This is a genomic window from Erythrobacter donghaensis, assembly GCF_001557325.1.
Classification (GTDB): Bacteria; Pseudomonadota; Alphaproteobacteria; order Sphingomonadales; family Sphingomonadaceae; genus Erythrobacter; species Erythrobacter donghaensis_B.
In genome coordinates, this window is sequence record NZ_LSJS01000176.1 from 1 (window position 1) to 52131 (window position 52131).

Consider the following 52131-nt stretch of genomic DNA (forward strand, 5'->3'; position numbering starts at 1 on the left):
CGTCGAGATAGACGCCGACCTGCTCCTTCACGCCGGGCTGGTCGCGCACGACCTGCCCTGCCGAGATCCCGCGCACCGAGACCTGGCTCTGGCCAGGCCCGAGGTTCTGGATGGTGAGGCCCGCGACATTGCGCGACAGGTCTTCGAGCGTCACCGCGCCCGAGCGCTGGATGTCTTCCTGCGTCTGTGCGTTGATCGAGAAGGGCACGTCCTGGATCGTGGTGTCGCGCTTGGTCGCCGAGACGATGATGACGTTGCCCTCATATTCGTCGGATTCTGGCGGGGCGGCGGCGGTGTCCTGCGCAAGGGCCGGGCTGCTCCACATCACGGCGGCAACACCGGCCAGCAGCATGGAGCGGGAAAGATTACGGGTGACGACGGCGTTCATCATGATGGTGCCCTCTCGTTCAGAGTTTAGCCTCTGATATTGCTTGGGTCGAAATCGTGTCACACCGGCTTGGTCGCGGCAAGCGGCGCGATGCGGGGCGCGCGATTGCTTTGGCGACTTGTGACCTTTGCGCATCACGCCGGGCCGACGGCGCGGGGTTCGGGTCGCACGGCGGATCGCAGATCCCGTCGGTGCCTCAAGCCCTTGCGCGGCGCTCAGAAACAACGCGCCTGCCTGCGCATTCCGGTCTAGGGGCAGCGCGCAAGCCCGATTCCCTCCCCAGAACGGAACCCTGCGCCCGTGAAGCTCCAGATCGACGTCCAGCTTGATTACTGGTTCGAGCAGCCCTGCGCGGTGCTGCTCCAGATCGAGGTGGCCGCGCTGGCGGGGCAGCGGGTGGAGAGCTCGATTATCACGACAGGAACGGCACTCACCCGGGTTGCCGCGCAGGACGGGGTGGGGACGCGGGCGTGGCTGGCGGCCGAAGGGCGGATGCTGGTCGATTACGCCGCGTGCCTCACGATTGCGCGGCCCGCACAGGCGATCGCCGCGCTGCCTGCCACCCCGCTCCACTGCCTGCCGGGGGAGGCCGTGCAATATCTGCTGCCCTCGCGCTATTGCCCCTCCGAGCGTTTCTTCGATCTGGTCGAGGCGCGCTTTGCCGGGCTAGAAGGCGGCGCGCAGGTCGCGGCGATGGCCGAGTGGATCGCGGCGCACATCGCCTATGTGCGTGGGAGCAGCACGGCCGACACCAACGCGCTCGACACCTTCCATGACTGCGTAGGGGTGTGCCGCGACTATGCCCACCTGATGATCGCGCTCGCCCGCGCCGCCGACATTCCGGCGCGTTATGCCAGCGTCTATGCCCTGCGCGCCGACCCGCCCGATTTCCATGCGGTCGCCGAGGTGTTCCTCGACGGGGAGTGGCACATCGTCGACCCTACCGGCATGGCAGGCGCGCACGACTGCGCCGTCATCGGCATCGGCCGCGACGCGGGCGACGTCGCTTTCCTCACCGCCTTCGGCCCGCTGGTGATGAACAGCCAGAGCGTTTCGGTGCGGGAGATCTAGGCCGCCTTCTTCGCCTTGGCCGCCTTCTTCACGATCCCCGAGAGGCCCTTGGTCAGCTGGAACAGCCCGTTCATCCGGCTCAGCGGATCGCTCCAGGCGCGGTTGATCACCAGCTTCATGTCGGGGCGCAGCTTGGCGGTTTCCTTTCCGCCTTCGTTGAGGCGGGCGACATAGGCGATGAGGCCGGCCGGATCGGGGAAGTCGTCATTGTGGAAGGTGACGAGCGTGGCCTGCGCGCCCACGTCGATCTTGGCGATGTTGGCATTGATGGCCTGATGCTTCACCTCGATCAGGCGGATCAGGTTCTTGGTCGGCTGCGGCAGATCGCCGAAGCGGTCGATCATCTCGGCGGCGAGGCTCTCGATCTCGTGCTGCCCCTCGGCCTGGTTCAAGCGGCGGTAGAGCGCCATGCGGACGGCGAGGTCGGGCACGTAGTCCTCGGGGATCATGATCGGCGCGTCGACCGTGATCTGCGGGGTTAGCTTGTCGCGCGGTTTCTCGAGACCCATCTCGCCCGCCTTGGCAGCCAGGATCGCCTCCTCGAGCATCGCCTGGTAGAGTTCGAAGCCGACTTCGCGGATGTGGCCCGACTGCTCGTCGCCCAGCAGGTTGCCCGCGCCGCGAATGTCGAGATCGTGGCTGGCGAGCTGGAAGCCTGCGCCGAGCGTGTCGAGATCGCCCAATACCTTGAGCCGCTTCTGCGCGATCTCGGACAGCGCCACCCCGGCCTCGTGGGTGAGATAGGCATAGGCGCGCAGCTTCGCCCGGCCCACGCGGCCGCGCAGCTGGTAGAGCTGGGCGAGGCCGAAGCGGTCGGCGCGGTGGATGATGATGGTGTTGGCAGAGGGGATGTCGAGCCCGCTTTCGACGATGGTGGTCGAGAGCAGCACGTCATACTTGCGGTCGTAGAAGGCGCCCATGCGCTCCTCGACCTCGCCGGGGGCCATCTGGCCGTGGGCGGAAACCGATTTGATTTCCGGCACATTCTCGCGCAGCCAGTCCTCGACATCGGCCATGTCGGAGATGCGGGGCACCACGATGAAGCTCTGCCCGCCGCGGTGATGTTCGCGCAGCAGCGCCTCGCGGATCACCATGTCGTCCCACTCCATGACGTAGGTGCGCACCGCGAGGCGATCGACCGGGGGCGTCTGGATGGTGGAAAGCTCGCGCAGGCCGCTCATCGCCATCTGCAGCGTGCGCGGGATCGGGGTGGCGGTGAGGGTGAGGACGTGAACGTCGGCGCGCAGCTGCTTCAGCTTCTCCTTGTGGGTGACCCCGAAGCGCTGCTCCTCGTCGACGATGACGAGGCCGAGGTTCTTGAATTTGGTCGATTTCGAGAGGATCGCGTGGGTTCCGACCACGAGGTCGATATCGCCGCTCTCCAGCCCCTCGCGGGTCTCGGCAGCTTCCTTGCTGGTGACGAGGCGCGAGAGGCGGCCGACCTTGAGCGGGAAGCCTGCAAACCGCTCCGCGAAATTCTGGTAGTGCTGGCGGGCGAGCAGCGTCGTCGGCGCGACAATCGCGACCTGCTGCCCGTGCATTGCCGCCACAAAGGCCGCGCGCAGGGCGACCTCGGTCTTGCCGAAGCCGACATCGCCGCACACCAGCCGGTCCATCGGACGGCCGCTTTCGAGATCGGAGAGCACGTCGGCGATCGCGCGCTCCTGATCCTCGGTCTCGGACCAGGGGAAGCGGTCGGTGAACTGGCCCAATGCCTGCGGATCGGCGGGGAGGGCGGGGGCCTGCCTCAGCGCACGCGCGGCGGCGACCTGCATCAGCTCGCCGGCGATGGCGGTGATCCGCTCCTTGAGCTTGGCGCGACGCCGCTGCCACGCCTCGCCCCCGAGCTTGTCCAATGCGACCGCCTGCTCGGACGAGCCGTAGCGGGTGAGGACGTCGATGTTCTCGACCGGGATGAACAGCTTGTCGCCCCCGGCATATTCTAGCGCGACGCAATCGTGCTGGCTCTTGCCGACGGGAATGGCCTCGAGCCCGAGATATTTGCCGATCCCGTGCTCGACATGGACCACCAGATCGCCTTGCGACAAGGCCTGAAGCTCGGCGAGGAAGGCATCGGAATCCTTGCGCTTCTTCTTGCGCCGTACCAGCCGGTCGCCGAGGATATCGGCCTCGGTCAGGATTTCGAGGCTGTCGGAGGCGAAACCGGTCTCAAGCGGCAGGACGACCACCGCCGTGGTCTTCTTCGCCGCCAGCCCCAGCGCCTGCTGCCAGCTGTCGGCGAGCGCGGTGGGGGCACCCGCCTCGTCGATGATCGCGGCCATGCGGCGCGCGCTGCCGGTGGAATAGGCCGCGACCAGCGACTTCCTCGCCGACTTGCCGACCGATTTGAGATGCGCGGCGGCGGCCTCGTAGACATTCTCCCCGCGCCCACGTTCCGGCGCGAAGTCGCGGGCCGAGCGGAAGCCGAAGTCGACCACCACGGCGCTTTCCTCCGAAGCGAAGCCGGTGGCGCGGTGCGCGGGCTGGCCCGCGAGCGCGTCATCGAATTCGGCGCGCGACAGGTAGAGCGCGTCAGGGGCGAGGGGGCGATAGCTGCCCTTCTTCTCGCCTGCGATCCGTCCGCGCTGTTCGTGGTAATCGGCGATGTCGGAGAGCCGCTCCTCTGCGGCTCCCAGCGCGCTCTGGTCGATCACCACCACGTCATCCTTGGTGAGGTGATCGAACAGGGTCGCGAGCTTGGTTTCGAACAGCGGCAGCCAGTGCTCCATCCCGGCAAGGCGGCGGCCCTCGGACACCGCCTCGTAGAGCGGGTCCTGCGTCGCATTGGCGCCGAACAGCTCGCGATAGCGGGTGCGGAAGCGCTTGACGCTCTCCTCGTCGAGCAGGGCTTCGGAGGCGGGGAGCAGCAGGTGGCTGTCGATCCGCTCGACCGTGCGCTGGGTGGCGGGATCGAACAGGCGCAGACTTTCGAGCTCGTCGCCGAAGAAATCGAGCCTGAGGCCGCTCTCGAGCGACGAGGGGAAGATGTCGACGATCGAGCCGCGCACCGCAAATTCGCCGTGGTCGATCACTGTGTCGGTGCGGCTGTAGCCCTGCCGGGTGAGGAGCGCGGTCAGGCTCTCCTGCCCGATCTGCGTACCCACGCGGAACTCGCGCACGGACTCGCGCACGCGGAAGGGGGTGAGCACGCGCTGGAGCACGGCGTTGACGGTGGTCACCAGCAATTGCTGCTGGCTGCCGGGCGCTTGCAGCTTGTGGAGCGCGGCGAGCCGTTCGGCGCTGATCGACAGCGCGGGGCTGGCGCGGTCATAGGGGAGGCAGTCCCACGCGGGGAAGGTGACGACCTCCACCTCGGGCGCGAAGAAGCGCGCCGCCTCGGCCGCCGCGCGCATCGCGGCATCGCCCTCGGCAATGAACACCGCGCGGCGTTTCGCGGCGCGGGCGAGATCGGCGAGCACCAGCGGCACGCTCCCGCGCGGGAGCGAGGCGAGGGTCAGCGGATCGCGGGCCGCAAGGATGCGGTTCAAATCGGGCATGAGGTCACTTCACTTGGGCCAAGGGGGCAACGCAGGAACACCCCCAACTCGAAAGGAGGAGGGGGTCAGGTAAGGGGCGGGGCGCCCATGCCAAACAGCAGGGGCACCGGATTTGTTCCGGGCCTTAGACCGACACGCGCCGCTTGTCGAACGGCGCCCGACGGCTGGCGCGCTCAGCGCGGGATATCGACGTAATCGAGCTTCTGCATCGTCGTGAGCAGGTCGCCCGCGATATGCTCGGGCGCGTCTTGCGTGCCCAAGGCCCAGGCCATGACATCGACGTCGTCCTCGTCGAGCAGGGTCTCGAACCACGCCAGTTCCGCCTCACCCCATCCGGCGTGGTAGCGATCGAAGAAGCCGCCGATCATGTAATCGGCCTCGCGCGTGCCGCGGTGCCAGGCGCGGAACTTGGCGCGGGCGAGGCGGGTTGCGAAAGAGGGGGTGTCGGTCATGCTGTCGCGATAATTGCGGACGGCACGCCATTCAACTCGTCTTTGCGAGCGAAGCGAAGCAATCCATGACCACACCCCGCCCTTTGGTGTGACAGTGGATCATGGATTGCCGCGTCGCCTTCGGCTCCTCGCAAAGACGAGAATTGGGTGGTAGCGCATCATTCATGCGCCCCGAGGCTCTCAATCCGCTCTTCGCCGAGGTCGAAACGCTCGAAGGCGTCGGCCCCAAGCTGATGAAGCCGCTGGAGAAGCTCGGCCTCACCCGCGTGAAGGACGTGGCCTATCACCTGCCCGAACGCTTTGTCAGCAGGCGGGCGGTCGCCGATCTCGATTCGGCCGCCGAGGGCGAGCAGGTGATCATCGCGCTCACCGCAATCGAGCACCGCTCGCCGCGCGCCGGCAGCCGCGGACCCTATCGCGTGCTGGCGCAGGACGCGGTGGGCAACGTCTGTTCGCTCAACTGGTTCGGCAAGGCCGCCTACACCGCCAAGAAGCTGGTGCCGGTGGGCGAGACGCGCTGGGTGGCCGGGCGGCTCGACCGCTATGGCGACATGCTTCAGATCGTCCACCCCGATCATATCGAGGAGGCGAGTGCCGCGCACATGGGGCGCATGTCCGAGCCGGTCTATCGCCTCTCGGAAGGCCTCACCCAGCCGCGCATCGCCGACTTTGCCCAGCAGGCCCTGAAGCGCCTCCCCGAGCTTCCCGAGTGGATCGAGCCCGGCCAGCTCGAACGCTCCGGTTGGCCTTCGTGGCGCGAGGCGCTGAAGCTCGGGCACGAGAGCACCGATGCCAAGGCGCGCGACCGGCTGGCCTATGACGAATTGCTGGCGAACTCGCTCGCGCTGCTGCTGGTCAAGGCCGATGGCCGCAAACGGCGCGGACAGGCGCTGGTCGGCGACGGGGCGCTGCGGGCCAAGCTGCAACTCCCCTTCGGCCTCACCGGCGCGCAGCAGCGCTCCATCGCCGAGATCGCGGGCGACATGGCGCAGGAGGCCCCGATGCTGCGCCTGCTGCAAGGCGATGTCGGGGCGGGCAAGACCGTGGTGGCGCTGAACGCGATGCTGATCGCGGTCGAGGCGGGCAAGCAGGCCGCGCTCCTCGCGCCCACCGAGATTCTCGCGCGCCAGCACTTCGAGACGCTGAGGAAGATGCTCGGCCCCACGGGTGTCGAGATTGCACTCCTCACCGGCCGCGCCAAGGGGAGGGAACGCGAGAGCATCTTGATGGGGCTGCTCGATGGCTCGATCCAGCTGCTGGTCGGCACCCACGCGATCTTTCAGGACACGGTCAATTACCGCGACCTTGGCCTCGTGGTGATCGACGAACAGCACCGCTTCGGGGTGGCGCAGCGGCTGGCGCTCGCCGCCAAGGGCCGCCGCGCGCCGCATACCCTCGCCATGACCGCGACCCCGATCCCGCGCTCGCTGACGCTGGCGCAATATGGCGAGATGGACGTGAGCCGCCTCGACGAGCTCCCCCCCGGGCGGCAGGCGATCGAAACGCTCGTGTTCCCGCAGGCGCGAATGGACGAGATGGTCGCAGGCGTCGAACGGCACCTTGCCAGCGGGCAACAGGCCTATTGGGTCTGCCCGATGGTGCGCGAGGTCGACGGCGTCCCCGACCTCGCCGACATCGCCGCCGCCGAGGCGCGCTATGCCGCATTGAAGGAGCGGTTCGGCGATGCAGTCGTCATGGTCCACGGCCAGCTGCGTCCTGAGGTCAAGGACGCGGCGATGGAGCGCTTTGTCACCGGCGAGGCGCGGCTCTTGATCGCGACCACCGTGATCGAGGTCGGGGTCGACGTGCCCACGGCAACGCTCATGGTGATCGAGCAGGCGGAGCGTTTCGGCCTTGCGCAACTTCATCAGCTGCGCGGCCGGGTGGGGCGCGGGTCGCAGAAAAGCCGCTGCGTGCTGCTGCGCGGCGATGAACTCTCCGAAACGGGCAAGCGGCGGCTCGCCCTGATGCGTGAGACGCAGGACGGGTTCCGGATCGCCGAGGAAGACCTCGAGCTGCGCGGCGGGGGCGAGCTGCTCGGCACGCGGCAATCGGGCGAGGCGGGCTTCCGCATCGCCGATCTCGAACAGACCCAGCGCCTGCTCCCCATCGCCCACGGCGACGCGCGGCTGCTGATGGAGCGCGACGGGGGCCTCACCAGCCCCCGCGGCGAGGCGGCGCGGATCCTCCTCTACCTGTTCGAGCGCGACTGGGGTGTGCAGCTGCTGCGCGGCGGGTAGCGGATTTTCGAATTATTGCGGCGTTAAACAGATGTTTGCAACTTGCGGCCTAGCTCTCGCTCACACAGTCGAAGGGGGCCAGCACGATGTCGGACGTCTATTTCTCGCGGGTGAAGCTCGCCTTCGGGCTGGTCGGCAGCGCGGGCATGTTCTGGCTCGGCGTGTGGGTGCTCACGCTCGGCGGCCTCAAGGCCATGCTGGTGGGCGGCATCGTCGCGATCGGCTTTGCCTACATGCTGGTCTACTTCGCGCGCTACCTGCTCGACAACAAGATCCTGTCGGTCGGTGCGACGGGAATCGAGTTCCACGGCATGGTCTCGACCCGCCGCCTGCGCCTCGACCAGATTGCGAACATCATGGTCGAAACCCAGAAAGTGAATGGTGTCACCACCCGCAGGCTGGTCCTCGTCCCGCACGAGGGGCACGGCGGACAGATCAAGTTTGCCGAGCGCTGGCTCGAAAAGCGCTTCGGCGGGTGCGAGGGTGTCGCCGATCTGATCGCCGATGGCGCACCCGAGCCTGAACCCTTCCCGCTGCCGCGCCGCGCCCCCACGCCTCCGGCGGCGGCGCCCGCCGGCTGGCACGAGCGCGGCGCTCAGCCTCCCGCCGCGCCCGCCCGCGCGGGCGGGTTCGGACGCAAGGGGCTGTAACGCTTCGCTGCGAAACTCAGGCGTTTTGCTGTGCGGTCTCGCGCAGCAGCCGCTCGGCCCAGGCCTCGACCCCGCGGTTGATCACCTGCCAGGCGGCCTCGAAGGCGGCGGCATCGCCATAATAGGGATCGGCCACCGGCTCGCCGCGCCGCCCCTCGACCGCATCGAGCAACATCGCGAGGCGCGCCGTTCCGTCACGCGGGGCCTTTGAGCGCAGGCCCTCGAGGTTGGCGCGATCCATCGCGATGATGTGGGTGAAGCGGTAGAAATCGTCGCGCTCGATCTGCCGCGCGGTCTGACCGGCGATGTCGATCCCATGCTTGCGGGCGACCGTGATCGCCCGCGGGTCGGGCTCGTGGCCGAGATGATAGGAAGCGGTTCCGGCCGAATCGACAAGCGCCGCAAGGCCGCGTGCCTGCGCCGCCACGCGGAATGCGCCTTCGGCCATCGGTGACCGGCAGATATTGCCGAGACACACGAACAGCACGCTCGTCCTGTGATCTATCCCCCCATGCATGCGAGCGGCGTTATTACAAACGCGGCGCGCTGTCCACCGTGTATCTCGTTGGTTTCATGTGGAACATCATGAAGAAAGTGTGATGACCGTCACAGACGTCGTCAAAGCGACCCCGGGACTCGCGCGCGCCCGCGCGGCAGGGCGGCGATCAGGCCGCTGCCTCGCCCAGCGGCGCGGTGGCTGCCAGCACCTCCTCGGTGATGCGGCGGATGTTGACCTTGGCCTTCAGCCGCGCCCCGAGCAGCGCCGTTCCCGAGACCTTGCGCTGCACGAACAGCGTCTCGATCGGCGGGAAGGCCCAGGTGTCCTTGTCCTGCGCGATCGCCCAGCCTTCCTCGCGCAGCAGCGGTATGAAGGCGCGGTCGCCGAAGTCGAAGGGCGCATCGGCGCGCATCTCGTTGATGACGATCTCGATCATCCGGGCCACCCGCTCCGGGTGCTTTTCGGCGACGATCGGCATCATGAAACCGGCCTCGATCGTGGCCTGGAGCACGTCCTGCGCATTTCCCTGCAATCCGGCGAGCAGCATCTTGCGATAGCCGTTCGCCACAGCGGGATCGACCGGGCGGCAGGCGCCGAAATCGAGCAGCACGATCTCGCCGGTCTCGCGCCGGTAGCGGAAATTGGCGAAGTTTGGATCGGTCTGCATCACGCCGAGATCGAACAGCTCGCGCGCGACCAGCCGGATCAGGCGTGCGAAGACTTCGTCGCGGCGCTCGGGCGGCTCGTTGCCGAGCTCCTCGATGCTGACGCCCTCCTCGAAGCTCATCGCGAGGATCGAGCCGCGGGTCAGACCCTCGTGCAGGCGCGGGACGACGAAGCCCGGGGTGTCCGCCAGCATGGCGCGGTACTTCGCCATCTGCGCGCCTTCGCGCTGGTAGTCGGCCTCTTCGTGAAGCTGCTGCTTGGCGGCGGCCATCAGCTTGTCCATCTCGAGCTCGGGCGGGGCGAAGCCGGCGACCTTGAGCAGCGTCATGACGTTGTCGACATCGCTGTCGATCGACTTGGCGACGCCGGGATACTGCACCTTGATCGCCAGCTCCTCGCCATCGCGGGTCATGGCCTTGTGCACCTGCCCGATGGAGGCGGCGGCGATGGGGCGGGGGTTGAACCAGCGGAACTGCTTGCGCCAGTCGGCGCCCCACTCGGCGCGGAGCACCTGATCCAGCTGCCTCGTCGGCATGAAATTGGCCTGATCGCGCAAGGTGGCGAGGATCTTCGAGAGCTCCTCGGGCAGGAAATCGCCCGCGTCCAAGCTGATCATCTGCCCCATCTTCATCGCCGCGCCGCGCAGGTGGCTGAGGCGGTCGGTCATGCGCTGGACATTGCCGGGGGTGAGGATCAGGTCACGCGCCGAGATGCCCTCGCCGCTCGCCAGCCGCCGCGCGCCCTCGGCGACCATTCCGCCGGCAACGCCCCCTACCAGCCGCCCGAAGGTGCCGAAACGCGCGATGCGCCCCGCCGGCACCGCGCGCTGGCGGGAGCGGTCTTCCTTGCGGTCGGCGAATTCAGGGGTCTGGTCGTCGTCGGACACGGGGGAGGGGGCTTTCCGAAAGGGGAAGGGTTTGATCGCTAACGGTCCGGCAGGTTCGGTGTTCCTGCCTCAGGAGATGCACAGGCCCCCGTCCACGGCCAGGCACTGGCCGGTGATGTAGTCCGAATGGGGCGAGGCGAAGAACACCGCGAGGCCCTCGAGCCCTTCATGGTCGCCCGGGCGGCGCAGCGGGATGCGGCGGCTCATCCACTCGGCGAACCTGGGGTCGGCCTTGGCGGTGATGTCGGTCTCGTAATAGCCGAAAAGCAGCGCGTTGGCGGTGATCCGGTAACGCGCGAGCTCGAAGGCGGCAGCGCGGGTGAGGCCATTGAGCGCGGCCTTGGAGGCGGCATAGTCGGACGAGCGGTTGACCCCCATGATCGACTGGCCCGAGGACGTCGCGATGAGCTTGCCTCCGGGCTCGCCCGCGGCCGCGCGGGCGATCATGTGGCGGGTGACGTGCTTGTAGGTGAGCGCCGCGCCGCGGGTGTTGACCGCGAGGGTATGGTCCCAGCCTTCAGCGGTGATATCGGGGATCGCCGTGCCCGCGCCGGAGATGCCCGCGTTGGCGAAGCACACGTCGACCCTGCCCAGAACGTCGAGCGTCACGCGCATTGCTTCCGCGATTTCGGATTCGTCCGACACGTCGCAATCCTGCGTCAGGACGTTGCCTGGGCCGAGCGCATGAAGTTCCTCGAACGCCGCTGCGTTCTTGTCCGCATTGCGCGCCCAGATCGCGACATTCGCGCCCGCCTTGGCAAGCCCGCGCGCCATCGCCAGGCCGAGACCGCCATTGCCGCCGGTGATGACGGCCGTGCGGCCGGTGAGGTCGAACATTTCCATGGCCGCTCAAGTGGCCCAAAGCCGTCCGGTTCGCAAGCGCACGGGAACCCGAGGCGGTGCCCGCGATTTGCCCTGCCATGGACGGAAATACATCGCTTTCCCCCGCAGCCCGCGTGCTGGGTTATGCCGGGCTTCTGCCGCAGCTCATCTGCGTTGCCATGCTGCTTGCCGGGCACGAATGGCGTTATGCCGCGCTCGCGGGGGGCTTTGCCTATGCGGCGGCGATCTTCAGCTTCCTGGGCGGGGTGTGGTGGGGGCAGGCGCTCCTGAGCGGGCGGGCCGGCACCGGGGCCTATCTGGTGGCGGTGCTGCCGAGCCTGCTGGCGGTGGCGCTCTTCCTGCCGTGGAGCTTCGGGTGGGAATGGCCGGGGCCGGCGCTGCTCTATCTCGGCGCGCTGATCCTCGCCTCGCCGCTGGTCGACCGGGCTCTGGGGTTGGCCGCAGCCGATTTCCTGCGGCTGCGCTGGCACCTGTCGATCGGGCTCGGCGTGCTGACGATTGCGCTCGGCCTGCTCGCGCCCGGGGTGATCTAGCAGGCCTCGCGCGCGGTCTTGCAAGGCCGGATCGTTTGCGATGAATTAACCAACGCGGCCTAGGGAGAAGCTTGGGTTTCCCCTCGGATGGCGCGTTTGATGATCGCATCGCTCAAGTCTCTGGCCGACAGGATGCGGCGCGCTTTCGGCTCGTCCGAAGGCGAGGAGGCCGTGCTCAAGGCCAGATTGGACCGCCGCTCGGGCGCCGACCTGCTGCGCCGCAAGCGCATCAAGGTGGCGGCGATGGCGATCCTGTTCGGGGTGGTCTCGGCCGCAATCGACCTTCCGCTCCCGGCCGAAGACGCGCTGCGACTGGCCCGCGCGCAACTGCGCACGCGCCCGACGCCTCCGGATATCGTGATGATCGCGATCGACGATTTCACGCTCAATGAACTCGGTCAGCCGATGCCGAACAGGCATCAGGACAGCGCGGTCATCGAGAAACTCGTGCAGGCGGGGGCCAAGACTATTGTCTTTGACCGTGCCCACGCAGATCCCGATTCCTCGGAGAACGACGCCGAATTTGCGCGAACGCTGGCGAAGCACCGCGGCAAGGTGTGGCTAGGAATGTCGCCCGGAAATCAGATCGGATTTCAAAAGAGCGAGCCCATCTTCCCGGTCGAAGCCTTTCGTTTGGCGGCACCGCAAGCTTCGATGGTGGGTTACTTCAGCCCTTTCAGCCTCTCTTTGCAGATTCCCACAGAGGTTGAATACAAAGGCATCAAGTATCCCGCGATTTCGGCGGTCCTCGCCGGTTACCGGGGACCAGCGGCGCGATTTCGCCCTGATTTGGCGTTCAATCTGAACACGATCCGGACCTACTCGTACCTCGACGTGCTGCGAGGAAGGGTGGGGGCCAAGGAGTTTGCCGGCAAATCCGTGATCATCGGCAACACCTTTATCGATTCTCGCGATATGCACCGGCACCCGATTTACGGGAAAGTTTCGGGCACATATTATCAGATCATCTCGGCCAATACCCTCCTGCGCGGTCAACCGATCGACTTGATGTGGTTCCCGGCAATGCTGATTGCCGCCGCCCTCATCATCACGCAGGCGTTGAGCCGAAGACGCTCGATGGGTGTGTTGTGGCTGCCCGTGGCGGCGCTGCCCCTCGCGGCCTTCATACTCGACGAATACACCGTAAATATCGATATGATCTCGGCCTTCCTTGCGCTCATTTTCGCCGCGATCGGTTTCAGCCGCATCAACAGCAAATATTTCAGCGCCGGCATCGATGCGATGACGACCACTGCGATCAGCTCCGAAAAGGCGAACGCCGATTCGGACGTGTTCGCGCTCAAGATCGCCAACCTCTCCGAGTTGTCCGAGGAATGGAGCTCGCGCGATATCGGCGACTTCGTCAACACGCTCATCGGCTATGTGAAGGGCCCGGGCGAGGTCGGGGATATCGCCTTCGAACGCGATGTCCTGATCTGGCTTGCGCCGCGGATGGAGAATGTCGAGCTCGAGCGCCACACCGACGGCCTGGCGCTGATGCTGAACACCGCGATCAGCCATGACTGGCAATCCTCCAACGGTGCGCCCGCGATCGGGGTCGATACCAATCACGACCTGCCGGTGGCCTTGCGTATCAAGAAGGCGATGCAGGCGGCCGACGAGGCGGCGACCCGCGGGGTGCGCTTCATCATCAACGATGCCGCGCATCTCGAGGCGCGCAACCAGCGGCTCGAGCTGATCCGCTTGCTCGAGAAGGGGCTACGTGAACGGGACATCGGCGTCGCCTACCAGCCCAAGATCGATCTTGCCTCGGGCCGGATCGTGGGGGCGGAGACGCTGATCCGCTGGCGACCTGGCGGGGGCGAACTCATCAATCCGCAGGATCTCGTGCTCGCCGCCGAGGCCGGCGACCGGATCAACGAGCTGACCCTGTTGGTGATGGAGTCCGCGCTGATCGATGGCAAGCAGGCGATCGCCCTCGATCCGCGCTTCAAGCTGGCGGTCAACATGTCGGCCAAGAGCCTGTCCGACACGCACCTGCTGTTCGACATCATGACGATGCTCGGGCGCTACAATTTCCCGCCGGAGAACCTGACCCTCGAACTGACCGAGACCGCCAAGCTGGAAGATCACCGCATCGCGCCGCAGATCGCGGCACTCAAGGCGCGCGGGATCGGCCTCTCGATCGACGATTTCGGCACGGGCGAATCGAATCTCGAGTACATCGAGAAGCTTCCCAGCTCCGAACTCAAGATCGACAAGAAGTTCGTCCAGCACATGGCGAAGTCGGACGAGAGCCGCGCTGTGGTGCGCGCGACGATCGAGATCGCGCATTCGCTCGGCAAGGTGGTGGTCGCCGAAGGGGTCGAGGATCTGGAGGTCGCCGCGACGTTGCGCGCGATGGGCTGCGACCAGGCGCAGGGCTATCTGTTCTCGCAAGCGATCGGAATGCCCGAGCTGCTGGCGATGATGGGCGGCGGGAGGGCTGCGCTTAACGCTTGATTAGGGTTAATAATGTGTTAAACACCATTGCATCGGGTAAATCTGTGCAATGGAGGCCTTTATGTGGGCATGGTTCTTTGAGCTGATCGGCACCCGCTAATAGGCTGCCGCAGATATAAGTTAAAGCCCTGGGAAACCGGGGCTTTTTCTTTTTTCAGCGGTTCGGTGAGCCTGATCCGTTGCTGTGCGCCCGCACCCATAGCGGATCGACAAATCCTTGCGAATCAGGGTTAACGCGTGACGCCCGGCAAGCACCGGCGGGGGCGAAGCCGATGCCGGGCCGCAGATATGCCGCAAGAATGCATAAGCAATTTGGTCGGGGAGAGAGGATTCGAACCTCCGGCCCCTGCCTCCCGAAGACAGTGCTCTACCAGGCTGAGCTACTCCCCGACCGTGTCGTTCCCGCGCAGCCGAAAGGCCCTGCGGGTCGAGGCAAGGCGCGCCCTATAGGTGGGGATGGGCATGGTGGCAAGCGGGCAATTGCACGCTATGGTTGCAGCCATGGCCAGCCTCGCGAATCCCGTACCGTCCCCCGCAAATCCGCATCCCGAGCAGCAATATCTCGATCTGATGCGGCAGATCTGGGAGCAGGGCAGCGAGCGGATCGACCGCACCGGGATCGGCACGCGCTCGGTGTGCGGGAGCATGCTGCGTTTCGACCTTGCCGACGGCGCGATGCCGCTGCTCACCACCAAGCGGGTCTACTGGAAGACCGCGACGCGCGAATTGCTGTGGTTCCTGACCGGCGAGACCAACATCCGTCCGCTGGTGCTGCAGGGCGTGAAGATCTGGAACGAGTGGCCGCACGCGCGCTACGTCCGCGAGACGGGCGATCCGGTCAGCCTCGAGGGTTTCGTCCAGCGAATCGCCGATGACGAGGCTTTTGCAAAGCGCTGGGGCGATCTCGGACCGGTCTATGGCAAGCAGTGGGTCGACTGGCCGACCTACCGCTACCGCCCCGACGGCCTCTACGAGAAGGGCGAGGGTATCAACCAGGTCGCGCAGGTGATCGAATCGCTGCGCACCAGCCCGGGCAGCCGCCGCCACATCATCGAGGGCTGGAACGTCGCCGAGCTCGATCGCATGGCGCTGCCGCCGTGCCACAAGACCTACCAGTTCCATGTCGCGGGAGAGGGGGCCGAAGCGCGGCTCAACTGCGTGCTCTACCAGCGCAGCTGCGATGTTGCGCTGGGCCTGCCGTTCAACCTGTGGTCGGCCGCGCTGCTGACCGCGATGATCGCGCAGCAGGTGGGGTTGGAGCCAGGCGAGCTGGTGTGGATGGGCGGCGACGTGCACCTCTACCTCAACCACGCGCATCTGATCGAGGAACAGCTCGCGCGCCAGCCGCAAGGCCACCCGCGGCTCGAGATCACCCGCAAGCCCGAAACAATATTTGGATATCGGATCGAGGACTTCGTGGTGCATGATTACGTCCCGCTGCCCCCGATCAGCGCACCTGTTGCGGTGTGAGGTCGCCGCGCGCGCCGCGCTTGACCGTTCACCGGCGGTGAAATAAAAATACGTATTCAAGCAATGATCGCACCCGCAGCATCGCGCGGTGTGCCGGCACGGGGAGAGCGCACGGAATGGCCGATCCAGCGAAAGGCGGCGAGGGCAATCGCCCGGCGCTCGCGCTGCATGTGCCTGAACCCAGATATCGCCCGGGCGACAAGGCGGACTTCTCGCATCTCGACATCGGCCAGCCCGGCGACCAGCCGCGCCCGGACGAGGGCGTCCATCCCTCGCAGATGGCAGGGCTTGCCTATGGCCTTGTGCGCGTGCTGGGTGACGACAATCAGGCGCACGGCCCCTGGAACCCGCGGCTCGATCCCGAGACGCTGCGCCAGATGCTCGGCCACATGGCGCTGGTGCGGGCCTTCGACGAGCGCATGTTCCGCGGCCAGCGGCAGGGCAAGACCAGCTTCTACATGAAGTGCACCGGCGAGGAGGCGACTTCGATCGCGCCCGCGATGGCGCTTGCCAGCGACGACATGATTTTCCCGAGCTATCGCCAGCAGGGCATCCTGATCGCGCGCGGCTATCCGCTGATCGAGATGATCAACCAGATCTACTCGAACAAGGCCGACAAGCTGAAGGGCCGCCAGCTGCCGATCATGTATTCGAGCCGCGAGCACAGCTTCTTCAGCATCTCCGGCAATCTCGCCACCCAAACCCCGCAGGCCGTGGGCTGGGCGATGGCGAGCGCCTGCCGGGGCGACAGCCGGATCGCGGCGACCTGGGTCGGCGAGGGCAGCACGGCCGAAGGCGACTTCCACTCGGCCTGCACCTTTGCGGCGGTCTACAACGCACCGGTGATCCTCAACGTGGTCAACAACCAGTGGGCGATCTCGAGCTTCTCAGGCTTCGCGGGCGCAGAGCGCACCACCTTTGCAGCGCGGGGCCTCGGCTACGGGATCGCGGCGCTCAGGGTCGACGGCAATGACGCGCTGGCCTGCTATGCGGCGGCGCAATGGGCCGCAAATCGCGCGCGGGGCAATCACGGTCCGACGCTGATCGAGTATTTCACCTACCGCGCCGAGGGCCACTCCACCTCGGACGATCCCTCGGGCTACCGCTCGGCGCAGGAGCGCGAGGAATGGCCGCTGGGCGATCCGGTCACGCGGCTCAAGAAGCACCTTATCGCCATCGGCGAATGGGACGAGGAGCGTCACGCGGCGATGGACCTCGAATGCGCCGAGCGCGTCAAGACCACCACCAAGGAAGCCGAGAAGAACGGCATCCTCGGCCACGGTCTCCACCACCCGTTCCACACCATGTTCGAGGATGTCTACGAGGAGCTGCCCTGGCACCTCGAGGAGCAGGCAGCGCAGGCCATCCGCGAGCGCATCGCCAAGTTCGGCACCGAGAGGCCCTTCGGATGAGCCAGGAACCTTCAAGCGCCCCCGCCGGCGTGGGCCAGAACGTCCTCACCGAGCGTCGCCTCAACATGATCGAGGCGATCAACGAAGCGCTCGATATCATGCTGACCCGCGATCCCGACGTGATCATCATGGGCGAGGATGTCGGCTATTTCGGCGGGGTGTTCCGCGCCACGGCCGGGCTTCAGGCCAAGCACGGCAAGACCCGCGTGTTCGACACGCCGATCTCGGAATGCGGCATCATCGGCGTGGCCGTGGGGATGGGGGCCTATGGCCTGCGCCCCGTGCCCGAGATTCAGTTCGCCGATTACATCTATCCCGGCCTCGATCAGCTGATCTCGGAGGCCGCGCGGCTGCGCTATCGCTCGGCGGGCGACTACATCGCGCCGATGACGGTGCGCTCGCCCTTCGGGGGCGGCATCTTCGGGGGCCAGACCCACAGCCAGAGCCCCGAGGCGCTGTTCACCCATGTTGCTGGTCTCAAGACCGTGATCCCGAGCACCCCGCACGATGCCAAGGGCCTGCTGATTTCGGCGATCGAGGACAATGATCCGGTGATCTTCTTCGAGCCCAAGCGGATCTACAACGGCCCCTTCAGCGGCTTCTACGACAAGCCGGTCGAGCCGTGGAAGAAGCACCCGGACAGCGTGGTGCCCGAAGGCTATTACAAGGTGCCGCTCGGCAAGGCGCGCACCGTGCGCGAGGGCGAGGCGCTGACCGTGCTCGCCTATGGCACGATGGTGCATGTGGCCGAGGCCGTGTGCCGCGAGAAGGGCGTCGATGCCGAAATCCTCGACCTCAGAACGCTGGTGCCGCTCGACATCGCCGCGATCGAGGCTTCGGTGGAGAAGACCGGGCGCTGCCTGATCGTGCACGAGGCGACCCGCACGAGCGGCTTCGGTGCGGAGCTTTCCGCGCTCGTTACCGAACGCTGCTTCTACCACCTCGAAGCGCCGGTCGAACGCGTCACCGGCTTCGACACGCCCTATCCCCACAGCCTCGAATGGGCCTATTTCCCCGGCCCGGTCCGCATCGGCGAGGCGATCGACAAGCTGCTCAAGGACTGACCGCGCCATGGCGAAATTCATCTTCAAGATGCCCGACGTGGGCGAAGGCGTGGCCGAGGCGGAAGTCGTCGAATGGCACGTCAAGGTCGGCGACCGGGTCGAGGAAGACCAGCACATCGTCGACGTGATGACCGACAAGGCGACGATCGACATCGAAAGCCCCGTCTCGGGCGTGGTGACGACGCTCGCGGGCGAGGTGGGTGACACCATCGCTATCGGCGGGATGCTGCTGGTGATCGAGACCGAAGGCGAGGTTTCCGAAGACGACGCCGAGGCGGCGGCGGAGCAGATCGAGGACGACATGTCCGATGCGCCGACCTCGGAGGAGGTGGCCGAGCGGATCGAGGCCGAGAACCCCGACGCCTCGGACGCCGACGACGCCATAGCCGCCGCGCCTGCGCCCGCTCCGGCATCCGCTCCGGCGCCTGCGCCTGCGCCCACATCCGAACACAGGCCCGAAGCCAAGGTCCTCGCCAGCCCCGCCGTGCGCCAGCGCGCGCGCGATTTGGGGATCGATCTAGCCGAAGTGAAGCCAGCCGCCGATGGGCGCGTGCGTCACGCCGATCTCGATGCTTTCCTCGCCTACAACGCCGGCAGCGGCTTTGGCGCGGCGGGCGGGACACGCGCGGACGAGACGATCAAGGTAATCGGCCTCAGGAAGCGCATCGCCCAGAACATGGCCGCGGCCAAGCGCCATATCCCGCACTTCACCTATGTCGAGGAGTGCGACGTCACCGATCTGGAAGAGCTGCGCGCCCAGCTCAACGCCGCGCGGGGCGATCGGCCCAAGCTCACCATGCTGCCGCTGCTGATCACCGCGATCTGCAAGTGCGTCCCGCAATACCCTATGATCAACGCGCGCTTTGACGACGAGGCGGGCGTGGTGACGCGCTACGGCGCGGTGCATCTCGGCATGGCGGCGCAGACCGATGCGGGGCTGATGGTGCCGGTGATCCGCGACGCGCAGGCGAAGAACCTGTGGCAGCTCGCCCGCGAGATCGGCCGCCTCGCCGAAGCCGCTCGGACAGGCAAGGCGACGTCCGAAGAACTCAGCGGCTCGACGCTGACCGTCACCTCGCTCGGCCCGCTCGGCGGCGTTGCCACCACCCCGGTCATCAACCGCCCCGAAGTCGCGATCATCGGCCCCAACCGCATTGTCGAGCGCCCGATGTTCGTGCCCGATGGAATGGGCGGCGAGCGCATCGCCAAGCGCAAGCTGATGAACATCTCGATTTCCTGCGACCACCGCGTGGTCGACGGGCATGACGCGGCGAGCTTCATCCAGGGCGTGAAGAAGCTGATCGAGACCCCGGCGCTTCTGCTGATCGACTGATTGGGCTATTGTCGGGGGCGGGAGGCCTCCGACATGACCCGTGATCCGCGTATCGACGACTACATCGCCAAGGCGGCGCCGTTTGCGCAGCCGATCCTCGCGCATGTCCGCGCGCTGGTGCACCGTGCGCTGCCGGAGGCCGAGGAGACCATCAAGTGGGGCATGCCGCACTTCATGGTGGGCGGGAAGAACGTCGTCGGCCTTGCGGCGTTCAAGGCGCATGCCTCGGTCGTGATCCACCACGAGGAACGGACGGGCGAGGGCATGGGCGCGCTCGGCAAGCTCGCCAGTCTTGCCGACCTGCCGCCCGACGAGGAGTTGATCGCGCGCTTCCTGGCCCGCCCCGATGCGGCTGCCGCGCCCAAGCCGAAGCGCGCTCCGAAGCCCGAACTGCCCGTTCCGCCCGCCTTGGCCGCAGCGCTCGATTCAGCGCCCGCCGCGCGCGCCGCCTTCGATTCCTTCGCCCCGTCGCACCGCCGCGAATATGTCGAGTGGATCGCCGATGCGAAGCGCGAGGAGACGCGGGCCAAGCGCATCGCGCTGGCGGTGGAATGGCTCGCCGAGGGCAAGAAGCGCAACTGGAAGTACGAGAACTGCTGAGCGCCTCGCGCACCGCTGAAAATTTGCCGCAATGGCCGTTGACAGCCCCCAGCCGCACGCCTAATGGCGCTGCTCCACGAGCGGGACGGCATCGCCGGATTGCTCGACAAGGACAAGATGCGCGGGTGTAGCTCAGTCGGTTAGAGCGCCGGCCTGTCACGCCGGAGGTCGCGGGTTCGAGCCCCGTCACTCGCGCCACTTGTTCCAGGATCGGCCTCGCAAGGCCATGCGAAGGCGGGCGTTCAGTCCGCCTTTTTCGCGTCCGGTGCAGGAGCGGGCGGGCTCCAGCTGCCGGTCTCCATCCAGATCAGGAAGCGCCGCAAGGGCAGCAGCCAGACGAGGCCGAGCACGGTGTAGACCACCGCCTGCGCCCCGCCCGACCAGCCGCCGATGATCTCCGGCGCATAGCGCGCGATCACCACGCCGTAGATCATCAGCAGGATGAACAGGCTGACGATGCCGAAAGGGATTCGCCAGGTCGGGGTCTCGCGCATGTCTCAGAGGTTTCCGTAGATCCGGGTCGGGGTGACGAGGGCATCGAGCGGCTTGTCGTGGGGTTCGGTCGGGAGGGTCTCGCAGGCTTGCGCGTCCCATGCGAGGCCAACGGCCAGCCGCGGGGGATGTTCCGCGAGCCAGCGGTCGTAATGCCCGCCGCCTTGCCCCAGCCGGTCGAGCGCGGGGGTGAAGCCCACCAGCGGCACGAACACGACGTCGGGAACCAGCGCCTCGGCCTCGGCGGCGGGCTGGAGGATGCCGAAGGGGCCGACCTCGAGATCGTCCTGCGCGTAAGGATCGGTGTGGTGGCGGAAGGTCATCGGCGCAGCCCGGTCCGCAAAGTGGGGGAGGGCGAGGCTGTGCCCGGCGTCGCGGAAGAAGCGGGCATAGGCGGCGGCAGGTGCCTCGAACGGGCCGGCGTGGTAGAGGCCGATCACCGCCTCTTGCGGGATTTTCGCGAGGAGCGGCGCGGGGGGGCGATGGAACATCAGCGCGCGCAGATTGTCCGGCAGCGCATCGACATGCGCCTTGCGCAAGGCGCGCAGCTGTTTGCGCAGGGCGGCTTTGGTGGGGTGGGTCATTGGAGAAAGCGGTAGACCTCTGCCGACTGTGCGGCAAGCATCACCGCCGCGCGCCCCTCCACCATCCTGCGGATGGCCCCCTCCCCTCAAGGGGAGGACTGTAACGGGCCGCGGGCCCTGCAAGGCCGAACGGCCGCCCGCAGCGACGCGGCCTTCAGGCCGTGTGAGCGAGGATTTCGCGAAACACAAAAACGGCCGCAGGCCGCAAGCGCGAACGCGCGCCCGGAAGGGTGGCCCCGCAGGGGCCGGGCCCCTGGAGGAAACCGCATCGCGGAGGCGATGCGAAAATCAAAAACGTGACGGAACCACCATGGGTCGTTTGCGCTAGAAATCCTCTGACGCCTTTAACGTCAGGTGGGCGCCGTATACCCGAGACCCCCGGACGAACCGGTGAACCCGGGTAGGGACAGCTCCCATTGGATTGCTTATAGCCTCAGGGATATTCAATCGGCTCGTGCCGGGCAGTCCCGCCGCCCTCTATCTAGGCACTCGCGGCGGCCGCTTCAAGCGCGGCGGCGCTGGCCTCGGCGGCGGCTGCGAGCGCTTCGAGCCGCGCGGCGAGTTCCGCATCGGCGGCCGATGCAGCAGGAGAGCCGCCGAACAGGTCGAACTGGGGCACCGCCGCGGTGGCAGTGGAAGGGGCCGGGGGCTCCGGCGCGACCGGGGCTGCAGCGGCGCTCGCCGCGGCCTCGCGCGCTTCGGCAAGCTCGGCTTCGAGCCGGGCGATGGTCTCGCGCGCGGCGTCGAGCTCGGCGGTGTCGGGTTCGGCGGTGTCGGGTTCGGGCGCGGGCGCCGGTTGGGCGATGTCGGCCAGCCGCTTGCGCGCCTGATCGAGCTCGTCGGCGAGGAACAGCCCGGCAAAGACGAGATTCTGCGCCTCCAGCGGCGCGCGCGCGCTGCCGAGCTGCGCGTATTTCTCGGCGATCATCTCGCCCAGCGCCTTGATGTGCGCTTCCTGCCCGTCGGCGCAGGCGACCTGGTAGGTCTTGGGGCCGATGCTGAGGGTGACCGTGCTCATCGGACCGGCCTATTCCTCGAGCGTTGCCAGCAGCGCATCGAGTTCGCGAAGGCTTTCCGCGACTTGCTCGCGCAGTTTCTCATGGACATTGACCAGCTCGACCACCCGCGCCGAACTGCCGCCGCCCCGCGCCTCGCCCTCGCCGAGCCCCGCGCGCGCGGCATCGATGCGCGCCATGGCGGTCTCGATGCGGGTCAGCGCGGATGCGATGCGGTCGGCACTCATGCTGCTACCGTTACCAACACAAGGCAGCGTGCGCAAAGCCTTGGGGCGGGCTGTTGATAAATGGGCGGTTCGCCGCCGAAGGGATTGGCGGTGGCAAAGGTTGACCTCCCCCTTGGGCTCGGCAATGGCACACGCCGACCGGAACCGGGGTCGAATCGCGCGATTGCGAGCGACCTCCTCAGGAGAACAGCGTGCCGATGAGCCTCGATGCCGCCCGCCTTCAGCCGATGGCCAACGCCATCCGCGCCCTTTCGATGGACGCGGTCGAGGCGGCCAACTCGGGGCATCCCGGGATGCCGATGGGCATGGCGGACGTGGCGACGGTGCTGTTCACGCGCCATCTGAAGTTCGATCCCGCCGCGCCGCACTGGGCCGACCGTGATCGCTTCGTGCTGAGCGCCGGGCATGGCTCGATGCTGATCTACAGCCTGCTCCATCTCGCGGGCTATTCCGCGCCGACGATCGACGACATCCGCAATTTCCGAAAGCTCGGCAGCCCCTGTGCGGGCCATCCGGAGAACTTCCTGCTCGAGGGCGTGGAGTGCACCACCGGCCCGCTCGGGCAGGGTCTCGCGATGGCGGTGGGCATGGCGATGGCCGAGCGGCACCTCAACGCGGTCTTTGGCGACGACCTCGTCGATCACCGCACCTGGGTGATCGCGGGCGACGGCTGCCTGATGGAGGGCATCAACCACGAAGCGATCGGGCTTGCGGGGCATCTCCAGCTCGGCCGTCTCAACGTGCTGTGGGACGACAACCGCATCACCATCGACGGGGCGACCGGGCTCTCGACCTCCGAGGACATCAAGGCCCGCTATATCGCGACCGGTTGGCACGTGGCCGAGTGCGACGGGCATGACTTCGCCGATATCGATCGCGCGCTGGGCGAGGCCAAGGCCGACCCGCGCCCGTCGCTGATCGCCTGCCGCACGCTGATCGGCAAGGGCGCCCCCAACAAGCAGGGCACCAGCGGCGTCCACGGCGCGGCGCTCGGTTCTGCGGAAGTGGCCGCCGCGCGCGAGGCGCTGGGCTGGACGCACGAGGCGTTTGTGGTGCCGACCGAGATCCTCGCCGACTGGCACAGCGCCGCAGAGCCCGGCCGCGCGGCGCATGGCGCCTGGGCGGGGCGGCTCGAGGCCTCGACGAGGAAGGAGGATTTCCTCGCACAGATGGCCGCGGTGACCGACCGCGTGCCTTCCGCGATCGAGGACCACATCCGCGGCCTTGCCGCCGCGCCGCAGAAGGTCGCGACCCGCAAGGCTTCGGAAATGGCGCTCGGCCCGCTGACGGCGGCGATCCCGCAGCTGGTGGGCGGCTCGGCCGACCTGACGGGTTCGAACAACACCAAGACTCCCTCGACCTTGCCGATGACGGCCGAGGATTACGCCGGGCGCTACGTCTATTACGGCATCCGCGAATTCGGCATGGCGGCGGCGATGAACGGGATGATGCTGCACGGCGGGATCGTGCCCTATGGCGGCACCTTCCTGATCTTCTCCGACTATTGCCGCAACGCGATCCGCCTCTCGGCGCTGCAACAGGTGGGCGTGGTCTATGTGCTGACGCACGATTCCATCGGCCTCGGCGAGGACGGACCGACCCACCAGCCGGTCGAACAGGTGATGAGCCTGCGCCTGATCCCCAACCTCAATGTCTACCGCCCTGCTGACGCGATCGAGACGGCGGAATGCTGGGCGATGGCGCTCTCGACGCCTGCGACACCCTCGGTGCTGGCGCTGACCCGCCAGAACCTGCCGCAACCGCGCGGCGAAGGCGATGAGGCCTGGACGCGGAGCGCCAACCGCTGCGCGCTGGGTGCCTACCGTCTGCGCGCCGCCAGTGCCGCGCGCCAGGTCGTGCTGGTCGCGACCGGCTCGGAAGTGGCGCTGGCGGTGGAATGCGCCGAGGCGCTCGAAGCGCAGGGCATCGGCGCGGACGTCGTCTCGATGCCCTGCATGGAATTGTTCGACGCGCAGCCGGAAGCCTACAAGTCCGACCTGCTGCCCGCCGACGCGCTGATCGTCTCGATCGAGGCGGGGTCCACGCTGGGGTGGGAACGTTACACCGGCCGCTCCGGTATCAACATCGGCCTCGACACGTTCGGCGCTTCGGCTCCGGCGGAAGACCTGTTTGCCCATTTCGGCTTCACCGCTGAGGCCATTGTCCCGCAAATCGTGAACAAGATCAAAAGCTAAGCAGGAGTACCTCTCATGGCTACCAAAGTCGCCATCAACGGCTTCGGCCGCATCGGCCGCCTCGTCGCCCGCGCCATCCTCGAGCGCAGCGACCATGATCTCGACCTCGTGGCGATCAATGATCTCGCCGATGCCGAGGCCAACGCGCTGCTGTTCGCCTATGATTCGGTCCATGGCCGCTTCCACGGCGAGGTGAAGGCCGATGGCGATGCCATCATCGTCAACGGCAAGCGTATCGCGGTGACCGCCGAGAAGGACCCGGGCAAGCTCCCGCACGCGGCGATGGGCATCGACATCGTGCTCGAATGCACCGGCTTCTTCCAGTCCGACGAGGCCTCGCGCCCGCACCTGGCCGCCGGGGCCAAGCGCGTCGTGATCTCGGCGCCCGCGACGGGCGTTGCCAAGACCATCGTTTACGGCGTCAACCACGAGACCCTGACCGCCGATGACGTGATCATCTCCAACGCGAGCTGCACCACCAACTGCCTCGCGCCGGTCGCCAAGGTGCTCAACGATGTCATCGGCATTGAGCGCGGCTTCATGACCACGATCCACTCCTATACCAACGACCAGCGCATTCTCGACCAGATCCACAAGGATCCGCGCCGGGCGCGGGCCGGGGCTTCGAACATGATCCCCACCACCACCGGCGCCGCGCGCGCGGTGGGGCTGGTGCTGCCCGAATTGAAGGGCAAGCTCGACGGTTCGAGCGTGCGCGTGCCGACGCCCAATGTCTCGATGGTCGATCTGGTGTTCACGCCCTCGCGCGACACCACCGCCGAAGAGATCAACGCCGCATTGAAGGCGGCTGCCGAAGGCCCGATGAAGGGCGTGCTCGACTATACCGACCAGCCGCTGGTCTCGAGCGATTTCAATCACTACCCGGCGTCTTCGACCATTGATTCGCTGGAAACCAGCGTGATGGAAGGCAAGCTCGCCCGCGTCGTCAGCTGGTACGACAACGAGTGGGGCTTCTCCAATCGCATGGTCGACACCGCTGGGGTGGTGGCGAAGTTCTTGTGAGGTAATCCTCCCCCGGCGGGGGAGGATCGGAGTGAGCAAATGCCCAAGTTCAAGACCCTCGATGACCTGCCCGCCGACCTCACCGGCGAAGTCGCGCTCGTCCGCGTCGACCTGAACCTGCCGATGAAGGACGGCTCGGCGACCGACGTGACCCGGGTCGAGGCGGTCAAGCCCACCATTCTCGAGCTTGCGGGCCGCGGGGCGAAGGTGCTGCTGCTGGCCCATTTCGGTCGTCCCGGCGGCGCGCGTTCCTCCACGCTCTCCACCAGCATGGTGATCGGCGATGTCGAGAAGGTGATCGGCAAGGAGATCATGTTCATCCCCGAGATCGCCGGGCCGGTGGTCGATCAGGCGGTGGGCAGCATCCTGCGTGCAGGCGACATCGCGCTGCTCGACAACACCCGCTTCTGGCCCGGCGAGGAGAAGAACGATCCCGAGCTTGCCAAGGCCGTCGCCGCGCCTGGCACGCTCTACGTCAACGACGCCTTCAGCGCCGCGCACCGCGCCCATGCCACGACCGAGGGGCTGGCGCACCTCCTGCCGGCCTATGCGGGCCGCTCGATGGAAGCGGAGCTCAAGGCCCTCGACGCCGCGCTCGGCGCGCCCGAGCAGCCCTTGGCGGCGGTCGTGGGCGGGGCCAAGGTCTCGACCAAGCTCGCGGTGCTCGAACACCTCGTGGGCAAGGTGCAGCACCTGATCATCGGCGGGGGCATGGCCAACACCTTCCTCGCCGCGCGCGGCGTGAATGTCGGCAAGAGCCTGTGCGAGCATGACCTCGCCCCCACGGTCGCGAAGATCATGGACGAGGCCGACGCGGCTGGCTGCACCGTGCACCTGCCCTATGACGTGGTGGTCGCGAAGGAATTTGCCGCCAACCCGGCCTCCTTGCGGGTCTGCAACGTCCACGAGGTCGCCGAGGACGAGATGATCCTCGACGTCGGCCCCACGGCGGTGGAAGCGCTTGCCGACGTGCTCAAGACCTGCCGCACGCTGGTGTGGAACGGTCCGCTGGGTGCCTTCGAGACCGAGCCCTTCGATGCGGCAACCGTGGCGCTGGCCCGCACGGCGGCCGCGCTCAGCCTCGAAGGCTCGCTGGTCAGCGTCGCCGGGGGCGGGGACACGGTCGCGGCGCTCGCCCATGCCGGGGTTTCGGATGATTTCACCTATATTTCAACCGCTGGCGGCGCATTCCTCGAATGGATGGAAGGCCGCGTCCTCCCCGGCGTCGCGGCGCTCGAGGGCTGATCCGTGGCAGTGAGTGAAGCCGAGATCGAGGCCCTCGCGCTCGCAGTGATGCGTGCCTGGGTGGCGCGCGATGCGAAGGCGATGAAGAAGCTCGTGCGCCGGGATTTCATGATGCTGGTCGGCAGCACTCCGCCGCAACTGCTTGATCGCCCGAGCTTCCTTGCCGCGATGGAGCGCGGCTTTACGTGCTCGCGCTTCGCCTTCCGCGAGGTGATCGCGCGCAAGCACCGCGATGCGGCGTGGTTCGTCGCGGGCGCCGAGCTTGAACTTGCGCTCGGAGCGCGCAAATGGACCGGTGCCTTCCTCGTCTCGGCGCTGTGGCGCAAGAGCGCGTGGTCGAGCAACCTGCTGCTCGCCGACCTCAGCCTCGCGCGGCTCGATCCCGACCAGGATCTTGCCGTCGCGGTCAGCAAGCTGCAATTGTGGACGTGAGGTCATGAGCGAAGCAGTCGAGACCTCCTACGGCGCCCTCAAGGTTATGGAGAGCGGCGAGTTCGCCGGGTGGCGCTTCTGGGAGGGCGATCCCTTCGAGACCCGCTCGGGCCCGTTCTACTACCGGCGCGAGGCCGATGGCTCCTACACCAGCGCCTTCCGCGCCGAGGCCCGTCACATGAACGGGGGCGGCTTCATGCATGGCGGTTGCCTGATGACCTTCGCCGACTTCGCGCTGTTCGCGATCGCCACCGATGTGCTGGACGGAGATCATGCGGTGACGCTGAACCTCTCGGGTGATTTCCTCGGCTCGGTCCAGTCCGGCGCGTTGGTCGAGGCGCGCGGGGAAGTGACCCGCGGCGGCGGCAAGACGATCTTCGTGCGCGGGCTGGTGACGGGCGACGGCAAGCCCGCCTTGAGCTTCACGGGCATCATCCGGCGGCTGTCGAAGCGCTAGTTCTTCGCGGTTGCAGCATTGCCGCAGCCTCGCTAAGGCCGCGCCAGTCCGACTTTGCATACCTATGCACAGAGGGCAGGGGACGCATCTGAACCACCTCACGCGACTTGGAGAAAGCCAGCCATGAACACCCTCGAAATGACGACCCGCATCGCCACCGGACAGGGATTCATCGCCGCGCTCGACCAGTCGGGCGGATCGACCCCCAAGGCGCTGCGCGGCTACGGCGTGGAGGACAGCGAGTGGTCGGGGGACGAGGAGATGTTCGCCCAGATCCACGCGATGCGCGCCCGCGTGATCACCTCGCCCTGCTTCTCCAGCGGCAAGGTGATCGGTGCGATCCTGTTCGAGAAGACCATGGACGCCGAGGTCGAGGGCAAGCCCACCGCCGAGGCATTGAAGGCGCGCGGGATCGTCCCCTTCATCAAGGTCGACGAGGGTCTGGCCGACGAGGCGGACGGCGTGCAGCTGATGAAGCCGATGGCGGGGCTCGACGCGCTGCTCGAAAAGTCGGTGGCTCACGGCATGTTCGGCACCAAGATGCGCTCGGTGATCAAGTCCGCGAACCCCGCCGGGATCGCTGCCATCGTCGCCCAGCAGTTCGAGGTGGGCGCGAAGATCATCGCGGCCGGCCTGATGCCGATCATCGAACCCGAATACGACATCACCGCCGCCGACCGCGCCGAGGGCGAGGCGCTGCTGCTGGCGGAAATCCTCAAGGCACTCGACGCGCTGCCGGAGGGCCAGCAGGTGATGCTCAAGCTCTCGATCCCCGCGACCCCGGGCCTTTACGAGCCGCTGATCCGCCACCCCAAGGTGCTGCGCGTGGTCGCGCTGTCGGGCGGGTTCTCGACCGACGATGCCTGCGCACGCCTGTCGCACAACCCCGGCATGATCGCGAGCTTCAGCCGCGGGCTGCTGCAGGATCTGCGCAAGGGCCAGTCGGACGCGGAATTCAACCAGGTGCTCGGCAAGGCGATCGACAAGATCGCATCGGCGAGCTGTTCGGGTTGAATTTTTCCCGAGGTCGGGGAAAGGATTGCGCGCGCGGCGGCGTTGTGGGCCTGACAGCCTGTTCCACCGACGCGAGGACTTCCGGTGCCCCGATCATCCTGCCTGCGCACACTTCCGATCCTCATCAGCCTTGCGCTGGTTGCCTGTGGGGGAGATGACGGCGGCGGGCCGCCCACGGGCACCGCTCCGCCGACACCCGCGCCGACCTCCAGCCCGTCGCCGACCCCCACCCCGCCTCCCGCCTCGGTCGAACGCAACATTCTGCCCGCCGACACCAACGCCGCGATCACCACCAATCTGGCGGCCCATTTCGCCGTCAATCCGGCCCCGCAGGTTCCTGCCAGAGGCCGCCTGTTCGTGATGCTGCCCGGAACCGGCGCGACCGCGGGGGTTTACCGCGAGATCGTGCGCACGGGTGCCGCGCGCGGCTATCACGCGCTCGGCCTCACCTATCCCAATGACGAGGCGGTCGGGAGCCTGTGCAGCCTCTCGGCCGATCCCGATTGCGCGGGCAGGGTGCGGCGCGAGATCATCACCGGCGAGGATACCAGCACGCTGGTTTCGGTGAACACGGCCAATGCGATCATCGCGCGGCTCACCGCGCTGCTGCAGTTCCTCGACCGCACCTTTCCGGCCGAAGGGTGGGGGCAGTTCCTTGCGGGCGGACAGCCGGACTGGTCGCGGATCACCGTCGCGGGCCATTCGCAGGGCGGGGGGCATGCGGGTTATCTCGCCAAGCTGTTCGCGCTCGACCGGGCGGTGATGTTCGCCGCGCCCGGCGACACCGGGGTCGCACCCGGCACTGCCGCGCAATGGGTCTCGCTGCCCAATGTGACGGCCGCGTCGCGCCAGTATGGCTTCATCCACACGGGCGACCCGCTGGTGCCGCTCGCCACTGCCAGCCGCGCGTGGGACGTGATCGGGCTGGGCGCCTTCGGGCCGCTCACCAGCGTCGACGGCAACACGGCGCCTTTCGGCAATGCGCGCCAGTTGACCACCGCCTTGCCGCCCAATCCGAACCCCACCGGCCTGAGCGCCTCGCCCAACCATGGCGCGCCGGTGGTCGACGCGGTCACGCCGCGCGATGCGCAGGGCCGGCCGCTCTATGCCCCGGTATGGATCTACCTTGCCTTTCCGTGACGTTGAGGACGCAGGCTGACATTGCCGCGAAATCGGCTAATGCGCCTCGGATGACCCAGACACAGCTCTATCTCATTTCCCCCCTCGACGTCGGCGGCGAATTTCCCGCCCGGCTCGAGCGGGCGCTGGCTGCCGGCGCGCGGCGGCATGGCGATCTTGTCACCGCCTTCCAGTTCCGGGTGAAGGGGGTGGACCAGCACGAGGCCGCGCGCCTTGCCGCACCCCTTCAGGCGATCTGCGCCGCGCATGACGTGGCATTCATCGTCAACGATTCGGTGGCGCTGGCCAAGCGGTTGAAGGCCGACGGCGTCCACCTCGGCCAGGAGGACGGCTCGCCGAGGGACGCGCGGGCCGAACTCGGCCGCGAGGCGCAGATCGGCGTCACCTGCCACGCCAGCCGCCACATGGCGATGGAAGCGGGCGAGGCGGGGGCGGACTATGTCGCCTTCGGGGCCTTCTTCCCGTCCTCGACGAAGGACAAGGGCGATGCCGAACGTCCGGAACCGGAACTTCTGAGCTGGTGGAGCCAGCTGTTCGAAATCCCCTGCGTCGCCATCGGCGGGATCACGCCCGAGAACTGCCAGCCGCTGGTCGAGGCGGGGACGGATTTCCTCGCGGTCAGCCACGCCGTGTGGGGCGGGGACGAGGTCGCCGCGATCGAGGCCTTTGCGAGGGTGATGCGGGGCTGAGTGTGCCAGAGGTGGCCAGAACGCATTGTTGCTTGCAAGGCTTTTTGATCCGCATTATCCATCTGGAAATGCTTGCAATGATCGTCTGAGCGAGACAGCATGGATCCACCGGAACGTCGGCCTAATGGTGAATTGACGAACCTGCTGTTCTGCGTGGCTTTGGTGTTATTGCTAACATTAGCGCCGACCGCGAGAGGCCAAACTGTTGCGCCTCCAAATCCGCAATACCTGAGTAGGCTCACTCCTCGCAAAGATTTGTTGGACGCAATCGTATTTTATGTCCAACGCACCGACGTTCGGTTGCCGACTGAAAACTACCGGACCCCGGTGAGGGTCAGCAGTCCGGCGCCGTGCAGGATCGTTCTCAGCTTGATGCATCCTTACGGCATAGTGGGCGCACCGCCCAGGAATTCGCCCGTCCAAGGTGCCTTCAACCTCAATAGGTCCGGCACGGACAGTCCGACTTTGACGAGAATCGGGAAAACACTGCGCTTGTCCTATATCGAGGGTCTTCGCGAGGAAGCGGAAGATCTCGAGTTCGCGACCGAGGATACGGCAATTCTGATTTACCGCCTTTGGATGGCGTTGCGCAGAAGCTGCACTGTCCAGCCGAAAATGACCGCCTTGCTGGACACCGTCGCCGGGCAAAACCGCACCGGCCTCACCGCAGAAGCAATCCACGCGCACCATGCGAACAAGTGGGGTGCGACCATTCTTGAGAAGACCGCCGAAGGTTATCGTTATCGTATGTCCAACGGAAACGCAGAGGTTGCCCTTAGTCAGTGCAGGCGCGACGGTCGCTGCGACAAGGTCCACCTTGCGCTCATGACGGTGGGCGGGGATGAGTCGATGCTCATCCCACTCGCGACGAGAGCGCTGGAGAGTGGCAGCATTGCCTATGTTAACTGGGTCGACGGGATCAGATTCTCGGGTGACTACGGTCTAACGGACGAGACCGACGTGACCGCACTGGATCGGCAGTTCGATGTGCTTTTGGAAGGTTATTTGCTCACAACAGACCCGCAATATCCTTAGCGAAGGTGGCTCTTCATGCCCATTAAGGATTGGTAATCAGCCTTAGCCTACGTTCCCCACCCGGGTGCAGATCAGCTTGCTCATCGACCCGTCGCGCTCCAGCTTCTGGAGCGTGTTCTCGCCGAGCACCCTGAAGCGCTGGTCCTTCTTGGGGCCGCGGGTGAAGACCAGCTCGGTGCCGCGCAGGAGGTAGATGCCGCCGCCCGCCGGGCTCTCGTAGCTCGAGGCGGTGCCGATCCGGAAGGCTTCGGCAGGCACCGGGACGAAGGCCGCGCCCCCGGCATCGCCGGGCAGCGCGCATTCCCAGTTGCCGTGGCGCAGGATGCCGAGCATGCCGCCGCTCGAAGCGCCCGCCGAGGCTTGCGGGCGCGAGGCGGCGCGGCCCGAGGAGTCCTGACCCAGTCCGCGGCCCGGCAGAAGGGCGGCGGTGGCGGCGGCGCTGACCAGCAGCAGGAACACGTAACGGGTCTTCATGGTGCAGCCCTTTATCAGCCCGCACTCGGTCATGCCATGGCATTTACCTTGATGCAGCGCGGTCCTTCCCCATCCGCAAAGGCGGACGGGCAGGGACTTTGGTGTTCCGCCTGCCAACATCTTCCACCGCTTGCCGCAGGAGGCCGCCTCGGCTATGGGCGCGCATCCTTTCGCAGGCGCGGCGCCGTTCCGGCCGCCCGCTCGCAAGCTCTTTCCACCTCGTGCAGAAGGCTCAGCCCCATGAAGATCAGCGGCGTCGATATCCGCCCCGGCAACATTCTCGAATATGAAGGCGGCATCTGGAAGGTCGCCAAGATCCAGCACACCCAGCCGGGCAAGGGCGGGGCCTATATGCAGGTCGAAATGAAGAACCTGCAGGACGGCCGCAAGACCAACGTCCGCTTCCGCAGCGCCGACACGGTCGAGCGCGTGCGCCTCGACACCAAGGACTTCCAGTTCCTCTATGCCGAGGGCGACGATCTCGTCTTCATGGACAACGACACCTACGAGCAGATCACGCTCCCCGGCGACCTCTTGGGCGATGCGCGCCCCTTCCTGCAGGACGGGATGCAGGTTGCGCTCGAACTGTGGGATGAAAAGCCGATCTCGGTCGAACTGCCCGCACAGGTCGAAGCCACCATTGTTGAAGCGGATGCCGTGGTGAAGGGCCAGACCGCCTCGTCGAGCTACAAGCCCGCGATCCTCGACAACGGCGTGCGCATCATGGTCCCGCCGCACATCGGCAGCGGCACGCGCATCATCGTCGACGTCTACGAGCAGGCCTATATCGGCAAGGCGGGCTGACGCAGACATGGCAGCTATATCCGGCCTCATCCGCGTCATGGAGCGCGCCGCGCGCAAGGCGGGCGGGCGTCTGCGGCGCGATTTCGGCGAAGTCGAGCACCTGCAGGTCTCCCGCAAGGGCCCGGCCGATTTCGTCAGCAAGGCCGACATGCGCGCCGAGCGCACGCTCTATGACGAACTCTCCGCCGCGCGCCCGGGCTGGGGCTTCGTGTTGGAAGAAGCGGGCGTGATCGAGGGCGATCCCGGCATGCCCCGGTGGATCGTCGATCCGCTCGACGGCACCAGCAACTTCCTCCACGGCATCCCGCACTTCGCGATCTCGATCGCCGCGCAGGAGCCGCGCGCCGACGGCAAGGGCTGGGGCGACGTGGTCGCGGGGGTGGTCTATCAGCCGATCACCGACCAGACCTTCTGGGCGGAGAAGTCGCGCGGGGCCTGGCTCCACGATGCCCGCCTCAGGGTCTCGGCACGCGCGCGCCTCGGCGATGCGCTGGTGGCGACCGGCATTCCTTTCGCGGGACACGGCGACTTTGCCGAATGGAGCCGCATCTTCGGCGCCATCGGCCCCGAGGTCGCCGGGATCCGCCGCTTCGGCGCGGCCTCGCTCGATCTGGCCTATGTGGCGCAGGGGCGCTTCGACGGGTTCTGGGAAAGCGGGCTTTCCGATTGGGACACCGCCGCCGGCTGCCTGCTGGTGCGCGAGGCGGGCGGCTTCGTCAGCGACTTCCGCGGCCGTTCGGAAGCGATCCACTCCACCCAGGTGCTCGCCGCGAACGATGCGCTGCACTCGAAACTGCACAAGCTGCTGGCGGGCGCGCTGCGCTAGGGTGTTGCCGGGTAATAGGCAGGTTTTGGGCAGGTAGTTGTCAGGCTGTTGCGCATTGCCGCCATGTTTCACGTGGAACATGGCAGCAAGTCTTGAAGCCGGGCGGAACCCAAGCTAACAGCGCGGGACATTCGCTCCGGTGAGCCCCTGTGGTGGAATTGGTAGACGCGGCCGACTCAAAATCGGTTATCGAAAGATGTGCCAGTTCGAGTCTGGCCAGGGGCACCACCAACGCAGGTCAGGGACAAAGCGCTTGCGGCGGGCGCGTGACCGGCTAGCGTCGCGATCACCTTATGCTGGATGCTCCCTCTCCCCACGCGATGGCGGCCATGGCGGTGACCATCGCCATGTTCATCGCCTTCGCCCGCGGCACCTATCGCGAGGAGATCATCAGCCTCGTCACCATCGCGGTGATCGCGGTCGGGCTCTATTTCGCGCCGCTCCCCGATACCCGACCGACCGACGGCCTCGCGCTCGCCTTCGGGGGCTTCGGCCATTCGGCGCTCATCACCATCTGCGCGCTGATGATCATGGGGCGCGGGCTGGTGGTGACCGGCGCGCTCGAACCCTTCGCCCGGGTGCTCGAGGGCGTGTTCCGGGTGAACCCGCAGACCGGGCTGCTGACCGCGCTGCTCGTTGCTTTCACCCTGTCTATGTTCGTCAACGACACACCCGTGATGGTGCTGCTGATCCCGATCATCGTCGCGATCGCCGCCAAGGGCCTGATGCCCTCCTCGAAGATCCTGATGCCGGTCAACACCGCGGTGTTACTGGGCGGCATGGCGACGACCATCGGCACCTCGACCAACATTCTGGTGGTGACCATCGCCAACGACATCGGCATGGCGCCCTTCGGCGTGTTCCAGTTTACCCCGATCGTGCTGATGGCGGGGCTGGTCGCGATCCCCTATCTGTGGCTGGTGATGCCGCGGATGCTGCGCGACAACAGCACCGGGCCTGATCTGGCCGCGCGGATCTTCCATACCCGCCTCAGGGTCGGGGTGGGCAGCGTGCTGGCGGGAGGTGATCTGTCGAGCCTCGGCGCCAAGCTGCCGCAGGGGATAACGATCCACTCCGCCCCGCCGGGGCCACTCGCTCCGGGCCATGGCCTGCATATCTCGGGAAGCCACGAGGCGATCGAGGACGCCGCGCGGGCGCTCAAGGGCGAGCTCGCGCCGGGCTGGATCATCGACCGCATCCGCCGGGTCTCCAAGACGCTGGGCGAGGACATCGTCGCGGTCGAGATGACCGTGACCGCGGATTCGCGCCTCGTCGGCCGCACGCTCGCCAGCTCGGCGATTGCCGACCTCTACCGGGTCGCGGTGCTCGGCATCCACCGCCCGGGGGTGGAACGGCGCAGCGAGGGGGAGGATGTGCCCGCTGCCGAGATCCGCGAAGGCGACGTGCTGCTCGCGATCGGCCTTGCCGAGGATCTCGCCAACTTCGCCCGCAGCGACGCGCTGCTCCGTCTTGAGGGCGCGCGCGAGCTGCCGCGCCGCTCCAAGGCGGTGCTGGCGGGCGCGATCATGCTCGGAACGATCTCCACCGCCTCGATCGGCCTGCCGTGGTTCGATGCATCGGGCTATGCGCCGATCAAGCTGCCGATCGCGATTTCGGCGCTGGCGGGCGCGATCCTGATGTTCGTCACCGGCTGCGTGATGTTCGACCGGGTCGGGCGGGCGCTTTCGGCCAAGGTGATCGTGCTGATCGCCGCGAGCCTCGCCATCGGCCGGGTGATCGACGACAGCGGCGCGGCGGAGTGGCTGGGGCAGGCGCTCTCGCTGGGCCTGGCCTACCTTCCCCCGGCGCTGGTGCTGGCGGCGATCATGCTGTTCGTGACGCTGCTCACCAACTTCGCCTCCAATGCGACCGCAGCGACCATCGGCACCCCGATCGCCTATAATATCGCGAGCCAACTGGGCCTGCCGCCCGAGCCGATGGTGCTGGCGGTGCTGTTCGGCTGCAATCTCAGCTTCGCGACCCCGATCGCCTATCAGACCAACCTGTTGATCATGTCCGAGGGCGGCTACAACTTCGGTGACTATGTTCGCGCGGGCACGCCGCTGGTGGCGATCATGGTGACGGTGCTCTCGGTGCTGCTGGTGCTGTGGTACGGGATGTGAGCGCCAGGAAGCGCGCGGGTGTAAACAGATCAAGAGGACAAGCGATGCGGATGGTGGCGAGATTGGCAGGGGCGGGTCTGCTGGCGCTGGGGGCGGTGCCGGCGCAGGCAGACGAACTGCGCGATGCGGTGGCGGCGGACCTGCCCGCGCTGGTCGCGCTCTACCGCGATCTCCACGCCAATCCCGAGCTCAGCTTCCAGGAGGTCGAGACCGCGAAGAAGCTCGCCGCCCGTGCCCGCGCCCTGGGCTTCACCGTGACCGAGGGCGTCGGCAGGACCGGCGTGGTTGCGGTGATGGAGAACGGCCCCGGCCCGGTGGTGATGCTGCGCGCGGACATGGACGGCCTGCCGGTGATCGAGCAGACCGGGCTGCCCTTTGCCTCGAAGAAGCGCGCGGTGGCGCAGAACGGCACCGAGACCGGGGTGATGCACGCTTGTGGGCATGACACCCACATGGCCGCATGGATCGGGACGGCGCAGTTGATGGCGGCGCGCAAGGCCGAGTGGTCGGGCACGCTGGTGATGATCCTCCAGCCCGCCGAGGAGATCGGCCAGGGTGCCAAGGCGATGCTCGACGACGGGCTGTTCACCCGCTTCCCGAGGCCCGACTACGTGCTCGCCTTCCACGATGCGGCGCAGTTTCCGGCGGGCCGGATCGGCTACTCCAAGGGCTTTGCGCTGGCGAATGTCGATTCGGTCGATGTGGTGGTGCCCGGCGTTGGCGGGCACGGCGCCTATCCGCACACGACCAAGGACCCGATCGTGATCGCCGCGAGCATCGTGATGCGGCTCCAAACGCTGGTCAGCCGCGAGCAGACCCCGGGCGATCCGGCGGTGGTGACGGTGGGCAGCTTCCAGGCGGGCGCGAAGCACAACATCATCCCCGACGAGGCGCGCCTGCAGCTGACGGTGCGCAGCTATTCGGACGAGACGAGAAAGCGCCTGCTCGACGGGATCGCCCGCATCGCGAAGGGCGAGGCGATCGCAGCGGGCGTGCCCGAGGACAGGATGCCGCGCGTGACGGTGCAGGACCCCTATACGCCCGCGACCTACAACACGCCCGAGTTCACCGATCAGGTGATGGCTGGCCTCAAGACCCGGTTCGAGGGGCGCGTGTTCGAGACGCCCGCGGTGATGGGCGGTGAGGACTTCGGCCGCTTCTACCGCGCCGACAAGGCCAATGTCGAAAGTCTGATCTTCTGGGTCGGCGGGGTGCCGCAGGACCAGTGGGAAAAGGCGCAGAAGGGCGAGGTGCAGCTGCCCTCGCTGCACTCGCCCTTCTGGGCGCCCGACGCGCCGGTGGTGATCGCGACCGCCACCGAGGCGCTGACCGCGGCGACGCTCAAGCTGATGGCTAAATAAATTCGGCCGCCGGAGCGGGCCCTTGCGGGCGCTCCGACGGCCGTTTCTCCTCCCCAGGAGAACTGTGTGACCGGGCTATTCGCCCGAAGGAACGTAGGTGCCGAGGCGGTGGTGCAGGGCGTTGATCTTCGCGAGCTCCTCGCGGTCCTCGGTCGCGCGGGCATGGCTTTCGAGCGCGCGGCGCAGCAGCTTCATGTCGGCGGTCGAAAGCAGCGCGCGGGCGCGCGAGGGCTCGGTCTTGGGGGTGTCGGTATCGGTCATGTCACTCTCCGCTGGGTGAAGTCACCCGGCAAGCCTTAGGCGGTTCGAAGGGCTCCCGGAAGGCCGGATTGTCCGGTCCTCCCGGGATTCTCTCCCAAGCCCCTGGGGCTTACGCCGCCTCGAACTGGTTCCCACGAGGCTGCCGTCAGGCAGCCTCGAACTGATTCATCGTGTTGTGCACGCCGCCCGCCTTGAGGGCGGCTTCACCGGCGAAGTATTCCTTGTGATCGTCACCAATGTCGGAGCCCGACATGTTCTGGTGCTTCACACAGGCGATGCCCTGACGGATCTCCTCGCGCTGCACGTTCTTGACGTAGCCGAGCATGCCCGCCTCGCCGAAGTACTCGCGGGCGAGGTTGTCGGTCGAGAGCGCCGCGGTGTGGTAGGTCGGCAGGGTGATGAGGTGGTGGAAGATGCCCGCGCGTGCAGCGGCGTCGCGCTGGAAGGTGCGGATCTTCTCGTCGGCCTCGTTCGACAGTTCGGTGCCGTCGTAGTCGACGCTCATTAGTTTCGCGCGGTCGTAGGCCGAAACGTCCTTGCCCGCCGCTTCCCAGGCGTCGAACACCTGCTGGCGGAAGTTCAGCGTCCAGTTGAAGCTGGGCGAGTTGTTGTAGACGAGCTTGGCGTTGGGGACGACTTCGCGGATACGGTCGACCATCTTGGCGATCTGCTCGACGTGCGGCTTCTCGGTCTCGATCCACAGGAGGTCGGCGCCGTTCTGGAGCGAGGTGATGCAGTCGAGCACCACGCGGTCCTCGCCGGTGCCGGGGCGGAACTGGAACAGGTTTGAGGGCAGGCGCTTGGGCGCAAGCAGCTTGCCGTCGCGGCTGATGAAGACCTGACCGTTGGTGATGTTGGCGGGGTCGACTTCATCGGCATCGAGGAAGCTGTTGTACTGATCGCCCAGATCGCCCGGCTCCTTCGAGAAGGCGATCTGCTTGGTCAGGCCAGCGCCGAGCGAGTCGGTGCGGGCAACGATGATCCCGTCTTCCACGCCCATCTCGAGGAAGGCATGGCGGCAGGCACGGATCTTCTGGAGGAAGTCCTCGTGCGGCACGGTGACCTTGCCGTCCTGGTGGCCGCACTGCTTCTCGTCCGAGACCTGGTTCTCGATCTGGAGCGCGCAGGCCCCGGCTTCGATCATCTTCTTGGCGAGGAGGTAGGTCGCCTCGGCATTGCCGAAGCCTGCGTCGATGTCGGCGATGATCGGCACGACGTGGGTCTCGTAATTGTCGATCGCGTTCTCGATGCGCTTGGCTTCCACGGCGTCACCGGCCTTGCGGGCGGCGTCGAGGGCGCGGAACATCATGCCGAGCTCGCGGGCGTCGGCCTGCTTCAGGAAAGTGTAGAGCTCCTCGATCAGCGCGGGCACCGAGGTCTTCTCGTGCATCGACTGGTCGGGCAGGGGGCCGAACCCGCTGCGCAACGCGGCGACCATCCAGCCCGAGAGGTAGAGGTAGCGGCGCTTGGTCGAGCCGAAGTGCTTCTTGATCGCGATCAGCTTCTGCTGCGCGATGAAGCCGTGCCAGCAGCCGAGCGACTGGGTGTACTGCGCGGGGTCGGCGTCATAGGCGGCCATGTCGGCGCGCATGATCCTGGCGGTGTACTTGGCGATGTCGAGGCCGGTGCGGAAACGGTTCTGGATCACCATGCGGGCGGCGCTCTCGGGGTCGATCGCGGCCCAGCTCGGCCCGTTTGCGGCGACGACGCCCTGCATCTGGGTGATGGTGTTCTGGTAGGTCATGTGCATCTCCTGTCCGTCTGCGAGAGAGGCGAGGCCTTTCGGACTCGCGCCGCCGGGATGGGAAGCCTTTGCCGGGTTGCTGCGCGGCCTGACAGGGAAACTTACAGAAAATCGTGTCGCCATGCGGACAATTGGCCGCGATCTTGTGTCAATCGGTGAATAAGTTTACAAAGCGCCATGACCGACACCAGCCTCCTCGCCGGACCTGCCCTGCGCCGCCTGCGCAAGCGCGAGGGCCTCACCCAGGCGGGCATGGCGAGCCTGCTCGGCATCTCGCCCTCCTACCTCAACCTCATCGAGAGGAACCAGCGGCCCCTGTCGGCCCGCGTGCTGGTGCAGGTGATCGAGCGCTTCGACTTCGACCCGCGGTCCCTTCGCGAGGATGACGCGATCGGCGGGCTCGACGGCCTCGTGCGGCGCATGGCCGACAAACGCTTCGCCGACCTCGGGATCGACCGCGAGGAGGTGCAGGAATTCCTCGCCGCCGCGCCGCAGGTCGCCGCCGCCTTCGCGCGGCTCTACGACAGCGGAGGGAGCGGCGAGCGGGTCGTCGCCGAGGATGCCGCCGCCGCCGTCCGCCGCGCGGTCGAGCGCTGGCAGAACCATTTCGCGGACCTCGACCATGCGGCCGAAGACCTCGCCGACGAACTGCGTCTGTCGCGCGGAGAGATCAGCGCCGCGCTGTCCGAGCGTCTGCGGGAGAAGCACCAGCTTCAGGTGCGGATCCTGCCCGCCGAGGTGATGCCGGGGCAGGTCCACCGGCTCGACCTCCACGCGCGCCAGTTGCAGCTCTCCGAGATGCTCCCCGGCGCAGCCCGCCGCTTCCAGATCGCGCGGCAAGTGGGGCAGCTCGAAATGCGCGAGGGGATCGAATTGATCGTCGCGGGCGCGAACCTCGCCAGCCCCGAGGCGCGCGAGCTCTTGCGCGAGCACATCGCCGATTACCTCGCCGGCGCGCTGCTGCTGCCCTACCGCCGCTTCCTGCGCGCCTGCGAGGCGACCGGATATGATCTGGCGGTGTTGCAACGTCGCTTTGCCGTCAGCTTCGACCAGGTCGCCGAGCGCCTCACCACCCTCGGCCGGGTCGGCGAGCGCGGCCTGCCGTTCTTCATGGCCGTGATCGATCGGGCCGGCCGGATGACCCGCTTCACCGCCGGGGGAAGCGGGGCGCTCTATCCGCTCGAGGGCGCGCGCTGGCCCGCATGGGTGCCTTATGCCGCCTTCGAGCGTCCCGGCACCGTGCTCACCCAGGCGGCGATCTTCGGCGAAAGTGAGGGCGCAAGCCGCCACTGGTTCACCATCACCCGCACCGTCGATGGCGACGGGGTGATGTGCGGCGGGCGCCGTGCGGTGGTGCTCGGGATCGAGGCGCGCTTTGCCGGAGACCTCGCCCATGCGCGGGGCCAATCGCTCGACCGGCTCGACGCGGTGCCGCTCGGCAGCCCTTGCGGGCGCTGCGGCAAGGCCGAATGCCTCACCCCCGCACCCGCCCGCCTCGCCAGCACCCTGCCGCGCCCGAGGGTATGAATGCGAAAGCGGCGTTAACCCTCGCACCCCGCGGGAATCCGCGCGCTTTACAGCCGGGTGTAAAATTTACCGACACTTAAGGTCTGCCTCGTAGAAGCCTCTGGGCATGCACCAGAGGCACACCTGTCGATGATCCGCCTGTTCAAGCACTACATCCCCCATGCCGTGCTGCTGCTCGGGCTGCTTGACCTCGGGCTGCTGGTGCTCGCGAGCGAGATCGCCTGGCAATGGCGCGCGGCCCAGATCGGGATGGACGTGGGCGAGCTGGGCGGGCGCGGATGGGCGCTGCTGGGCACCGCGATGGTGATCTGGCTCGCGATGATCGCGGTCGGCGTCTACGGCCCCAACGCGCTGCGCAGCTTGCGCTTTGCCGGGGCGCGGGTGCTGGTGGCGATCAGCCTCGGCATCATCGCGCTGGCGGTGGTCGACTTCGTCATCCCGAGCGAGCTGTTCTGGCGCTCGACGCTGCTCTACACCATGGGGCTTGCGATCCTGGTACTGGTCGCCGACCGGCTGCTGCTCAACTCCTTCCTCGGCTCCTCGGCCTTCCGCCGCCGGGTCATGGTGCTGGGCGCGGGGCCCCGCGCGCAGCGCCTGCGCGAGCTGGGCGAGAAGCCCGAGACCGGATTTGCCATCGTCGCCTACATCGCCATGAGCGAGGACAAAAGCGTGGTCGAGGAGGCAATTCCGCGCGCGGCGATCCATGACCTCGGCCGCTTCGTCGAGAACCTCGGCGTCTCGGAGGTGGTGCTCGCGCTGCAGGAACGCCGCAACGCGCTGCCGCTCAAGGACCTGTTGCGGATCAAGACCAAGGGAGTCCACGTCAACGACTTCTCGAGCTTCATCGAGCGCGAGACCGGGCGCGTCGATCTCGACACGGTCAACCCCTCCTGGCTGATCTTCTCCGACGGCTTTTCGAGCAGCCGGATGTTCTCGAGCGCCTGCAAGCGCATTTTCGACATCGCCGCGAGCCTGCTCCTGCTGGCGCTGACGCTGCCCGTCATCGTCCTCTTTGCAGGCCTCGTGAAGCTCGACAGCAAGGGCCCGGCCTTTTTCCGCCAGCAGCGCGTTGGCCTTTATGGCGAGCCCTTCACGCTGATCAAGCTGCGCTCGATGCGCACCGATGCCGAGAAGGACGGGGCCAAGTGGGCCGAGGAAAACGACCCCCGCATCACCCGCCTCGGGCGCTTCATCCGCAAGGTGCGCATCGACGAGCTGCCCCAGACCTGGAGCGTGTTGAAGGGCGAGATGAGCTTCGTCGGCCCGCGCCCAGAAGTGCCTTCCTTCGTCGAGAGCCTCGAGGAGGAGATCCCCTTCTATGGCGAGCGGCACATGGTGAAGCCCGGCATCACCGGGTGGGCGCAGATCAATTATCCCTACGGCGCCTCGGTCGAGGATAGCCGCTGCAAGCTCGAATATGACCTGTACTACGCCAAGAACTACACGCCCTTCCTCGATTTCGTGATCCTGCTCCAGACCTTGCGGGTGATCCTGTGGCCGGAGGGCGCGCGGTGATCTGGCCGGAGGCCTTGCTGCCCCTGGCGGGCCTGCTCGCGTGGATCGCGGGCGGCGTGCTGAGCGCGGGCGCACTGTTGTGGATCTGGCGACACGGCGAGCGCGCGCGGCCCGATCGTATCGGGCTGATGGCGGCCGCAGGCGCAAGCGCGGTGTGGTGCGCGCTGGCTGCGGCGCTCGGCCCCGAGCACGGCGCGGCGGTGATCGCGGCGATGGTGCGCAATCTCGCTCTGATCGCGACGATCTTCAGCCTGTTCGCCGCCGATGGTCGCAGCAACAGCCTCAAGCCCGTGCGCCCGGTGATCCTCGCGCTGGTGCTGGTGCAGCTGCTCCAGCTGGTGGTGCTGTGGATGGGGCTCTCGCTCGGCGGCAGCGCGGAGGTCGCGCAGGCTGCCTATGATGCGCGGGTGCTGATCGACATGCTCGTGGCGATCGGCGCGCTGATGCTGCTGCACAACCTCTATGCGGGCGCGGCGAGCGCGATGCGCCCGGTGCTGCGCTGGACCGGAATCGCGCTGACCGGGATCTTCGCCTACGACCTCAACCTCCACACCCTCGCCTATCTCGGCGGCGCGATGCCGGTGCTGCTCGGTGACATGCGCGGGCTGCTGGCGGGCGGGATGGCGGTGATCTTCGCGCTCGGCGTGAACGCCGCCGGGCCGCGGGTGCAGTTCAGCCCCTCGCGCGCGGTCACCTTCCGCACATTGTCGCTGCTGCTGATCGGCGGATATCTCGCCGGCATGGTGCTGATCGCCAAGTCTCTGGCGCTGCTCGGCGGGGATGTCGCGCGGGCGAGCCAGGCGGTGTTCGTGGTGGCTGCGCTGGTCGCCGCCGGCCTCGCCCTGCCGTCGTCGCGCCTGCGCGGATGGCTGCGCGTGACCGCCACCAAGCACCTCTTCCAGCACCGCTACGACTACCGCCAGGAATGGCTGCGCTTCACCCGCACCATCGGCCGCGGCACCGCCGGGGGCGCGAGCCTGGAGGAGCGCGTCGTCAAGGCGCTCGCCGACATCACCGAGAGCCCTGCGGGCCTCTTGCTGATGCCCAACGAGCAGGCCCAGCTCGAACTCACTGCGCGCTGGAACTGGCCGACCATCGCCGTGCCGGCGGTCGCGGGCGAATTCACGCTGTCGGGCCTGCTCGAGATCCACAACATGGTGCTTGCGCTCGACGAGGCGCGCGGCGGGATCGACCACCACGGCGAAGGGAGCCATGTGCCCCAGTGGCTGATGGAGGCCGAGGACGCCTGGGCGCTGGTGCCGCTGATCCATTTCGACCGCCTCGTCGGCGTGATCGTTCTCGCCCGCCCGCGCAACCCGCGCCAGCTCGACTGGGAGGACTTCGACCTCTTGCGCGTCGCGGGCCAGCAGCTGGCGAGCTACCTTGCCGAACAGGCCGGCCAGCAGGCGCTGATGGATGCGAGCCGTTTCGACGAATTCAACCGCCGCATGGCCTTCGTGATGCACGACATCAAGAACCTCGTCAGCCAGCTGTCGCTGCTGGCGGCGAATGCGGAGAAGCATGCCGACAATCCCGCCTTCCGCGCCGACATGCTGGTGACGCTGAGGAATTCGGCGGACAAGCTCTCCGCGCTGCTCGCCCGTCTCGGGCGCTACGGCTCGGGGCAGGCTTCGGCGAGCGGCGAGATCGAGCTGGTGGCGCTGGCCAAGGGGCTGGTCGCGCGCTTTGCCGGGGTGCATCCGGTGCATCTCACCCGCGAGGACCCGGTGCGCGTGATGGGCAACCGCGAGGCCTTGGAGCAGGCGCTGATCCACCTCGTCCAGAACGCCATCGACGCGAGCCCCGGCGGTGCGCCGGTGTTCCTCGACGTCACCGCCGAGGGCCTCTCGGGCACCATCGAGGTGGTCGATGCGGGCCACGGCATGAGCCCCGAATTCGTCCGCACCGGCCTGTTCAAGCCCTTCGTCTCCTCCAAGCCCGGCGGCTTCGGCATCGGCGCCTTCGAGGCGCGCGAGCTGGTCAAGGCGATGGGCGGGCGGGTCTCGGTCGAAAGCCGCGAGGGGCTCGGCACCCGCTTCGCCATCGCCCTGCCGCTCGCCGAGGCGGTGCGCCTGCTCGGGGCGGGGGACAATCGTGACGCTGCCCACCAGGAGGCCCGCTAATGCCCGACAAGAAACCCGTGCTGCTGGTGATCGAGGACGATCCGGGCCTCCAGGCGCAGCTCAAATGGGCCTATGACGATTTCGAGGTGGTGATCGCGGGCGACCGCGACAGCGCGATCACCGCGCTGCGCCACGAGATGCCCGGCGTGGTCACGCTCGATCTCGGCCTGCCGCCCGATCCCGACGGCACCACCGAGGGCTTCGCCGTGCTCGATGCGATCATGGCGCTGAAGCCCGACACCAAGGTGATCGTCGCCTCCGGCCACGGCGCGCGCGAGAGCGCGCTCGATGCGATCGCGCGCGGAGCCTACGACTTCTACCAGAAGCCGATCGACATCGAAGCGCTGGGCCTGATCGTGCGCCGCGCCTTCAATCTGCGCGCGATCGAGGAGGAGAACCGGCGGCTCGTCGCCTCGGCCAGCGCCGACAAGACCGTGCTCGGCCGGATGATCACCGGCGCGCCCGAGATGGTGAAGGTCGCGCGCACGATCGAGCGCGTGGCGCGCACCTCGGTGTCGGTCATGCTGCTGGGCGCGAGCGGGACCGGCAAGGAGCTGCTCGCCAAGGGGCTCCATGAAGCGAGCGACCGCGCGAACGGGCCCTTCGTCGCGATCAACTGCGCCGCGATCCCCGAGAACCTGCTCGAAAGCGAGCTATTCGGCCACGAAAAGGGGGCCTTTACCGGCGCAGTGAAGACCACCGAGGGCAAGATCGAGAGCGCCGACGGGGGCACACTGTTCCTCGACGAGGTCGGCGACATCCCGCTGCCGCTCCAGGTCAAGCTGCTGCGCTTCCTGCAGGAGCGCACGATCGAGCGCGTCGGCGGGCGCAAGGCGATTGCGGTCAACACCCGCATCGTGTGCGCCACCCACCAGGACCTCGAAGGCATGATCACAGCCGGAGCCTTCCGTGAAGACCTGTTCTACCGCCTCGCCGAGATCGTCGTGCGCATTCCCGGTCTTGCCGAGCGTTACGGCGATCCGGTGCTTCTGGCGAAAGCCTTCCTCAAGCGCTTTGCCGCCGAGATGAATCCCGCCGTCACCGGCTTTGCTCCCGATGCGCTCGCCGCGATCGATGCGCATGACTGGCCGGGCAATGTCCGCGAGCTCGAAAACCGGGTGAAGCGGGCCGTCATCATGGCCGATGGCAAGCTGGTCAATGCCGAGGACCTCGACCTTGCCGACCGCGAGGACGAGGACGCGCAACTCCTCAACCTCAAGGCCGCGCGCGAGGCGACCGACCGCCGCGTCATCCGCCATGCGCTGTCGCGCAGCGAGGGCAACATCTCGAGCACCGCCAAGCTGCTCGGGATCAGCCGCCCGACGCTCTACGACCTGCTCAAGCAGTATGACCTTCAGGTCTAGCCTGCCTGCTGCCCTTGCGGCAGCGCTGGCGTTGGTGGCCTGTTCGCCGGAACCCGCGCACCAGACCCCGAGACGCGGGATCGGGGAGGGAAGCCCGGCCTTCACGCAGCTTCTCGCCGATGCCGACAAGGCGATGTCGGACGGCAAGCTCGCCGATGCCGGACGGTTGCTCGACGAGGCGCGGGGCCTTGCGCCCGAAAGCCCCGACCTGTGGCTCGCCATCGCCCGGCTGCGGCTGCGCGGCGGCGAGCATCTGACAGCGCTCGAGGCGGCCGACCGTGCGCTCGCCTTCGGCCCGAATTACGCACCCGCGCTGCGGCTGCGCGCGCTGATGGTGCGCGATGCCCACGGCGCGGCGGATTCGCTGGCCTGGTTCCAAGCGGCGCTCGAGGCCGATCCCGATGATCCCGACACGCTCGCCGACTATGCTGCAACGCTCGGCGACGCGGGCGAGGCACGCGCGAGCCTCAAGGCAGCGCGCGCGCTCGCCAGGGTGGCACCGGATGACTCGCGCGCGCTCTATCTGCAAGCCGTGATCGCGGCGCGCGGGCGGCAGTTCACCATCGCCCGCAGCCTGCTCGCCAAGAGCGGGATGGCGGCGCGCGGCGTGCCGGCGGCACTGCTGCTCGATGCCGCGATCGGCCTCGAGGAAGGCAATGCCGACAGCGCGGCGGCGATCCTCGAGACGCTTGTCGCGCGCCAGCCCGCCAATGCCCGGGCGCGCGAGCTGCTCGCGCGGGCAATGTTCGATGGCGGGCGCGATGCCGAGCTTGTCCGCCGCTTCGGCCCCGAGGCGAGCCTGCCCGAGGCCTCGCCCTATCTCCTGATGCTGGTCGCGCGCGCCCACGAGCGGCTTGGCGAACGCGCGGCCGCCGCGCCGCTGCTGGCGCGCGCCTATGCACCGGCCCGCACCGATCCCGTGCTGCTGGCCTTGCGCGACAACATGCCGCCGCCCGTCAATGCCATCCGCCGGGCGTTGTGGAACCGGAATCCGGCAGCCGCTCGGGCCGAGGCCAAGGCGCTGCGCGCACGCTTCCCGGCGTCGGCCGATGTTGCCGCGCTGGCGGGCGACGCGCTGCTCGGCGCGGGCGATCCGCGCGCGGCGCTCACCGCCTATGCGCTCGCCTCCGAGGCGCGGCGGCCCTGGCCGCTGACCCGCAAGGCGGTGTGGACCTTCGCGCGCCACGGCAATCCGGCGGCGGCCGAAATGCTGCTCGCGCGGCAGGTGGCAGGCGAGACCGGGAATGCCGCAGCGCTTATCATGCTGGCCGAGCGACAGGCGGCGCGCGGCGACTGGCGGCGCACCGCGCTGCTGCTCGATCATGCCATGGGCCTCGGCGCGGGGCACGATCCCGCGCTGCTCGCGCTCCGCCTGCGCGCCGCGCGCGGGGCCCGGAAAGCAGCGGAGGCGGAGCGCTTCGCCGCGCTGCTCGCCGAGGTGCGTCCGCGCAGCCTGACGGCAAGATAGGCCCCGCTACCGCTCGACAAGTGCCCGGCGGCAGGGCAGGGACGCCGCGCCCATGTCCCGCATCCTGCAAGCCTTGCCCTTCCTGCGCGATCCGATGATCGCCGTGCTGGTGTTCGCCACCGCGCTCGCGCTGGTGCTGCCCGCTGCAGGCGAGGCGCGCAGCGCCGCCACGACTGTCTCCAATGTCGGGATCTTCGTGCTGTTCCTCGTCAACGGCATGCGCATCCGCCGCAGCGAGATCGCGAAGGGACTCGCCAACTGGCGCTATTTCGGGCCGTTGATGGCCTTCGTGTTCGGCGCGATGGCGCTGCTCGGGCTCGGCTTCGGATGGTTGGCGGGCACGGTGCTGCCGCCGCTGGTGGCGCTGGGCTTCGTGTTCCTCGGCTGCCTGCCCTCGACCGTGCAATCGGCGACCTCCTACACCAGTCTTGCGGAAGGCAATGTCGCGCTGGCGGTGGTCGGCGCCGCGCTCATCAACATCGCGGGGGTGGTGGTGAGCGCCCCGCTGTTCGCGCTCGTCGGGGGCGTGGGCGCGGCGGATGTGGGGCTGGAGGCGATTGGCCGCATTGGCCTGATCCTCGTCCTGCCCTTTGCCATCGGGCAGGTGGTGCAGGACCGCTTCATCGAGCGGCTGATCGCGCATAGGGCCACCGCCGCCTGGCTCGACCGCGCGGTGATCGGGATCGCGGTCTATGTCGCCTTCTCGGGCGCGGTCGAGCAGGGGCTGGCGACGATGTTTGCGCCCGCCGACTGGGCCGCGCTGGTGGGTCTGGTGCTGGCGATGCTGGGGCTGGCGCTGGGCGCGGCCTGGGGCACGGGCGCGCTGCTGGGGCTGGCGCGGGCCGACCGGATCGCGTTCCTCTTCGCGGGCTCGCAAAAGAGCGTCGCGATCGGCGCGCCGCTCGCCGCGATCCTGTTCCCGCCTGCGAGCGCCGGCTTCGTGATCGCGCCGCTGCTGCTCTATCACCTCGCGCAGCTGGTGGTCGCCGCTCCGCTGGCGATGCGGCTTGCGAGGGAGCCTTAGGGTTTGGGCTGGTAGGTCTGGTCGGCGGTCGGGAAGCTGCGCGCGCGCACTTCCTCGGCATATTGCGCCACGGTGCGGTCGATCACGCCCGCGATGTCCTCGTAGCGCTTCACGAAGCGCGGCACGCGCTCGAACATGCCGAGCATGTCTTCGGTGACGAGCACCTGCCCGTCGCACTGCGCCGAGGCGCCGATGCCGATGGTGGGGCAGGCGACGGCCTTGGTGGCGGCGATGGCGATGGGTTCGACCACGCCCTCGATGACGATGGCGAAGGCCCCCGCTTCATCGAGCGCCCTGGCGTCGGAGACGATCTTCTCGGCCTCGGCGTCCGAGCGCCCCCGCGCGCCGTAGCCGCCAAGCACGTTGACCGCCTGCGGGGTGAGGCCCACGTGCCCCATCACCGGAATGCCGCGGCTGTTGAGGAAGGCGACGGTCGGCGCCATCGCCGCCCCGCCTTCGAGCTTCACCGCCGCAGCCCCGGTCTGCTTGAGCAGGTAGGCCGCGCTCTCGAAAGCCTGCTGCGGCGAGGCCTCGTAGCTGCCGAAAGGCATGTCGATCACCACCACCGAATGATACGACCCGCGCACGACCGCCGCACCGTGGTTGGCCATCATCTCGAGCGTGACGGGCACGGTCGAGGGCAGGCCGTAGATCACCTGGCCGAGGGAATCGCCCACCAGCAGCAGGTCGCAATGCGCATCGAGCAGCTGCGCCTGGCGCGCGGTGTAGGCGGTGAGCATCACCAGCGGCTCGGCGGTCACGCCGTCCGCCTTGCGCGCGCGGATCGCGGGCACGGTCAGCCGCCGCATCGGCGCGGGCGTGGGGTTGGCGCGGCTCGTGCTCGTGTCGAGCTGGAAGGTGGTGGACATGGAGCGGGGGTCTAGCGCCTGCGCGCCCCGGGGGAAAGCCTCGCATTGCCGCTTGTCTTGTGTGGATGTTGCGCTAGCGTGACGCCCTGACGACCGCGCGGGGGGATCTTGCGCGATCAGTGGGAGACCTATTCCTGATGTTTCTTGATCGGATCAAGCCGCTCGACGCGATCCTCGCGACAGCGGAAAAGAAGTCGCTGCACCGCTCCCTGGGCGGTTTTCAGCTCATGCTGTTCGGGATCGGCTGTATTATCGGCACGGGTATCTTCGTGCTGACCGCGGCCGGCGCGCAGAAGGCGGGGCCGGGCCTGATGCTGGCGTTCATCATCGCGGGCCTTGTCTGTATCGTGGCCGCGCTGTGCTATGCCGAGGTGGCCGCCATGATCCCGGTCGCAGGCAGCGCCTACACCTACTCCTATGCCTCGGTCGGCGAGTTCCTGGCCTGGACGGTGGGCTGGGCGCTGATCCTCGAATATGCCGTCGCGGCGAGCGCGGTGTCGGTCGGGTGGTCGGGCTATTTCTCGGGGACGATCCTCAACGAGTTCATGGGAATAGAGCTGCCGGCGTGGCTGGCGGCGGGCCCGCTCGCGCTCGGCGGGGCACCGGGGGGCTTCATCAATCTGCCTGCGCTGCTGATCGCCTTTCTGGTGACCGGCCTGCTGATCATCGGCACCAGCGAGAGCGCCAAGGTCAATGCCGTGCTTGTCGCCATCAAGGTGACCGCGCTCACCGCCTTCATCGCGCTCACCCTGACCAGCCCCGCATTCGATGCGGAACGATTCAACCCGTTCCTGCCGGCAGGCGTGTTCGGCGGGATCGGGACGGGTCTTGGCGCCGTGGGTGCGGCGGCGACGATCTTCTTCGCCTATGTCGGCTTCGACGCGGTCTCGACCGCGGCCGAGGAGACCAAGAACCCGCAGAAAAACGTGCCCTTCGGCCTGATCGGCTCGCTGCTGTTCTGCACCGTGTTCTACATCCTCGTTGCCGCGGGCGCGATCGGCACCATCGGCGGCCAGCCGATCATGGGCGCCGACGGCGTGCCGCTCGCCGCCGGTTCGGCCGAGCTCGCCCGCCAGTGCGCCATGCCCGAATATGCCGGTGCGCTGGTCTGTTCGGACGAGGCGCTCGCACATGTGCTGCGGCAGATCGGCTTCGGCCCGATCGGCAACCTGCTTGGCATTGCCGCCTTCCTGGCGCTGCCCTCGGTGATCCTCGTTCTGATGTTCGCCCAGACCCGCATCTTCTTCGTCATGAGCCGCGACGGCCTGCTGCCCGAGCGGCTGAGCGTCGTCCATCCGCGCTGGAAGACCCCGCACATCGTCACCGCCTTCACCGGCCTCGTGGTCGGGGTGGCGGCGGCGTTCCTGCCGGTGGGCCTGCTCGCCGACTACGCCAATGCCGGCACGCTCTACGCCTTCTTCATGGTGGCGGTGACGGTGATGGTGCTGCGCCGCACCGATCCGGACCGTCCGCGTCCGTTCCGGATGGCGGGCGTGAACATCATCGCACCGCTGACGATGCTGGGGTGTCTGTTCCTCTACATCAACCTGCCGATCGAGGCGATCCTGGTGCTGCCGCTGTGGGGCGTGCTCGGGATCGCGATCTATTTCGGCTACAGCCGCTCGCGCAGCCATCTGGGCCGCGGGATCGTCGAGGTGGTCGACGACATCGGCGGCGAGGAGAAGATGGTGCCGATCCACTCGCCCGAGAGCTGACCGCCATCCCCTTGCGGGAAAACAAGGGCGCGGGGAGCATGTCGCTTCCCGCGCCCTTTGCATTTGCCAGCGCGGCGATGTTGGAACATAATGCGAACATATGAGTCGTCCCACCATGTTCTCGAAGCCCTCGCCCGCCCGCGTCCTGTCGTGCGCCGCACCCGAGCCGCGCTGGCGGCCGGGCCTGTCTGCGCAGCCGTTCCACTCGGAAATCTTCGCTCCCGCCGATGAGGCGAGCGGGGCGGGGCTGGCGCTGGCCTTGGCACGCGATGCGCTGGCGGCGGCAGGCGAGGGGGAGGACACGCGGCAGGTGCTGTGGGTGCAGGACCGCGCGGCGATCAGGAAGGGCGGACGGCCGTGCCTTGCGGGCCTGCCCGAGGACCTGCGCCACCGCCTGATCCACGTCGCCGCTGCCACGCCCGAGGACGCGCTTTTCGCGCTCGAGGAGGGGCTCAAGTGCCGCGACCTCGCCTGCGTGATCGGCGAGATCGCGGGCAACCCGCGCGCGCTCAACTTCACCGCTTCGCGCCGCCTCAGCCTCACCGCCGAGAAGCATGGCGTCAGGCTGTGGTTGGTGCGCTTGGACGCCGCGCCCGACCTGTCCTCGGCCCGGATGCGCTGGAGCGCGCGCGCCGCGCCCTCGGCTCCGGGCCGCTGGAACCCCGCCGCCCCCGGGCCTGCCACCTGGCACGCCGAACTGTTCCGCGCGCGCACCCACGCGCCTGGCCAATGGAGCCTCAGCGATGACGCAGGAACCCTGCGCCTCGCCGGCGAGTTCGACACCGATGCCGCGCCGGATCCTGTCCATCTGGCTCGCCCGACTGTCGGTCGATCGCTGGCGGCGCGCGTCCACGCCTGAGGCCGATAGCGCCCCCACCGCGCTGATCCTCGAGACCGCCCACGGCCCGCGCATCACCGCCGCCAACGACGCCGGGCTCGCGGCGGGCGCGCGCGCCGGAATGCTGCTCGCCGACGCGCGCGCGCTGTGCCCCGATCTTGCTGCGGTCCCCGGCGACCCGGCGGGCGATCTCGCGTGCCTCGAGAAGCTCGCCCTGTGGGCGCAGCGCTGGGGGCCGTGGAGCGCGCTCGACCCGCCCGATGGCCTGCTGGTCGATGTCACCGGCGCGGCGCACCTGTTCGGGGGCGAGGAACGGCTGCTCAAGGATGTCGCCGCCGCCTTCGCGCAGCGTGGCCTCACCGCCCGCGCCGCCCTCGCGCCCACCGCCGGGGCAGCTTGGGCGTTGTCGCATTACGGGCGGGGCAGCGCGATCATTCCTCCCCTTCAGGGGAGGGGGACCACCGAAGGTGGTGGAGGGG

46 protein-coding genes, 3 tRNA genes and 1 other RNA gene are annotated in these 52131 nt (G+C 67.7%); 34 read left to right on the forward strand and 16 right to left on the reverse strand.

What is annotated here, in order from left to right; translation table 11 throughout:
- A partial coding sequence (locus tag AX692_RS10355) for a TonB-dependent receptor plug domain-containing protein (RefSeq protein WP_155644767.1) occupies positions 1–388 on the reverse strand: 388 nt, incomplete at its 3' end.
- 300 nt (positions 389–688) lie between these two features.
- Between AX692_RS10355 and AX692_RS10360 the strand changes: the two genes are divergently transcribed.
- Positions 689–1459: a transglutaminase-like domain-containing protein gene (locus AX692_RS10360; protein ID WP_073973887.1), complete on the forward strand. Its 771-nt coding sequence runs from the start codon at positions 689–691 to the stop codon at positions 1457–1459.
- On the opposite strand, the gene mfd is transcribed toward AX692_RS10360, so the two are convergent.
- Together mfd and AX692_RS10370 are read right to left on the reverse strand one after the other, a co-directional pair.
- Positions 1456–4956 carry a transcription-repair coupling factor gene (mfd, locus tag AX692_RS10365; RefSeq protein ID WP_073977663.1) on the reverse strand — a complete coding sequence of 1167 codons (3501 nt, stop codon included), beginning with the start codon at positions 4954–4956 and terminating at the stop codon, positions 1456–1458. The genes AX692_RS10360 and mfd overlap by 4 nt on opposite strands.
- A gap of 173 nt (positions 4957–5129) precedes the next feature.
- Entirely contained in the window at positions 5130–5408 is a 279-nt protein-coding gene (locus AX692_RS10370; protein WP_073974310.1) for a succinate dehydrogenase assembly factor 2, read from the reverse strand.
- Positions 5409–5572: 164 nt separating this feature from the next.
- Here AX692_RS10370 and recG point away from each other — a divergent pair, with 164 nt between their 5' ends.
- Complete coding sequence (gene recG, locus AX692_RS10375) at positions 5573–7648, forward strand: ATP-dependent DNA helicase RecG (RefSeq protein WP_073974311.1); 2076 nt, start codon at positions 5573–5575, stop codon at positions 7646–7648.
- Positions 7649–7734: 86 nt separating this feature from the next.
- Complete coding sequence (locus AX692_RS10380) at positions 7735–8298, forward strand: hypothetical protein (RefSeq protein WP_073974312.1); 564 nt, start codon at positions 7735–7737, stop codon at positions 8296–8298.
- Between the two features lie 16 nt (positions 8299–8314).
- Here AX692_RS10380 and AX692_RS10385 read toward each other — a convergent pair whose 3' ends face one another.
- The 3 genes from AX692_RS10385 to AX692_RS10395 form a co-directional block, all read right to left on the reverse strand.
- A complete protein-coding gene (locus tag AX692_RS10385; RefSeq protein WP_073978458.1) occupies positions 8315–8815 on the reverse strand; it encodes a low molecular weight protein-tyrosine-phosphatase in 501 nt (166 codons plus the stop codon).
- Between the two features lie 148 nt (positions 8816–8963).
- The gene (locus AX692_RS10390) at positions 8964–10349 is read right to left on the reverse strand and encodes an ABC1 kinase family protein (RefSeq protein ID WP_073974314.1); all 1386 of its coding nucleotides are present in this window, start codon (positions 10347–10349) and stop codon (positions 8964–8966) included.
- A gap of 69 nt (positions 10350–10418) precedes the next feature.
- Positions 10419–11192: an SDR family NAD(P)-dependent oxidoreductase gene (locus AX692_RS10395; RefSeq protein WP_073974315.1), complete on the reverse strand. Its 774-nt coding sequence runs from the start codon at positions 11190–11192 to the stop codon at positions 10419–10421.
- Positions 11193–11269: 77 nt separating this feature from the next.
- Here AX692_RS10395 and AX692_RS10400 point away from each other — a divergent pair, with 77 nt between their 5' ends.
- Together AX692_RS10400 and AX692_RS10405 are read left to right on the forward strand one after the other, a co-directional pair.
- On the forward strand, positions 11270–11725 hold the full coding sequence (locus AX692_RS10400) for a DUF3429 domain-containing protein (protein WP_073977664.1): 456 nt from the start codon (positions 11270–11272) through the stop codon (positions 11723–11725).
- 99 nt (positions 11726–11824) lie between these two features.
- The gene (locus AX692_RS10405; RefSeq protein WP_196491786.1) at positions 11825–14188 is read left to right on the forward strand and encodes an EAL domain-containing protein; all 2364 of its coding nucleotides are present in this window, start codon (positions 11825–11827) and stop codon (positions 14186–14188) included.
- A 313-nt stretch (positions 14189–14501) separates the two neighbouring features.
- On the opposite strand, the gene AX692_RS10410 is transcribed toward AX692_RS10405, so the two are convergent.
- A tRNA-Pro gene (locus tag AX692_RS10410) sits at positions 14502–14578 on the reverse strand.
- A 111-nt stretch (positions 14579–14689) separates the two neighbouring features.
- Here AX692_RS10410 and thyA point away from each other — a divergent pair.
- From thyA to AX692_RS10440, 6 genes are all read left to right on the forward strand, one after another.
- A complete protein-coding gene (gene thyA / locus AX692_RS10415) occupies positions 14690–15658 on the forward strand; it encodes a thymidylate synthase (protein ID WP_073974955.1) in 969 nt (322 codons plus the stop codon).
- A 116-nt stretch (positions 15659–15774) separates the two neighbouring features.
- On the forward strand, positions 15775–17070 hold the full coding sequence (locus tag AX692_RS10420) for a thiamine pyrophosphate-dependent enzyme (protein WP_073974954.1): 1296 nt from the start codon (positions 15775–15777) through the stop codon (positions 17068–17070).
- Entirely contained in the window at positions 17067–18134 is a 1068-nt protein-coding gene (locus AX692_RS10425) for an alpha-ketoacid dehydrogenase subunit beta (RefSeq protein ID WP_073974953.1), read from the forward strand. The genes AX692_RS10420 and AX692_RS10425 overlap by 4 nt, the downstream gene beginning before the upstream one ends.
- A gap of 7 nt (positions 18135–18141) precedes the next feature.
- Entirely contained in the window at positions 18142–19467 is a 1326-nt protein-coding gene (locus AX692_RS10430; protein WP_073974952.1) for a dihydrolipoamide acetyltransferase family protein, read from the forward strand.
- A gap of 33 nt (positions 19468–19500) precedes the next feature.
- Positions 19501–20067, forward strand: a complete 567-nt coding sequence (locus AX692_RS10435) for a YdeI/OmpD-associated family protein (RefSeq protein ID WP_073974951.1) — start codon at positions 19501–19503, stop codon at positions 20065–20067.
- 121 nt (positions 20068–20188) lie between these two features.
- Positions 20189–20265, forward strand: a tRNA-Asp gene (locus AX692_RS10440).
- 44 nt (positions 20266–20309) lie between these two features.
- On the opposite strand, the gene AX692_RS10445 is transcribed toward AX692_RS10440, so the two are convergent.
- The 5 genes from AX692_RS10445 to AX692_RS10465 form a co-directional block, all read right to left on the reverse strand.
- Positions 20310–20561, reverse strand: coding sequence for a DUF2842 domain-containing protein (locus AX692_RS10445; RefSeq protein WP_073974950.1), 252 nt, complete (start codon positions 20559–20561; stop codon positions 20310–20312).
- A gap of 3 nt (positions 20562–20564) precedes the next feature.
- Complete coding sequence (locus AX692_RS10450) at positions 20565–21143, reverse strand: 5-formyltetrahydrofolate cyclo-ligase (RefSeq protein ID WP_073974949.1); 579 nt, start codon at positions 21141–21143, stop codon at positions 20565–20567.
- 298 nt (positions 21144–21441) lie between these two features.
- Positions 21442–21614, reverse strand: a non-coding RNA gene (gene ssrS, locus AX692_RS10455) — 6S RNA.
- A gap of 10 nt (positions 21615–21624) precedes the next feature.
- Positions 21625–22161, reverse strand: a complete 537-nt coding sequence (locus AX692_RS10460; RefSeq protein ID WP_073974948.1) for a cell division protein ZapA — start codon at positions 22159–22161, stop codon at positions 21625–21627.
- A 9-nt stretch (positions 22162–22170) separates the two neighbouring features.
- On the reverse strand, positions 22171–22386 hold the full coding sequence (locus AX692_RS10465; RefSeq protein ID WP_073974947.1) for a hypothetical protein: 216 nt from the start codon (positions 22384–22386) through the stop codon (positions 22171–22173).
- A gap of 197 nt (positions 22387–22583) precedes the next feature.
- Between AX692_RS10465 and tkt the strand changes: the two genes are divergently transcribed.
- The 9 genes from tkt to AX692_RS10510 all read left to right on the forward strand — a co-directional run bounded on the left by tkt (position 22584) and on the right by AX692_RS10510 (position 31616).
- The gene (gene tkt / locus AX692_RS10470; protein ID WP_073974946.1) at positions 22584–24581 is read left to right on the forward strand and encodes a transketolase; all 1998 of its coding nucleotides are present in this window, start codon (positions 22584–22586) and stop codon (positions 24579–24581) included.
- A 15-nt stretch (positions 24582–24596) separates the two neighbouring features.
- The gene (gene gap, locus AX692_RS10475; RefSeq protein WP_073974945.1) at positions 24597–25604 is read left to right on the forward strand and encodes a type I glyceraldehyde-3-phosphate dehydrogenase; all 1008 of its coding nucleotides are present in this window, start codon (positions 24597–24599) and stop codon (positions 25602–25604) included.
- A 39-nt stretch (positions 25605–25643) separates the two neighbouring features.
- On the forward strand, positions 25644–26849 hold the full coding sequence (locus tag AX692_RS10480; protein WP_073974944.1) for a phosphoglycerate kinase: 1206 nt from the start codon (positions 25644–25646) through the stop codon (positions 26847–26849).
- A 3-nt stretch (positions 26850–26852) separates the two neighbouring features.
- On the forward strand, positions 26853–27281 hold the full coding sequence (locus AX692_RS10485; protein ID WP_155644768.1) for a DUF4440 domain-containing protein: 429 nt from the start codon (positions 26853–26855) through the stop codon (positions 27279–27281).
- 4 nt (positions 27282–27285) lie between these two features.
- Positions 27286–27738 (forward strand): PaaI family thioesterase, encoded by a 453-nt coding sequence (locus AX692_RS10490; RefSeq protein ID WP_073974942.1) that lies wholly within the window; start codon positions 27286–27288, stop codon positions 27736–27738.
- 123 nt (positions 27739–27861) lie between these two features.
- Positions 27862–28752: a fructose bisphosphate aldolase gene (locus tag AX692_RS10495; RefSeq protein WP_073974941.1), complete on the forward strand. Its 891-nt coding sequence runs from the start codon at positions 27862–27864 to the stop codon at positions 28750–28752.
- Positions 28753–28836: 84 nt separating this feature from the next.
- A complete protein-coding gene (locus tag AX692_RS10500; protein WP_073974940.1) occupies positions 28837–29892 on the forward strand; it encodes a BPSS1187 family protein in 1056 nt (351 codons plus the stop codon).
- Between the two features lie 50 nt (positions 29893–29942).
- Complete coding sequence (gene thiE / locus AX692_RS10505; RefSeq protein ID WP_073974939.1) at positions 29943–30581, forward strand: thiamine phosphate synthase; 639 nt, start codon at positions 29943–29945, stop codon at positions 30579–30581.
- Between the two features lie 492 nt (positions 30582–31073).
- Positions 31074–31616 (forward strand): hypothetical protein, encoded by a 543-nt coding sequence (locus AX692_RS10510; RefSeq protein WP_073974938.1) that lies wholly within the window; start codon positions 31074–31076, stop codon positions 31614–31616.
- A gap of 42 nt (positions 31617–31658) precedes the next feature.
- On the opposite strand, the gene AX692_RS10515 is transcribed toward AX692_RS10510, so the two are convergent.
- The gene (locus tag AX692_RS10515; RefSeq protein ID WP_081095250.1) at positions 31659–32090 is read right to left on the reverse strand and encodes a hypothetical protein; all 432 of its coding nucleotides are present in this window, start codon (positions 32088–32090) and stop codon (positions 31659–31661) included.
- 240 nt (positions 32091–32330) lie between these two features.
- Between AX692_RS10515 and efp the strand changes: the two genes are divergently transcribed.
- The 5 genes from efp (at position 32331) to AX692_RS10540 (ending at position 37204) form a co-directional block, all read left to right on the forward strand.
- Positions 32331–32894: an elongation factor P gene (gene efp / locus AX692_RS10520; protein WP_073974936.1), complete on the forward strand. Its 564-nt coding sequence runs from the start codon at positions 32331–32333 to the stop codon at positions 32892–32894.
- A gap of 7 nt (positions 32895–32901) precedes the next feature.
- Positions 32902–33720, forward strand: a complete 819-nt coding sequence (locus tag AX692_RS10525; protein ID WP_073974935.1) for an inositol monophosphatase family protein — start codon at positions 32902–32904, stop codon at positions 33718–33720.
- Positions 33721–33863: 143 nt separating this feature from the next.
- Positions 33864–33948: transfer RNA gene (locus tag AX692_RS10530), tRNA-Leu, on the forward strand.
- A 101-nt stretch (positions 33949–34049) separates the two neighbouring features.
- Positions 34050–35843, forward strand: a complete 1794-nt coding sequence (locus AX692_RS10535) for an SLC13 family permease (protein WP_230959559.1) — start codon at positions 34050–34052, stop codon at positions 35841–35843.
- 44 nt (positions 35844–35887) lie between these two features.
- Complete coding sequence (locus AX692_RS10540) at positions 35888–37204, forward strand: amidohydrolase (protein WP_073974933.1); 1317 nt, start codon at positions 35888–35890, stop codon at positions 37202–37204.
- A 75-nt stretch (positions 37205–37279) separates the two neighbouring features.
- Here the strand turns inward: AX692_RS10540 and AX692_RS10545 are convergent, their stop codons facing one another.
- Positions 37280–37465: a hypothetical protein gene (locus AX692_RS10545; protein ID WP_073974932.1), complete on the reverse strand. Its 186-nt coding sequence runs from the start codon at positions 37463–37465 to the stop codon at positions 37280–37282.
- A gap of 145 nt (positions 37466–37610) precedes the next feature.
- Entirely contained in the window at positions 37611–39209 is a 1599-nt protein-coding gene (locus AX692_RS10550; protein WP_073974963.1) for an isocitrate lyase, read from the reverse strand.
- A 177-nt stretch (positions 39210–39386) separates the two neighbouring features.
- On the opposite strand from AX692_RS10550, the gene AX692_RS10555 reads away from it, so the two are divergent.
- The 6 genes from AX692_RS10555 to AX692_RS10580 all read left to right on the forward strand — a co-directional run bounded on the left by AX692_RS10555 (position 39387) and on the right by AX692_RS10580 (position 48230).
- Complete coding sequence (locus AX692_RS10555; RefSeq protein WP_073974931.1) at positions 39387–40736, forward strand: helix-turn-helix domain-containing protein; 1350 nt, start codon at positions 39387–39389, stop codon at positions 40734–40736.
- A 129-nt stretch (positions 40737–40865) separates the two neighbouring features.
- The gene (locus AX692_RS10560; protein WP_073974930.1) at positions 40866–42251 is read left to right on the forward strand and encodes a TIGR03013 family XrtA/PEP-CTERM system glycosyltransferase; all 1386 of its coding nucleotides are present in this window, start codon (positions 40866–40868) and stop codon (positions 42249–42251) included.
- Positions 42230–44374 carry an XrtA/PEP-CTERM system histidine kinase PrsK gene (prsK, locus tag AX692_RS10565; RefSeq protein ID WP_081095249.1) on the forward strand — a complete coding sequence of 715 codons (2145 nt, stop codon included), beginning with the start codon at positions 42230–42232 and terminating at the stop codon, positions 44372–44374. Before AX692_RS10560 ends, prsK begins: the two co-directional genes overlap by 22 nt.
- Complete coding sequence (gene prsR / locus AX692_RS10570; protein ID WP_073974929.1) at positions 44374–45738, forward strand: PEP-CTERM-box response regulator transcription factor; 1365 nt, start codon at positions 44374–44376, stop codon at positions 45736–45738. The genes prsK and prsR overlap by 1 nt, the downstream gene beginning before the upstream one ends.
- Entirely contained in the window at positions 45722–47206 is a 1485-nt protein-coding gene (locus AX692_RS10575; RefSeq protein ID WP_196489942.1) for a tetratricopeptide repeat protein, read from the forward strand. The genes prsR and AX692_RS10575 overlap by 17 nt, the downstream gene beginning before the upstream one ends.
- Before the next feature lie 52 nt (positions 47207–47258).
- Complete coding sequence (locus tag AX692_RS10580; RefSeq protein WP_073974927.1) at positions 47259–48230, forward strand: bile acid:sodium symporter family protein; 972 nt, start codon at positions 47259–47261, stop codon at positions 48228–48230.
- Here the strand turns inward: AX692_RS10580 and panB are convergent.
- Positions 48227–49099, reverse strand: a complete 873-nt coding sequence (panB, locus tag AX692_RS10585; RefSeq protein WP_073974926.1) for a 3-methyl-2-oxobutanoate hydroxymethyltransferase — start codon at positions 49097–49099, stop codon at positions 48227–48229. The genes AX692_RS10580 and panB overlap by 4 nt on opposite strands.
- Positions 49100–49236: 137 nt before the next feature.
- On the opposite strand from panB, the gene AX692_RS10590 reads away from it, so the two are divergent.
- The 3 genes from AX692_RS10590 to AX692_RS10600 all read left to right on the forward strand — a co-directional run.
- Positions 49237–50814: an amino acid permease gene (locus AX692_RS10590; protein WP_073974925.1), complete on the forward strand. Its 1578-nt coding sequence runs from the start codon at positions 49237–49239 to the stop codon at positions 50812–50814.
- 100 nt (positions 50815–50914) lie between these two features.
- Entirely contained in the window at positions 50915–51673 is a 759-nt protein-coding gene (locus AX692_RS10595; protein WP_230959560.1) for a recA-like protein, read from the forward strand.
- On the forward strand, positions 51600–52131 hold a 532-nt coding region (locus tag AX692_RS10600), incomplete at its 3' end, for a Y-family DNA polymerase (protein WP_230961056.1). The genes AX692_RS10595 and AX692_RS10600, both read left to right, overlap by 74 nt.

Coding starts and splice junctions, on each gene's coding strand:
- mfd (WP_073977663.1), bottom strand. CDS start 4,956: ATGCCCGATTTGAACCGCATCCTTGCGGCCCGCGATCCGCTGACCCTC.
- AX692_RS10370 (WP_073974310.1), bottom strand. CDS start 5,408: ATGACCGACACCCCCTCTTTCGCAACCCGCCTCGCCCGCGCCAAGTTC.
- recG (WP_073974311.1), top strand. CDS start 5,573: ATGCGCCCCGAGGCTCTCAATCCGCTCTTCGCCGAGGTCGAAACGCTC.
- AX692_RS10380 (WP_073974312.1), top strand. CDS start 7,735: ATGTCGGACGTCTATTTCTCGCGGGTGAAGCTCGCCTTCGGGCTGGTC.
- AX692_RS10385 (WP_073978458.1), bottom strand. CDS start 8,815: ATGCATGGGGGGATAGATCACAGGACGAGCGTGCTGTTCGTGTGTCTC.
- AX692_RS10395 (WP_073974315.1), bottom strand. CDS start 11,192: ATGGAAATGTTCGACCTCACCGGCCGCACGGCCGTCATCACCGGCGGC.
- AX692_RS10400 (WP_073977664.1), top strand. CDS start 11,270: ATGGACGGAAATACATCGCTTTCCCCCGCAGCCCGCGTGCTGGGTTAT.
- AX692_RS10405 (WP_196491786.1), top strand. CDS start 11,825: ATGATCGCATCGCTCAAGTCTCTGGCCGACAGGATGCGGCGCGCTTTC.
- thyA (WP_073974955.1), top strand. CDS start 14,690: ATGGCCAGCCTCGCGAATCCCGTACCGTCCCCCGCAAATCCGCATCCC.
- AX692_RS10420 (WP_073974954.1), top strand. CDS start 15,775: ATGGCCGATCCAGCGAAAGGCGGCGAGGGCAATCGCCCGGCGCTCGCG.
- AX692_RS10425 (WP_073974953.1), top strand. CDS start 17,067: ATGAGCCAGGAACCTTCAAGCGCCCCCGCCGGCGTGGGCCAGAACGTC.
- AX692_RS10430 (WP_073974952.1), top strand. CDS start 18,142: ATGGCGAAATTCATCTTCAAGATGCCCGACGTGGGCGAAGGCGTGGCC.
- AX692_RS10435 (WP_073974951.1), top strand. CDS start 19,501: ATGACCCGTGATCCGCGTATCGACGACTACATCGCCAAGGCGGCGCCG.
- AX692_RS10445 (WP_073974950.1), bottom strand. CDS start 20,561: ATGCGCGAGACCCCGACCTGGCGAATCCCTTTCGGCATCGTCAGCCTG.
- AX692_RS10450 (WP_073974949.1), bottom strand. CDS start 21,143: ATGACCCACCCCACCAAAGCCGCCCTGCGCAAACAGCTGCGCGCCTTG.
- AX692_RS10460 (WP_073974948.1), bottom strand. CDS start 22,161: ATGAGCACGGTCACCCTCAGCATCGGCCCCAAGACCTACCAGGTCGCC.
- AX692_RS10465 (WP_073974947.1), bottom strand. CDS start 22,386: ATGAGTGCCGACCGCATCGCATCCGCGCTGACCCGCATCGAGACCGCC.
- tkt (WP_073974946.1), top strand. CDS start 22,584: ATGAGCCTCGATGCCGCCCGCCTTCAGCCGATGGCCAACGCCATCCGC.
- gap (WP_073974945.1), top strand. CDS start 24,597: ATGGCTACCAAAGTCGCCATCAACGGCTTCGGCCGCATCGGCCGCCTC.
- AX692_RS10480 (WP_073974944.1), top strand. CDS start 25,644: ATGCCCAAGTTCAAGACCCTCGATGACCTGCCCGCCGACCTCACCGGC.
- AX692_RS10490 (WP_073974942.1), top strand. CDS start 27,286: ATGAGCGAAGCAGTCGAGACCTCCTACGGCGCCCTCAAGGTTATGGAG.
- AX692_RS10495 (WP_073974941.1), top strand. CDS start 27,862: ATGAACACCCTCGAAATGACGACCCGCATCGCCACCGGACAGGGATTC.
- thiE (WP_073974939.1), top strand. CDS start 29,943: ATGACCCAGACACAGCTCTATCTCATTTCCCCCCTCGACGTCGGCGGC.
- AX692_RS10515 (WP_081095250.1), bottom strand. CDS start 32,090: ATGAAGACCCGTTACGTGTTCCTGCTGCTGGTCAGCGCCGCCGCCACC.
- efp (WP_073974936.1), top strand. CDS start 32,331: ATGAAGATCAGCGGCGTCGATATCCGCCCCGGCAACATTCTCGAATAT.
- AX692_RS10525 (WP_073974935.1), top strand. CDS start 32,902: ATGGCAGCTATATCCGGCCTCATCCGCGTCATGGAGCGCGCCGCGCGC.
- AX692_RS10535 (WP_230959559.1), top strand. CDS start 34,050: ATGGCGGTGACCATCGCCATGTTCATCGCCTTCGCCCGCGGCACCTAT.
- AX692_RS10540 (WP_073974933.1), top strand. CDS start 35,888: ATGCGGATGGTGGCGAGATTGGCAGGGGCGGGTCTGCTGGCGCTGGGG.
- AX692_RS10545 (WP_073974932.1), bottom strand. CDS start 37,465: ATGACCGATACCGACACCCCCAAGACCGAGCCCTCGCGCGCCCGCGCG.
- AX692_RS10550 (WP_073974963.1), bottom strand. CDS start 39,209: ATGACCTACCAGAACACCATCACCCAGATGCAGGGCGTCGTCGCCGCA.
- AX692_RS10555 (WP_073974931.1), top strand. CDS start 39,387: ATGACCGACACCAGCCTCCTCGCCGGACCTGCCCTGCGCCGCCTGCGC.
- AX692_RS10560 (WP_073974930.1), top strand. CDS start 40,866: ATGATCCGCCTGTTCAAGCACTACATCCCCCATGCCGTGCTGCTGCTC.
- prsR (WP_073974929.1), top strand. CDS start 44,374: ATGCCCGACAAGAAACCCGTGCTGCTGGTGATCGAGGACGATCCGGGC.
- AX692_RS10575 (WP_196489942.1), top strand. CDS start 45,722: ATGACCTTCAGGTCTAGCCTGCCTGCTGCCCTTGCGGCAGCGCTGGCG.
- AX692_RS10580 (WP_073974927.1), top strand. CDS start 47,259: ATGTCCCGCATCCTGCAAGCCTTGCCCTTCCTGCGCGATCCGATGATC.
- panB (WP_073974926.1), bottom strand. CDS start 49,099: ATGTCCACCACCTTCCAGCTCGACACGAGCACGAGCCGCGCCAACCCC.
- AX692_RS10590 (WP_073974925.1), top strand. CDS start 49,237: ATGTTTCTTGATCGGATCAAGCCGCTCGACGCGATCCTCGCGACAGCG.
- AX692_RS10595 (WP_230959560.1), top strand. CDS start 50,915: ATGAGTCGTCCCACCATGTTCTCGAAGCCCTCGCCCGCCCGCGTCCTG.